Origin of the sequence: Campylobacter sp. BCW_6461 (assembly GCF_001762735.1) — a bacterium.
Lineage (GTDB): Bacteria > Campylobacterota > Campylobacteria > Campylobacterales > Campylobacteraceae > Campylobacter_D > Campylobacter_D jejuni.
Window position 1 is genome coordinate 1 of sequence record NZ_MJXJ01000024.1, and the last position, 57,671, is coordinate 57,671.

Here is a 57,671-nt window from a genome sequence, read left to right on the forward strand (position 1 = left end):
TTAACAAGTCCGCAATGAGCTACTTTCCCCCTGCCAGTAAGGCGTAGTATCATCACCCACGATGTGCTTAGCTTCTTGGTTCGGGATGGAGCAAGGCGTTTCCACATCTGTATAATCACGGACATTGTTATTTAAATATTCTTTGAAAGATTGAATTTAAAAAATAAAGCTTAATCTTTTATTTCTTTACTTTTTTCTTTATTCTCTTTCTTCTTTTCTTATCTTTTATCTTTGATAAGTTTTTATATAGAATACTTAAAAAACAATGTTAAGAGCAAGTTCTAATACAAACTCTACTTGAAAGATTTCTATTAAACTCTAAATATTATCTATATTCAAAGTCTTCTTAAAAACCTTAACAAGGAAGTGATGCTTTATTAAAGATAAGCCAAACGCTCTATTAGTACTGGTCAGCTAAAGGACTTTCATCCATTACACACCCAGCCTATCAAACTAGTAGTCTTCTAGAGAGCTTAGAGAAGATTCATCTTAGAGTTGGCTTCACGCTTAGATGCTTTCAGCGTTTATCCTTTCCAAACTTAGCTACGCTGCGATGCTCTTGGCAGAACAACAGCTACACCAGTGGTTTGTTCAACCCGGTCCTCTCGTACTAGGGTCAAATCTCTTCAATCTTCTTACGCCCACGGCAGATAGGGACCGAACTGTCTCACGACGTTCTGAACCCAGCTCGCGTACCGCTTTAAATGGCGAACAGCCATACCCTTGGGACCTGCTCCAGCCCCAGGATGCGATGAGCCGACATCGAGGTGCCAAACCTCCCCGTCGATGTGAGCTCTTGGGGGAGATCAGCCTGTTATCCCCGGGGTACCTTTTATCCTTTGAGCGATGGCCCTTCCACACAGAACCACCGGATCACTAAGACCGACTTTCGTCTCTGCTTGACTTGTATGTCTTGCAGTTAAGCTGGCTTATACCTTTATACTCTACGAACGATTTCCAACCGTTCTGAGCCAACCTTTGTAAGCCTCCGTTATTATTTGGGAGGCGACCGCCCCAGTCAAACTACCCACCAGACATTGTCCCACTTGAGGATAACTCAAGCTGGTTAGCTACCCAAATAAGAAAGAGTGGTATCTCAACAATGGCTCATATACAACTGGCGTCATATACTCAAAGCCTCCCACCTATCCTGCACATTCTTATCCAAGTAGCAGTGTCAAGCTGTAGTAAAGGTCCACGGGGTCTTTCCGTCTTGCCGCGGGTAGGAGGAATTTTCACCTCCACTACAATTTCACTGGATCCCTCTTTGAGACAGCTCCCATCTCGTTACGCCATTCATGCAGGTCGGTATTTAACCGACAAGGAATTTCGCTACCTTAGGACCGTTATAGTTACGGCCGCCGTTTACTCGGGCTTCGATCAAGAGCTTCGCTAATGCTAACCCCATCAATTAACCTTCGAGCACCGGGCAGGCGTCACACCCTATACATCCTCTTACGAGTTAGCAGAGTGCTGTGTTTTTGGTAAACAGTCGGGAGGGACTCTTTGTTGTAAGTTTCCTTGCTTTCGGAGTAAATCCTAATACAAAGCTAACCACACCTTATACCGAAGATACGGTGCTATTTTGCAGAGTTCCTTAAAGAGAGTTCTTCCACGCGCCTTAGAATACTCATCCCACCCACCTGTGTCGGTTTACGGTACGGGCAACATTAGCTAAACTTAGAAACTTTTCTTGGCTCGACGGCATCAGGGGTTCTTCTATCCATCCGAAGACTTCAAAAAGCCTTTCAGTTCTCGGAGTATTGTTATACGGATTTGCCTGTATAACCTCCTACGACCTTAGACTAGCACTTCCATCCGCTAGCCCCCTTAGCCCTAAGCGTCCTTCCATCGCACACTAATGTTGGTATTGGAATATTAACCAATTTGCCATCGTCTACCCCTTTCGGACTCGACTTAGGACCCGACTAACCCTACGATGACGAGCATCGCGTAGGAAACCTTGGGTTTACGGCGTTAATGATTCTCACATTAATTATCGCTACTCATGCCTGCATGCTCACTTCTATTCGCTCCAGCACTCCTTACCGGTATACCTTCGACGCAAATAGAACGCTCTCCTACCACTTGCACACAACTTAAACTACTTAACTTTAGTCTAAGAATATTTTTACTGATTTTACTAAGTTTTATTTCTATCTTTACTCTATAAAAATCAGTAAAAATATAACTAAACATATAACTTAGTTTCTCATATTCTAAACTTAAATAATCTAAGTTGTGTGCAAGTCTACAGCTTCGGTACTTACTTTAGCCCCGTTATATTTTCCGCGCAAAATCACTAGACCAGTGAGCTATTACGCTTTCTTTAAAGGATGGCTGCTTCTAAGCCAACCTCCTGGTTGTTTAAGTAACTTCACATCGTTTTCCACTTAAGTAAGATTTAGGGACCTTAGCTGGTAGTCTGGGTTGTTTCCCTCTTGACGACGGATTTTATCACTCGCCGCCTGACTGCTGTGATTACATATAAGGTATTCGGAGTTTGATAGGGTTTGGTACATTGGTGTATGCCCTAGCCCATTCAGTGCTCTACCCCCTTATATTACGACACAACGCTATACCTAAATATATTTCGGAGAGAACCAGCTATCACGAAGTTTGATTGGCCTTTCACCCCTATCCACAAGTCATCCCGGGGCTTTTCAACGCCTATGGGTTCAGTCCTCCACTAGTTCTTACACTAGCTTCAACTTGCTCATGGATAGATCACTTCGTTTCGGGTCTGCAGCATCTGACTAAGCGCCCTATTCAGACTCGCTTTCGCTACGGCTTCGCGTTTGCTTAACCTTGCCAGACACCACAACTCGCAGGCTCATTATGCAAAAGGCAGTCCATCACCCTGTATTGCTACATAGGGCTCTGAATGATTGTAAGCAAATGGTTTCAGGTTCTATTTCACTCTGATCACCTCAGTTCTTTTCACCTTTCCCTCACGGTACTTGTGCACTATCGATCTGGTATTAGTATTTAGGGTTGGATCGTGGTCGACCCGGATTCAGACAGGATTCCTCGTGTCCCGCCCTACTCAGGATACTGCTAGCTAAGGTTTGTTTTTCGCATACGGGACTATCACCCTCTATGGTTATACTTTCCAGAATGTTCTGCTAAACTTACCTCTTGCACATTGCAGTCCTACAACCCCCAGTGCAAGCACTGGGTTTGCCCTCTTGCGCTTTCGCTCGCCGCTACTGACGCAATCTCTATTGATTTCTTTTCCTGAGGGTACTAAGATGTTTCAATTCCCCTCGTTCGCTCCTATATAGGTAATGTATATCTCTATACATTGGGTTGCCCCATTCGGAAATCTACGGATCAAAGCTTCTTGACAGCTCCCCGTAGCTTATCGCAGTCTAGTACGTCCTTCATCGCCTTTACCAGTCAAGGCATCCACCATTCGCTCTTAGTAGCTTACCTTTTTTACCTTTTATTATTGATTCTAAAACGCATCACTTCCTTGTTAAAGTTTTTATGATAAGACTTCTTTATCTTAAGACGGAAAGCATTCAAACACTTAATATAAAACTAAATGATTTAGTCTCAACTAAGCTGTGAGTTTGAAACTTGTCTTTAATTTATAATCCTTAAATCTAATATTCTCTTTATTCATAGAAGAGAAGACAGCTAAAAGTTAAGTTAAACTAAAGAAAAGATAAATAGGTTTTATCCTTTAACAAGTCCTGTAAAATTGTTTTTATTAAAACTTGCTTGTGACTCTTAACAATGATAATTAAAAGAACATTTAGGTTTAAAACCTAAAGGAAGTATATATATTAACATAATCATTATAAATATAAATGCATAATGTATATGCTACTTATATCTATTAAAGTATATTCTTTTATAGTTAAAGATAAAAATAAATCTAAGTATAGAGTTTATATTTTATATTTAATCTATTTTATATACTTGCTTTAGATTTTAAAGCTTCTTTATTCAAATCTTTTTTATGGTGGGCCTAACAAGACTTGAACTTGTGACCTCACCCTTATCAGGGGTGCACTCTAACCAGCTGAGCTATAGGCCCTTAATAAATGGTGGAGAATAGCGGGATCGAACCGCTGACCTCCTGCGTGCAAAGCAGGCGCTCTCCCAGCTGAGCTAATTCCCCATAAACAATTAGCTTTATCATCAATCTTTGAAATCTAAACAAGAATCAATTGAGTTTATATATTGAAGTAATAGTTGTGAGACTTATTACTTTGTACTCTAGAAAGGAGGTGATCCAACCGCAGGTTCTCCTACGGTTACCTTGTTACGACTTCACCCCAGTCGCTGATTCCACTGTGGACGGTAACTAGTTTAGTATTCCGGCTTCGAGTGAAATCAACTCCCATGGTGTGACGGGCGGTGAGTACAAGACCCGGGAACGTATTCACCGTAGCATGGCTGATCTACGATTACTAGCGATTCCGGCTTCATGCTCTCGAGTTGCAGAGAACAATCCGAACTGGGACATATTTTATAGATTTGCTCCACCTCGCGGTATTGCGTCTCATTGTATATGCCATTGTAGCACGTGTGTCGCCCTGGGCATAAGGGCCATGATGACTTGACGTCGTCCACACCTTCCTCCTCCTTACGAAGGCAGTCTATTTAGAGTGCTCGGCCGAACCGTTAGCAACTAAATACGTGGGTTGCGCTCGTTGCGGGACTTAACCCAACATCTCACGACACGAGCTGACGACAGCCGTGCAGCACCTGTCTCTAAGTTCTAGCAAGCTAGCACCCTCTTATCTCTAAAAGGTTCTTAGGATATCAAGCCCAGGTAAGGTTCTTCGCGTATCTTCGAATTAAACCACATGCTCCACCGCTTGTGCGGGTCCCCGTCTATTCCTTTGAGTTTTAATCTTGCGACCGTACTCCCCAGGCGGTACACTTAATGCGTTAGCTGCATTACTGAGATGACTAGCACCCCAACAACTAGTGTACATCGTTTAGGGCGTGGACTACCAGGGTATCTAATCCTGTTTGCTCCCCACGCTTTCGCGCCTTAGCGTCAGTTGAGTTCCAGCAGATCGCCTTCGCAATGGGTATTCTTGGTGATATCTACGGATTTTACCCCTACACCACCAATTCCATCTGCCTCTCCCTCACTCTAGACTATCAGTTTCCCAAGCAGTTTAATGGTTAAGCCATTAGATTTCACAAGAGACTTGATAATCCGCCTACGCGCCCTTTACGCCCAGTGATTCCGAGTAACGCTTGCACCCTCCGTATTACCGCGGCTGCTGGCACGGAGTTAGCCGGTGCTTATTCCTTAGGTACCGTCAGAATTCTTCCCTAAGAAAAGGAGTTTACGCTCCGAAAAGTGTCATCCTCCACGCGGCGTTGCTGCGTCAGGGTTTCCCCCATTGCGCAATATTCCCTACTGCTGCCTCCCGTAGGAGTCTGGACCGTGTCTCAGTTCCAGTGTGACTGATCATCCTCTCAGACCAGTTAAGCGTCATAGCCTTGGTAAGCCATTACCTTACCAACTAGCTGATACTATATAGTCTCATCCTACACCGAAAAACTTTCCCTACTCAACTTGTGTTAAGCAGGAGTATAGAGTATTAGCAGTCGTTTCCAACTGTTGTCCTCTTGTGTAGGGCAGATTAACTATACCTTACTCACCCGTGCGCCACTAATCCACTTCTAGCAAGCTAGAAGCTTCATCGTTCGACTTGCATGTATTAGGCACGCCGCCAGCGTTCACTCTGAGCCAGGATCAAACTCTCCATAAAAATTATAGATAGTTTAATCTTTTTCTTCAAAGAAAAAGTTATGAAAGATTAAAAGAAAAACTTTTAATCTTTTTAATTATTAGATTGAATAGATTTTACATAATTACTTATGCCTAAATCTTTCTGGCTCAATCGATCACTTATTTAGATTTCAAAGATTGACTAATAAGATTTGAATAACAATACTAAGTTAAAAGAACAAAACAAAAAATCATTTTTAAAAGAAAAGTTTTTAAATTAAAAAACAAGATTTATAAAAAAGCTTTTAGTTTATAAGACAAAAACCAAAAGAGTTAATTTATAAAATCTACTAAGCTAGTGAAACTTTATAATTTAAAAGATTTTAAGTCCTTTTTTCAAAAAAAGGAAATGAAAGTATAACCAATTAAACTTAAAAGGGGATTAAACAAAGGATTAAATAGTATAAATATTTGTGTAAGTATTTATATTAAGTATAATGGGGGCTATATTTTAGAGCACTCGTAATTTTTATTTTTTATACTAACAAATTGACTTTTAAGTGTTTTAAAATCTGGAATATAAGCATAACCGCTAAGCGTATCTATAACGATACAAAGAGCATGCTTTTTTGATAACAAACGTATAATGCAATCTGAATTATTCTTTGCTAAAGTTTTTTCATATGCATAATTGGCATTTTTTAACGGAGAATACACTCTGCCCATTTCATCAAATACTAATCTAGTAAATCCTGAACAAGATCCTTTGAATTCAACCTTTTCTATTCCGAATCTTTTTGTAAGATTAAATCTTTGTGTAGTTTTTTCATCATCTTTACTAATAACTCCACTTTGACCTGAATTCATTAATTTGTTATGATTGATTACATCAACAGCAATTTCTCTATCTATATTGATTTCAGTTTTACCTAAATTAGCATTTCCATCGCCATTTTTATCCAAGAAAATAGTATATGTTTGATCATAACCTGTGGCAGCTGATTTTATAAAATAAATCTGCCACCTACTTTTAAACCACTCTCTTTTTGCGATAGCCAACTCATCAACTCTTATACCTTCTTGCATCATGGCTAAACTTTGGGTATATTGGATATCATTAAGAATTTGTATTGCGCCTTCTAGTAAATTGTCTTTTTTTAAGTAAAGACTGCCTAAATTAAAAACTATACCTAAAATAAGAATTATAAACACAAATTCTAACAAACTGAAAGCTTTAATCATAGTTTAAAATCTGATATACTTTTTCATATTTTCCAAGTTTTACTTTAACAATTTTTTTGTCCATATCATACTTATCGGCTTGTTTTAAAGCTTTTAAATAAAACTTATTGCTATTTTTTATTCCATAAAATCGCAATCTTTTTTGCAAACTTGGGGCTGTTGCAAGCTCTAAAACATCTTGTTTTTTTAATGCTAGCGCCAATTCTTTAGTAAAATGATAATTATTGGCAAAATGACGATTTGGATTGTTTATAAAATAATACAATAATTGATTAGCGACGATTAAAAAGTAACAAAATATCAAAAAAATTATAGAACATTCTATAAAGATTTTATACCTTAATCGAAAAACTGGTAATCTCACCCTATAACTTTGCATTAAAGTTTTTATAAGCAAAGGAGTGCAAATAACACAAAAAGGCAAAAAATCATCTAAAAAAAGTTTTTGTCTTAAAGAAAGCAACAAACAAAATACAAATGTTACGCTCATTAAAAACCATAATAAATTTTTATATTTCTGAAAAGTCAAACGATAAATAGTATAAAAAAAATACACAAAAACCAAAGGAGAAAAACATGCAGCAAAAATTCCTAAAGTATCTAAAAAATAACCTCTTGGACGACCACCTGTATCAAAACCATAAAAACTGATACTCGCTCCAAACAAAACAAGAGATAAGGTAAATAAAATAGCATTTCTTTTATAAATCCCAAAAAAGAAAAAAGTTAAAAATAAAATATTAAAAGATTTATCAACAAATAATACTATAATCAATAATATATAAAAAAGCCATTTTTTTTCATATTCGTAAGCACATAATATAGCAAGGGTTAAAAAAATCACCAAAGATGCGGCATTAACCAGTAAAGCACTTGCAACAGTACCCGGCAATAAAACAAATAACAATAAAGAAAAAAAAGCATCAATTTTAGTTTTAGTATATTTTAAAGCTAGCAAATACAAAAGCAAACAACTTAAAAAATGAAAAAATAAAAAAGGAAGCCTTAAACCAAAATCATTTTGCCCAAAAATAAAAGTTCCAAAATGAGATATATAATAAAGCAAACTATGGGAAAAAATAAGTGATTTACCCTGCTCACCAAAATAAATATCAGCTTCATCAGCACTAATACTCAGTGTTGAAATTCCATAAAGCAAAGCCAACAAATCAAGACTAAGTAAAATGATGATAAGTTTATAATTTTTGATTTTTTCCATAATGAAAATTTTACAAAATTAAACTTAAAATATCAATGCAAATCATACAAATATCAAATATCTTAAAAATTAACATCAAATTGATTTTAGTTTTTATAAGTATAATTTTAAACAAAAAAGGCAAAAATGCAAACTATTGATCAAATTTTTCAAACACAAATCGATATTAAAAAATCTACTTTCTTATCTTTTCTTTGCCCTTTTAAAGATTTTAAATTTTTAATAGAAACACTAAAAAAAGAACATCCAAAAGCCGTTCATTTTGTCTATGCTTATCGTGTTTTAAATGATTTTAATCAAATTGCAGAAGATAAAAGTGATGATGGAGAGCCTAAAGGAACTTCTGGAATGCCAACTTTAAATGTTCTAAGGGGCTATGATCTTATCAATGCGGCTTTAATCACTGTAAGATATTTTGGCGGTATAAAACTTGGTACAGGGGGACTTGTAAGAGCCTATAGTGATGCGGCAAATGCCGTGATCAATAATTCTTCTTTACTTTCATTTGAATTGAAAAAAAATATAACCATTGCTATTGATTTAAAAAATTTAAATCGTTTTGAACATTTTTTAAAAACTTATTCTTTTAATTTCACAAAAGATTTTAAGGATTGCAAAGCTATATTACATATCAAATTAAATGAAAAAGAGGAGCAAGAATTTGAAATTTTTTGTAAAAATTTTGCACCTTTTGAAATAGAGAAATTATAAATTCTTGCAAGTAAATACAAAAGCTCCAAAATGGAGCTTTTGATTAAATTGCGTTCAATAAATCATTTAACAAAGTATTATTCTTACTTTGTTCATTTGCACCTTGTTGCGCAAGATCATTGTGAACGCTAGCACTTTGAGCTCTCATAGACAACTCGCCTTCATTTTGTCTAAAACGATAAGCGTAAACATTTGACATTTGAGCATAATTACTTAAATTTGAATTTGAGTTTTGCGCATTGCTTTGAAAACTATTGCTAGAATTTAAAGCATCTCCGCTTGACTTCTCATCCGCCTTATTTAATATATCCATAAAATCAGAATTTCCAGATGAAGAATAATCTTCAACCTGTTTATCCACCTGTTTATACTGACCACTAATAGCATCGTATTCATACGAGCTGATCGTTCTATAATTTACCTGCATAGTTTTCTCCTTTCAAAATATGCAAAAACTATACAAGCAAAAAGTATTCCTTTTTTTATGTAAAAATTAATGTTTTTCAATCATGATGAGTAGGCAAATGCTCCACATCAAGCTCATTATTGGCTATAAATTCCTCCTTGGCTTTTTTACAGTTTTCATCACGCATTTTGCGGTATTCATTGCGAATCGTGATTTCTTTATCGCTTAGAGGTCTATCTTCTAAAAAACTGATATGAAAATAAGTATCATCGCTCTTTGAATAAGTTTTATAAAAATCTATATAATCAAAATAATCCTTGCCATTATCAAACTCTACGACTTCTTCTATATAAATCGTAGGCCCAAAACCCTTGTGATTTTGCGTATAGTGCCCAAAACCTGCGCTGTATTGAATTCTAAATTTAGCCATCATTTTCTCCTAAAAATTCTTGATAAGTTCCACGAAAATCTGTAAGCTTACCATTTTCTAAATGCCAAATTCTATTAGCAAAAGCAGAAACTAACTCCCTATCGTGGCTGATACAAAGCACTACACCTTTGAAATTATACAAAGCTTCACCTAATGCAATAATACTTTCAAGATCTAAATGGTTATCAGGTTCGTCTAAAAGCAAGAAATTCGGACGCTCTAGCATTAAACGAGAAAGCATTAAACGATGTTTTTCACCCCCACTTAAACTTGCTGCCATTTTTTCTTGATCGCTGCCACTAAAAAGCATTCTACCTAAACACTTGCGGATTTCATCTAGATCTTTAAATTTTTCACTCATCAGCCATTCATAAAGTTTCAAATTTTCACAAATTAAATTACTTGCATCTTGAGGAAAATATCCAAGCTCTATAGTTGCCCCAAGATGTATAGATCCACTATCTGGATTTATAGCATTGGCGATGATTTTTGCCAAAGTACTTTTGCCCACACCATTTGCCCCGATCAAAGCGATTTTATCATTTTTTTCTATTTTTAGCTCCAAATTTGAAAACAATTGTTTATCATAAGCCTTGCCTATACCTTTAAATTCTAAAACTTCATTACCTATTTCACGATTGGTTCTAAAAACTATGCTAGGATCTCTACGGCTTGAAATTTTAATCTCTTCAAGCTCTAGTTTTTCAAGTGCCTTAGCACGGCTTGTGGCTTGTTTTGCCTTAGAAGCATTTGCGCTAAAACGGCGAATGAAATTTTCTAATTCTTCTCTTTCTTTTAAGGTTTTATCACGTTTAAGCTCAGCTTGTTTTGCCAAAAGCGTTGAAGCCATATACCAATCATCGTAATTTCCCGCAAAATCACGAATTTGTTTAAAATCCACATCTAAAATCCTTGTGCAAATTTTATTTAAAAAATGTCTATCATGAGAGATAACAACCAAAGTTCCTTCATGTCTTAAAAGCTCATTTTCAAGCCAAAAAATCGCCTCTAAATCAAGGTTATTTGTAGGCTCATCTAAAAAAAGCACATCCGCACCCAAAAACAAAACTTGAGCTAGTAAGACTTTAAATTTATCCGCACTTTGCAAGGTGCTCATCAAAGCATCAAAATCTTTAATCTTTAAAGAACTTAAAATTTTTTCACAACGCGTTTCACAATCATAATTTGGATCTTCTTCAGCCGTTATTATCTCAAGCTCACCTAAACGCTCATTGATCTCATCTGTAAATTCCTCGCTCATATAAAGCTTTTCTTTTTCTTTTAAGGCCTCATATAAACGCTTATTTGCACACATCACTGCATCTTTGATGGTGTAGTTTTCAAAAGCAAATTGATCCTGTCCTAAAACTGCGATTTTTAAACCTTCATCAAATACTATTTCACCACTACTCGACTCAATTTCTCCTGAAAGAATTTTCAAAAAAGTCGATTTTCCCGCACCATTAGCACCGATAAGTCCGTATCTTTGTCCTCGAACAAGTTTTAAATTAACATTTTCAAATAAAAGCTGATTTGCAAAACGCATAGTAAGATTTTTTACTTCAACCATGATTTTCCTTAAATTTTTTACTTATAAAAATTTTTAAGAAATTGTATCAAAAAAAGACTTGAAATTAATTAAGTATAAATTTTATATAGACAATGAAAATAAAATTTCATTGTCAAAATAAATTAATAATCTAAAAGTTCTACAAAAACTTGCTTTTTATCATCACTAAATCTAGCACTATAAGAAATTTGAGTTTCGTATTCCCCTCCATCAAATAAAACTCCTTTTAAAGTACCTCTTGAATATTTTTCTCGCATTTCATTAGGCATTTGTGGATAAGTAAATTTTAACTGACCCATACAAAAACTAGTTTTTTTATCCTTGCTATCTTTGGTTATAAAACTTTCAAAAGAAGTATAAACCACTTCATTGGCATAATCTTTCAAATCAAGCAAAGGTTTAAAATGCGCCCTTAAAACCCCAAGCGTATCTGTAGATAATGCAGCCTCTAAATCCCTTATATCCATACCATTAGAATTTATCCTTAACGCCCTTAAGGATTGTTCATTTAAACCGTATTCAACATAAACCCATTCATCATTATCCAAAATACTTTTTAGTGTAAGCTTAACATCTTCATCATCGCATTTTGGCTTATTGTTAAAACATCCTGTAAATAAAAAAACAAACATCAAACTTAATAAAATATTTTTCATTATTTCTCCATTATTATTTTAATAAATTCTATGATTTCATCATTTTTAGCACCATCTTGCCCCAAAAGACTTTTTAGTAAATCCGAGCTAAGCTGTGGAGGAAATATAAGATAAGAATTTATTGGAAAACCATTTGATTTTAAGCCTATGCAAAATTGTTCATCTTTATTTGTGTATGCTTTTCCTGCAACAATTTGATAGGTATCTTTCTCATAAAGTAAGGTAGGCTCTACTTCAAAAGGTGTATATTTTTCACTCATTTTCATCTCCATTCTTTCATTGGTTTTAAAATAAAATAATCATCACTGTATGATATTTGCAATTTTTTCATAATTTTGTTTGCGAAGTTTTTTACCTACTAAAAACATATCTACAATCCACCAAATAGTCCAATTGACTATCACTAATATATATGCTATGTTCTGCAAAGATTTACTTGCAACAATATTAAAAATTATTGGAATAATCACAAATGCTAAACGCACAAAACCTAAAACCATATCACCTATCATAAAACGCCCTACTCCAAAAGGGCCAAATAAAAAAGTTCCTACCCAAAACACCAAAGCAGGGCTTTTTAGTTTAAGCATAGGAAGTTGATTTAACACATCTTTTTTTCTTTCTTCGCTTAAGCGTTCAAATTTTTCTTTTAGCGTAATTGCCGCTAAACCATCTCTTGGTAACTTATCGCCAATATTAGAAAGAACTGAATTAAAATCCATAACTTCTCCTTGAAAATTAAAAAATATCTCGAATTATTCCATACTATAACTTAATTAATATTGAAATATTAAATATATTTTATATAAAAGATTGAATATTTCAAGTGTTTTTAATAAAGAAATTTTAATGTAAAATTTCTTAAAGGCTAAATTTTTAAGGTAAAAAATGACAAAAAAGAGCAAGCGTGATATGGCATATGAACTAGACATTGATGTTAGCACTTTATATAATTGGAGAAAATATAAACCCAATTTATATCGTATTGTTATGCTTGGCTTTAAATTTGATGAACTTTTAGAAAATAGCAAAAAAACTCATGAAGAATTGCTTCATATAGAACAAACCATACAAGATGAAATTGCTAAATTTAAATAAAACCCGCTTTTAAGCTTTTTTCTATACAATTATCACTTTTATTAAAATCAAGGATTTGAAATGTTTTTATTAGATTTTTTAATATCATTGAGTTTTATTTTTGAAATTTCAGCTCTTGTGCTATCCTTTTACTTTAAAAATTCAAAAATTTTCTTTTTGACTTTAGTATTACTAGGAGCTAAGCTGCCTTATTTTTATACAAGTTTTTTTCAAGCTAATTTATTTGTGGCTTTGTTTTTACCTATGATTTTTACTCTATTTTGCCTTGGAAAACATCATGTTTTAATTTTAAATAAAAAAAATATCGCCTCAATTACAACCCTTATTTTTATAGGCGTTTTAAGCATCATTTTACCTAGAAATACTACTTTCAATAGCGCTGGTTTAGAATTCCATTTTATTACATTAAATTTTTTTAAACCTGTGAGTGAATTAGGATTTTTATTTTTTTTAGTCGGCTTAATACTCATTTTTATCAAAACTTTTAAAACTAAAGAATATTATCTTCTTATCGCATTTTTTGCTGCATATTTTCAGTTTTTATTCCAAGAAGGAACAGGAATAAGATATTTTGAATTTGCAAGTTTGGTTTTTTGTTTTTATCTTTTAAATCACGCTTATAGGTTAGCTTTTTTTGACACCTTAACAAAGCTACCCAATGAAAAAAGCCTTACACGCTTTACAAAAGGAAAAAACAACTATATCATTGCCTTGCTTCATTTTAATGAACTAAAAGATACCAAAGAAAGCTATACCAAACTCATTTTAAAACAAATTGCAAAAATTTTAAAACGCTTTAGAGCAAAAATTTTTATCGTAGAAAATGATTTTATTTTAATTTTTAATGATAAAAATCAAGCTTTAAATCATCTTGCTTTTTTAGAATCCACCTTGAAAAACACGGAATTTAATTTAGAAAATGAAAATTTTAAACCGGATTTTAAATTGATTTGGCAAGAAAGTGAAGAAAATTTGGATAAAAATTTACAAAGTCTAAGAGCAAGACTCTTAGACTAAAAAATTATTTTTCGTTCGCTTCAACTTCGATATTTAAATTAATATCATCACTTAAAGTAATAGTTGAAGTACTTGTTGCAAATTTAAAATCAGAGCGTTTGATTTTTCCATTTAAAGAAAATCCTATTTTTTCTTTTCCATCTTTGCCTTTAGCTACACCGCCGATTTCAGCATCTAAAACGATATCTTTAGAAACTCCAGCTATAGTTAAAGTTCCTGTCATTTTGCCTTTTTCATTATCGATTTTTTCATATTTTTTCATTGTAAAAGTCATATCAGGATATTTTTTTGCTTTGAAAAAATCATCTTGTTGTAAGTGATTATCTCTTGTTTGATTTTCTGTATTTACAGATGCGATTTTTATAGTTACATCAAGCTTTTTAAATTCAGCACTCGCAGGATCAAAATCAATCACCGCAGAATAATCTTTGAAATTTCCTTTTACATTGCTAATTTGTAAATGTTTGATTTTAAAACCTACATCTGTATGTGCTTTATCTAAAGTATATTCTTTAGCAAACAAACCTGTGCTTAACAAAGACACCGCAACCAATGAACTCAATAAAACTTTTTTCATTTTTTTCCTTTTTTATAGTAATTTTCAATATAAAAATTTTATTAGATAAAACATAACAAATCATTAATAAAAATCAAAAAATTTTACTATTTAAAAATTTTACAAATTCTTCAAATTTAGGCAAATCAAGCTTTATTGTTTCTCTTTGCTGTTTTCCCCACATACACTCTGGAAAAAACGCATCTTCTTTAAATCTTGCCATAACATGAAAATGCACCCTTGGCACATAATTTGCAAAAGAGGCGATATTGATTTTTTCAGGTTTGTAAAATTCTATCATAGCCTTTTCACAAAGTAAAATTTTTTCAAAAAGTTCCTTTTGCAACTCTAAAGGACAATCGCTAAATTCTTTATAAATTTCTTTAGTAAAAATTTTAAGCCAAGGCACTTGAGCCTCCTCTTTCTCTATATAAATCAAATCATTTTCATAAATCATTACATTCCTTTGAAATTGTATTTATGATTATTTTACAAAATTTATCAAATTTTTAAGTCAAAATGCGTTAAAATTCCTAAAAATTTAAAAAACAAAAAGGAGGATAAATGCAAATTAGTTCAAGTTATAACTCTTATGATTACTACTCTAGCAAACCTTCTTTTGATAAAACAAATCAATCTGATTCCACTCAAAAAGATGAAAAAAATCTTAGTGAAAATAAAGATGATAAAGAAAAAAATGGCGAACAAACCCAAATGGTTAATGGCGTAGAGCTAAGCCAAAAAGAAGTAGCTCAAGTTCGCGAACTCCAAAGTATCGATAGAAATGTAAAGGCTCATGAAGCTGCGCATCAAGCAGCGGGTGGTGGCTTAGCAGGTGCTGCAAGTTTTACTTATACAAGAGGCCCTGATAATCAAATGTATGCTACAGCGGGTGAAGTTCCTATCAGCATGCAAAAAGGAAACACACCAGAAGAAACTATAGCCAATGCAAGACAAATCGCAGCAGCAGCTATGGCTCCTGCTGATCCTAGCCCACAAGACTATAAAGTTGCAGCAAATGCTGCAAAAATGGAATTTGAAGCAAGAGCTGAAGCAATGAAGCTTAAAGCCGAAGAAGCCAAAGAAAAAGAAGAAGAAAATAAAGAAAAAGATGACAAAAATTCAGAAAATAGCTTAGAAAAAACAGATAAAGATTCAAAAAACAACGATAAAAATTCAAATTTTGATAAAGACTTTAAAAATTTTGTTGCTAGAACTTATCAACAAAACTCACAAAATAACGACATTAAATTCAATATCGCATCTTAAAATTCTTAAATTTAAATAAAAAATTTCCTTATAAAAACGATGACTTGAATTTGTATGTTAAGATATTTAACATTTTTTCTTTTTTATAATTTAAATTTTTGCATTTTCAAGCTTTTATATCTATACTTTTTGGTGCAGAATTTAAAGAAAGAATTTTATTAAATTCTCCTGCATCATCATCACTAAATTTCACACCAAAAAGAATTTCCAATTCTTTACTAGTGCTAAATTTACCTTCTAATAGTTTTTTTACAAGCTCGTTTCTTGTATTATCATCTTTGTAAGTTTCTTTGTTTTTACTTTCTGCTTGTATAGGTTTGAAAGCTTCTTTGTCTTCTTTTTGATTGTTTTTATTAGTTAAGAACCTATCTATATCTTCTTGAGTAAGTGGCTTACCAAGTTCATTAAAGAATTGTTTTTCTCTTTGTGCCCTTTCAGCACCCCATATTTTCTCAAATTCATTCATACTTGTAAGAGTTTTTAAAAGATCAACTTTTCGTTTATGAAGTGCGGACAAATCTACGCCTTCTGTAAGATAGTCTGTGCCAAATTTATTAAGTATTTTTATTTCATCCTTGCTTAGTCTATCTTCCATATATCTTTTATATAAAGAGTTTTCTACTTCTTTTACATCAGGAGATCCATTATAGCCATTTTCTTCTTTAAATTTTTCAAGATCTCCAAATTTTTTTATTATGGATTCATAATAAGCATCATCATCATTTTTAAGCACAGCTTTTTTATTGCTTGTGTTATTATTTGGATAATTGATATTTGTATATTGAGTATCAAAATTTACCATAGAAAACCCTTTTTTTATGATATTTTATTAAAATAATCTTGGATTCCAACCACCAAGAGCAGACTACATTTGCCTTTTTGTATAATTGTAGTTTAAATAAGAATTTATACCATTAATCATTTTTGCCTTCCTTGATATTATACTATATCGGAAGAAAATTAAAAATTTATAATCTTGAGAGTTTTCAAAAACTCTCAAGTTATTATCAAGCTAAGCTTTTTCCACTTTTATGATACTTTAAAATACCTTCAGCACAGCGATAAGCCAAAGCTCCTACAGTATCAGTTGGATTATATCCACTATTGTGTTGGAAATTTCCTGCTCCTACAACAAAAAGATTATCCGCATCCCAGTGTTGTAAATAAGTATTAACCACACTAGTTTCTCTATCTGCACCCATGGTTGTTCCACCTGTGTTATGAGTAGATTGATAAGGCACAACGCTATAATCCTTAAGATAAGCACCTTTTTTGATTGATTTTACTCCTTGCATTCTTTTTGCTACCTCAGCTGTTTTATCTGTGATAAATTTATGCAAAGCTCTATCTTGATCGGTGAAATTATAAGTTAAGCGTAAAAGTGGCATACCAAAAGCATCTTTATAAGTTGGATCAAGACTTAAATAATTATTCTTATGAGGCAAAGAAGCACCTTGTCCTGCTACGGTAATAGCTCTTGTGAAATTATAGTTTAATGCTTTTTTAAATTCAGCACCCCAAGTTGGAGCTCCTGCTGGAAGTGGGGCTGATTGTATAGGGCGAGTTCCAAGCTGAACGCTATAAATCATAGCTCCATGAAGGAATTTTTCCCTAGAATGATCAAAATTATCTCCGTTAAAATCATCACTCGTAGTTCCCAAAGCACCTGAACCCATGAAGGTGTTAAATTGCTCATCAAAGAAAGCTGTTGTACCCATGTTCATTTGATAACAATAATTTCTACCTAAAGTTCCTTTACCTGTTTTTGGATCGTATTGCTCACCTATGTTGCTTACCATTAAAAGCTTAGCATTGTTAAACATATAACTTGTAAGCACAACTATATCAGCAGGTTGAATATACTCTTTCATCGTTCTAGTATCGACAAATTTTACCCCCGTTACTTTTCCGTCTTTTTTAAGAATTTGCGTTACATTGCTATAAGTGCGTATAGTGTATTTACCTGTGCTCATAGCCTTTGGAATTACTGTGTTTAAAGGACTTGCTTTTGCGCCATACTCACAACCAAAACGCTCACAATACGCACAGTATTGACAAGGAGCTAAATCTTGACCATCAGGGTTTGTATAGCCACCTTTAGAATTTGAAGCTGGCAAACGATAAGTGTGTAAATTTGAACTTTTTGCTGCACTTTCAAATCGTTTAAGCATTTTAGTATTTTCAAGAGGTTCTTGTGGATAAGGACTGGATCTAAAAGCTCCCATTTTTTCCGCTAAAGGATTTGGCTCACCTGATACCCCACAGGTTTTTTCAAATCTATCATAATAAGGCTCCATATCCTTATAAGTCACACCCCAATCTTGCAAGGTATAATCATTACCTAATTTATTACCATATCTTTGTTTGCTTAGGGTTTGAATTTCAAAATCATAAGGCATAAACCTAAAAGTCCAACCATTCCAATGCACCCCTGCACCGCCAACATTATTACCCAATAAAAACGAACCCATTTTACGATAAGGCAAGGCTAAACCACTAGGATCATGGCGAAAAGTCACAGTGTCTTTCGAGCAATCTTGCATCAAACCATAATTAATCCCGTATCTCCACTCATCATGGATAAAATTAAAATTTTCAGTACTTTGCATATGTCCGCGTTCTAAACTAAGTACATTCAAACCTGCTTTAGTAAGCTCTGCAGCCACTATACCTCCAGTCCATCCTGCCCCAACTGTTACCACATCTACTTTTTTTAATACTTCAGCCATTTTAACTCTCCATATCTGCTAAACTCATAGGTTCAATGTTAAAAAATTCATCACTTGCAATTTTATCCACATAGCTCATTTGTGCGCCTGGATATTGCATCATTCTCCAACCATTTTTATTATCATTTCCGCCATAAATTGGATCAGCTAAAACTCCAGCTACTGTCATATCTCTTAAAAGAGTGAAAAAATAAGAAGATTTAAAACCCGTAGTTTGAATTTTTCCTTTTTCAAAATCGCTTAGAATTTTATCCTGATCTCCACCTTTAAGCAGAGAAAAAGGTTTTTTATAACGCTTTTGAGCATTTTCTTCAAGAGCATGCACACCTTCTAAAAAAATATCTTTGCGTTGCATAGGAGTTTGATAGCCTTGTTCAGCTTTACCCTCAATGAAAGGTCCTTGCATATATTCTCTATCATTATAACCATAAGCACTAGCTAGCTGATTATCGATAAAATAAGGTACGCCTAAACCTATAGCTCCTTCTCCTTGCTCATCTTTAGGATAAATTCTTTCACAGGCTGCACTTAAGGTATCAAATTCAGTTTGAGTTTGAAAAAACATTCTACCTCTAACTTTATTTGATTTTCCTTGTGAAGCTTGATGCGAATGCGTAAGTTCTGCTGCCTTTAAAACAGCACCGCCACCTATAGTACTAGCTGCTACTACAGAACCACCTAAAAGCCCTAGTTTAAAAAAGCTTCTGCGATCAATAATATTGTCTTGCATTACTTCTCCTTGATAATAATTTAAACAAGACTATATTAGCCCTATTAATATAAATTTAACTTTAAAAAGCGATAAATTTTGTGTTATTCTTAATTTTATTTAAGAATATCTTTGAAAGTAATGAAAATAGAACTTTTAATAAAGCTCTATATCTTTAGAATTAAGTTCTTTATAAGCTGCACAAGCTTCTTGATGTTTTTGATCACAAGCCATACCAAAATATCTTTTTGCCTTTGTTAAATCTTGTTTTTCTAGTTGATTATAGCGTCCTAACAAATAACAAGACTCACCAAAACCTAAAGTGCAAGATTTAGAATAAAAAGCAAGGGCAGATTTTACACTTGCTTTAACAAGCTCTCCTTTATCATATAAAGACCCTAATTGATAACAAGCTCTTGCATTTTTTAAATCACAAGATCTTTTATAAAAACTTGAGGCCATTTGTCCATCTTTTTCTTTTTCATAAAATAAAGCTATATTATTACAACTTAACGATTCTCCTAAAGTACAAGCTTTATTAAAAGCCAAAAGAGCTTCATTTTTATAACCTTGATTTTGCAAAAGCAAAGCCATATTAGAACACGCACTTGCTAAACCTAATTTGCAAGCTTTATCATAAAATTTATAAGCTTGATTTAAATCCTTACTCATACCCTTAGCACTTTCGTACATAAAAGCTAAAGAAAAACAAGCTTTAGAAATATCTTTTTCACAAAGGCTTTTAAAAATTTCATAAGCTTTATCAAATTTATTTGCTTCATAAAATTTTAAACCTTCTTCTAATTCACTTAATGCAAGTAATGAATTAAAAAATAAAAATAAAGCTAAAAATATTCTCATCAATCTTCCTTTATACTTTCTCTAACATTTAAAATCTGTACTCTTCTTTTTCGAAGTTCTGCTTTTTTAAGATCTAAAAATTTACTTTTTTCTTGGATTAAAATTTGACTTTGTTCTAAAAAATTTTTTGCAATTTTTGTCAAAATAGGCTTATTAATAAGCAAAGCTTCAAACTCATAAACATTTAATTCATTTAAAACTCTTTCATAAATTTCACTTTTTTTAGGATAAAAAAGTACAAATTCAGAACTATCAAGCTCATAAAGAACACGGCTTTCATTGATTTTACGACTAAAAAATGCAAGGCTTAGTTTTGTAGCATTTTCATAATTTGTAAAAGCCTTAAGATTTAATTTTTCAAAAAATAAATCAAGTTCTAAAATACTTTTAAATAAAAGCTCTTTAAAATCTTTCAAAAAGTACTCATCACTTGCATTGCAAAAAGCTCTTAATTCACTAAAATTTTTATCACTTTGGAAAATATGATCTTTTTGTATGTTTGAAAATTCTGCTTTAAAAAGTAAAATTTCTCTCTCGAGTATGTTTATAAAGCCTTTTAATTTCATCTTGATTTCTTCAAAAGATTTATAAAGTTCATTTTTGATTTTTTTAAACTCTTTACTCATTGCATCACTATTGTAAAACATCGCCAAAAAAGCATCGTCACTTGAAATATAAGGTGCTTTATAATCATATCTTGTGTATAAATCTTTCTTTAAAAATCCTTTGCTTTCTTTGTAAAAATAAGCATCTTTTTCCTTAACACTTGCAAAAATTTCACTAGAAATTCTTTCGCTAATGCTTTTAAGCTGTTCTAAAATCTGATGATTTAAAATTTCAATCTCTTTTAAAAAAAATTCATACGCTAAAAGTAAATGCTTTTCATAACTTTGAAATTGATTTAATAAACGATCAAAAATACCTACAAAAAGTTGATTTTCATCTTCTAAAATTTCGCATAAATTTAAAATTTTTCTTTTAACAAATTTTTCTTTTAAAGCTGTTGTATCTAGCTGAGTTAAAAAATCAAGCAAAGATTGAAAATTAGATTTTTCATAGCTTTGCTCATCTTTAGCTTCTTTGCAAGAAATGGCAATAAGCTCATCAAAATATTTTAAAAATATACTTTTTGCATAATTTAAAACATTATCTAGCTCTTCTGTGTTTAATTTATCTTTTTGATTTAATACACAAATGCTATTTTCTCCTAAAAGTTCTAAATTTGCTTTTATGGCATCTTCTTCACTTTTTTTACCTGCATTATCAATTAAACTTAACCAAATCGCCCCATGAATATTTTTAAGCTCATCAAAAGTTGTTAAAGTATCATTTTCATTTGCATTTAAACCTGGAGTATCTACAAGAGTGATTTTTTCAAGTAAAGGAATGGGTGCAAAAATATGCAAACTTTTTGCTTGTTTTACTTCATTTCTTTGATCCGTATAAAAGGCTAATTTTTCTATATTTGTGATAATATCACTTCTATCTTCAAATTCTACTCTTAAAAAATATTCTTTTGCATAGCGTAAAAAAGTAGGTTTAAAAGTAACAGGAACAACACCCGTAGGCAAACAATCACGCCTTAAGATCAAATTTAGCAAACTTGATTTACCGCTTGAAAACTGCCCTATAATAGCGATATTAACATTCTTATCCAAAGAAAACACAAGCTCTTTTAATTCATTTTCTAAAGCATAACTTGCGTGCATAAAAGGCTCATTAAGTTCCTTGCAAAGCTCTTGAATACGCCCTTTAAAACTATCATCAAAACTCACACTATAAGTATTTTCATAGGCTTTTATAAAATCATTTAAAAGATTAATCTGCATTTAAAAGCCCCATTTCAAGTTGTTTTAATTTTTCAATTTTTTCTAAATTTTCTTCAAAAGAATTTAAAATATTAATATCTTGATTTTTCAGACTCTGTAAAACTTTTTCAAAACTTTCTAATTTTGATTTTTGATTTTTTTCATAATGTTTTAATTTATCATTTAAAAACTCAAAAAATGCTCCATTGATATTTAAAGAATTTAAAATTTCGCTCATTTTAAATTCTTTAAAAGTATCAAAAATAACCATATCTAAATTCGTTTCAAGCTCATATAAATCTGATTTTAAATTGCTTAATTTTTCAATTTTCAATCTTAAAAGTGCAAATTTTTCACTTTGAAAAATACTATCTATATTTTTTGAAATTCCATCTTTAAAACCTTCAAAACCATTATCAAAATCATCTTTTAAAAAATCATATTTTAAAGACAAATTTGTTTTAAGCTCCTCGATTTTTTTAATATTTTCAAATTTAATTTCTCTTAAAATATCATTAATCCCATCTTTTGTAGTAATATCAACTATATTTAAAATACGAGAAAGATTAAGCTTTTGTGCATTATTTTTTAAATATTTAAACTCATCTATCAAGCGTTCTTTTAATTTTTTAGCCAAAAGTAAAACAAGATTATCTATACCATTATCTATATTTTTAAGTTTTACAATGAAATTTGAAATTTCATCTTGTGCTTCTTTTAATAAGATATTTTGCTTTTGAAGTTCAAGTAAAAGCTTTTGATTTTCTTCACTTACACCTTGTTTATTCTCCTTAATAAGACGATTTTGCATTTCATATTTGCTTAGAATATTTTTAAGTTCCAAATGTAATTCTTTTTTGTAAGCTCTTAAGGCAATCTTGCTTTTTTCTCCTGCATAAAGCTCGTTAAAAAGATAGTTTTCAAATTCTTGCATACCACTTTTTTGCAAACTTTCCTTAGGTGCTAAACCCTTATAAAAATCACTTGCCATTTTAGCACTCACACATAAAAAATCAATCTTTTCCACCAAATTTTCATCTAAATCCACAAGTCTTGATTTTAAGCTTTCTTTGGTATAAACAATGACTTCTTCTAAATCCTTTTTGCTTAACAAATCCGCTTTAGTTAAAACAATTAAAAACTTACTCAGCCTTGAATTTAAAAGACAATGCACCAAAAAGTCTGCATCTTTTTGAGTTAAGCTTTGAGAAGCATTCATTAAATGAATTAAAAAATCACTTTCTCTAAGATACTCATTTGTAACAATTTCTCTTTGGACTACAACATCATCAAGCCCTGGAGTATCAACTATGGAAATATTATTTTTTAAAAAATCTAAATGACTTTTAATTTCTATTTTTTTAATTAAAGCTGAAATTTTATTTTTAGCTGAACTGAAATTTTTAAGTTCACAAAGTGCGATATTTTGTATTAAAGGTTTATCCTTGATAAAATCCTCTATATTTACACTCTTATCCAGCTTGTCAATAAATTCTTTTAAATCTGCATTAAAGTGCGAACTTTCAAGTATATTTTGCCATTCTTTTTTATCCCAAAAATATATCTTTGCTTCTTCACTCTTACCATAGCTTAATACTGTTAAATTAGCTGTTTCAGGTATGTTTGAAACCCCTAAAAAATCTTCTTTTAAAAGAGCATTTAAAAGACTTGATTTTCCTGCATTCATCACGCCAGTGATGGCTATATTAAACTCTAAATTTTGAAATTTTTCCAAAGTTTTTTGAAGTCTTGATTTTAAATTTTCATCAAAACTTAGCTTTTGAAGCTCTAAATTAATGGTGTTTAATTCTTTAAAATCATTTTGAAATAAAGCTTTTTGATCTATACTTTGAACTTTTTCTTGTGAAATAAAATCAAGCATTTCGGTATTTTTTGAAATTTTTTCTAAAATTTTTAGAGCCTTAAGCAAATCTTGCTTTGAAATAAAACCTGATTTAAAAAAATTTAAAATACAAATTTGAGCATTTTGTATACTAAAAATATCCACTCTTAAATCAATTTTTTTGCAAAGCTCTTGAAATTCTTTTAAGAGAAAATATCTTTCATAATTGTCTTTATTGACACTTAAAATAATCGCACACTCGGCCGTATCAAGTTTGCTTTTATCTTGAAATTTAGCATCAAAATTTAAAAATTGAAGTTCATTTTGCCAAATTTTTTGGAATAATTCTTTCATAATCTTCCCCTTAAAAAGGGGAAAGATTTATTTATTTCTTTGAGCGACAAGTTGTCTTCTCATGTAAGCGATTTTACTTTGTAAAGGTAATTCTTTAGGACAATTATCTTCGCAAGCAAGCAATGACATACAACCAAAAACACCATCATCATCGCCCACTAATTCATAAAAATCTTCCACACTTCTATGGTCATGCGGATCTTGTAAATATCTAGCTGTTCTTAAAAGTCCTGTAGCAGCTATGAAATTTGGACGCATAAGTTTAGTTGCACAAGAAGCTACACAAATTCCACACTCTATACAACGATCAAGTTCAAAAGTTTCATCCGCAACCTCCGGCTCAATACGTTCTTCAAGTTTAGAAATATCAGTTTCTTTTTCGTTATGCACCCAGCTTTCAACGCGTTTACACATGTCTTCAAACCACTCTCCTGTATTCACGCTTAAATCTTTAATATGTCTAAATGCAGGCATAGGCATAAGCTCTATCACTCCATCAGGATAATCTTTAGTTAAAGTTTTACAAGCAAGTTTTGGCACTCCATTAATCATCATTGCACAAGATCCGCAAATCCCTGCACGACAAACAAAGTCAAAACTCAGATCCGCATCCATTTTTTCACGGATCAAAGTCAAACATACAAAAACCGTCATAAAAGGAGTTTCTTCAAGCTCATAAGTCACAAAATGTGGTTTAGAAATTTTGCTTAAAGGATTATATTTAAATGCCTTTATTGTCAATTTTCTACTCATAATCAACTCCTATTCTTTGGTTTGGTGCTTTATATTTAGCTTGTAATTCATAAGGCATTAAAGCGTTTTGAATTTCATAACGACCTTTGCCTTCAGCTTCCATTTTTTCACGTATTGCATCCACTTCAGCTTGGCGTTTTTCACTTAAAGGATTTTCTATAATATTTCCTTTAGCTCCATATCCACGGAATGCTGGTGGAATTTCCATTTTCATAATATCAAGCTCTTCATATTCTATGCGTGGTAAGGTTTCGCCTTCTACCCAAAAAGTATTGGTTCTTTTCATCCAATTTAAATCATCTCTTTTTGGATAATCTTCCCTATAATGCGCCCCACGACTTTCTGTTCTTAAAAGCGCTCCATAAGCTACGCAAAGTGCTATTTTTAACATTCTTGGCACTCTATACGCTTCTTCAAGCTCTGGATTTGCACAATCAAGTTCTTTACAATGTACTTTAACATCTTGAGAATCTTTATAAAGTTTTTCAAGTTCATCTACTGCTTCTTTCAAACCTTCACCTGTTCTAAAGATGGCCACCTTATCCCACATAATTTCTTTCATTCTATTTTTAATTTCAAAAACATTATATTTACCTTCTTTATCTACTAAAGATTTTAAATATTGATACTCTTTAGTTAAGAAGTCTTTTACTACATTTGTGTCAATTACTTCACCATTATTTTTACAATAATCTGCAAAATAATCTCCCACTATCATACCTGCTACAACAGTTTCAGCACATGAATTTCCACCTAAACGATTAAATCCGTGCATATCCCAGCAAGCTGCTTCTCCACAAGCAAAAAGTCCGTTTAACCATTGACTTTCACCTGTTGGTTTAGTTCTAATTCCACCCATAGAATAATGCTGCATTGGAAGAACTGGCGCCCAACCTTTTGGACCTTCATCTGCTGGATCAATACCATTGAAAGTTTTGCAAATATCTTGTACATCGCGGAGATTTTTTTCCACATGAGCACGACCCAATATAGAAATATCAAGCCATAAATGATCCCCATAAGGACTTTTTACACCTTTACCTTTGCGAATATGCTCCATCATTCTACGACTTACCACATCACGGCTTGCAAGTTCTTTTTTCTCTGGTTCATAATCAGGCATAAAACGATATCCATCCACGTCACGTAAAATTCCACCATCACCACGACAGCCCTCAGTAAGCAAAATACCGCTTGGTACAATAGGAGTTGGGTGAAATTGCACTGCTTCCATATTTGAAAGTCTACAAAGTCCCGTTTCAAGAGCGATAGCAGCACCTGTTCCTTCACAAATTACCGCATTTGTAGTTTGTTTATAAATTCTACCATAGCCCCCTGTTGCTATCATAGTTCCTCTTGCGATATAAGCAATGAGTTGTCCATTGGTTAAATCTCTAGCAATCACACCTAAGCATTTTTTACCATCATGGATAATTCTTACTGCTTCCATTCTATCAATAATTTTTACTTGATGTTTAATAGCTTCATTTGCTACACCATAAAGCATACAATGCCCTGTTGCATCTGCGATATAGCAAGTTCTCCATTTTTTAGTTCCACCAAAATCTCTAGCATTAATAAGCCCGTGCGCTTCTTCTTTTTCTTCAATCACAGTTTTTTGTGCATTGATTACAACAGTTCTTGGACCTTTAGTAACTCTAGTCCAAGGCACACCCCAAGCCGCAAGCTCACGCACTGCTTTTGGCGCAGTTTGAGCAAACATTCTTGCTACTTCTTGATCACAGCCCCAATCACTTCCTTTTACTGTATCTGCGAAGTGAAGATCTTCATTATCACCCTCACCTTTTGCCCCATTTGCTAAACTTGCCTGCATACCTCCTTGCACCGCTGCAGAGTGAGAACGCTTCACTGGACAAATACTTAAAAGTGTTACACTTTGGCCACTCTTTGCTACTTCAATAGCCGCTCTAAGACCTGCTAATCCTCCACCTATTACTAAAGCATCACTATATTGTATATTCATAATTTGCTCCATTGTAGTTTTTTATCATCGCAGTAGTTTGGGTTTGATTTTGGTAGTTTTCATAACCTATTTTTATAAATGCTGCAAGACTTAACACACCTAAAACTAGGAAGAAAATACTGATTATCCATTTAGCAGTTTTAAGCTTTTTGCGACTTTCTTTTACATTTTTTCCTTCAAACCAACCCCATTTAACACAAAGTCTATAAAGCCCTATACTTCCATGAAGTTCAACACAGACTAAAAGAACAGCATAAAAAAGCCACATAAAATGACTTACAACCCTATCTCCTGACATATCGCCGCTGATTTTATCTGCATTGGTTACAATAAAAATAAGATGAGCAGAACCTAAGAAAAACATAATAAAACCTGTAAAAGCTTGAACCCACCATAACGAAGTATCGCTGTGATTCATTTTTTTACTGTGTGTTCTTAGTATTTGATACTGACGGTAATTAATAGGAAATTTTCTCATTGCAAGTAAAGCATGAACGAAAAAAACCACTAAAACACAGGCGGCTAAAAATGAAGTAAGATAACTCATAACAGGATTATCGTAAACAAATTTTAATTCTAAAAAATGTACCACAGAATTAAAAAAATCCTCACTGACTAAAATTGTAGAAACAAAAAGCATATGCACCCACATAAAAAGACCTAAAAAAAGCCCTGAGGCGCTTTGGATAAAGTCTAATTTCGCAGGCATTTTACTTTTTTTGCCCTCAATGCTCTTACCCAAATAACCTTCGATAAGCTCACGCATCTTTACTCCTTTGTAAAAAGAAATTAAAAAAATCCATTTCATTATATTACAAAAGTCTTTAAGATAGATTAAATATTTACTTTTTTAAACTTTATACAAATATAAACTAACAAAGCTGTTATAAACATTATAAAACTTAAAATTTGCCCCATACTCATACCCCATAAAACAAAACCTATACCAAAATCAGGCTCGCGATAAAATTCACATATAAATCTTGCCAATGAATAAGCACCAGCATACACAAGAATCAATTCCCCTTGAAAACTTTGCTTAAATCTTGCTAAATAAACTATAATAAAAACAACAATACCTTCTAAAAATGCTTCATAAAGTTGCGATGGATGGCGCAATACTCCATCAACATAAATTCCCCAAGGCACATTTGTAATGCGACCAAAAAGCTCTTGATTTAAAAAATTTCCTATACGACCAAAAACATAAGCCAATGGAACACTTAAAGCAACCAAATCAAGAAAAATCCAAGGATTTGCTTTATATTTTTTACAAAACAATAAAGTAGCTATCAAAAATCCTATAATTGCTCCATGATAACTCATACCTCGAATACCTACAAATTCACCATTAATATAAGGATTAAAAATTTGCCAAGGATGAGTAATATAATACATAGTATTTGCATCATAAATCAAAATATATCCAAGCCTTGCACCTAAAATAACCCCTATTTCAACCCATATAAAATAACTATCCAAATGTTTTTCATTAATGTCTAGTTGAAATTTTCTTACAAAAAATTTAGCCAAAAGCAAAGCCAAAAGCAAAGCTATAACATACATAATGCCATACCAATGCACCTTTAAACCAAAGATGCTAAAAGCTATAACATTAAAATTTGAATAAATATGCTGCCAAAATTCCATATATCTTTCCTAATTTTCTTTTATAAAAATATAACAAAAAAACTTTAACCTGCTATAATTAACACAAACACATTAAATAAAGGTAAAAAATGAAAAAATATATTTTACTTGCTAGTAGTATGTTAATTTTAGCAGCTTGTGGGGGTACAAGCAGTAATTTTGTCAATGTTTCTATGCCAAATTTTAAACCCCAAGTTCCAACAAAGGTTGAACCTATTGATTCTGGAGTAAGCATTGCTCTTGAGCCTATTAATATAGAACAAAATAACAATTATTCTGATTATTTTGAAAATTCAGTGCTTAAAATTCGCATAGAAAAAGAAATTGATCTTTTAAAACAAAATTTAGAAGAGCAGATCAAAACCATCGCTCAACTAAAAGGCTATAAAATAGTTACTACTAATCCAGACTACACTCTTAAAAGTTCAATCAGTATTTATACGGAAGAAAAAAATGCACAAAAAACAAGCAATTTTATGAGTGGAGATTATGTAAAATCCAATTTAGGTATAAATTTTAAAGGTAAAATAGATTTTATAGATGCACACAATCCACAAAATTCAACCAATCTTTCAAGTAGCACTAAACTAGATTCTTTAGTTGCGCTTAACTATCCTATTAAAAATGATGATGGGGTTAATATGTTTAAAACTACTATCTCTACCGTACCAACTCAACTCAATAAAGGTTTAGAGCAACCTGCTTTTGAAATTGATAAAAGTTTTTTAGCTTTTTATAAAAATACATTAAATACACTTTATAACAATCTACCAAAAGCAACAGACATAGGCAAAACTATACCTAATACAAACAGTGGTTTTAATAGTTTTGATGGCGATGCTACCTTTGAAGAAAGCTTACCTCAAACAAATTCTAATCAAAATAATACAATTGAAAACACGCCTACACAAAATATTCCTACAAATCCATCTTCAACAAATCAAAATAATCAAAGTAAAAATCAAGATGGGGTAGAAATATTTGAATGATAAAACTTGTGGGAAAATTAAACTTTCTCACACAAAAAATAAGATTTTCTTATACAAGAAAAATAACTATCATTCTACTTTAAAATCAATGCCTGTTGCATTGCATTTTTTATCATCTCTCTTTTATCTTGTATTTCAAAAAAAAGTTCAAAAGCAAAAACTCCTTGCCATAAAAGCATATCAAGTCCATCTTTAATTTTTAAATGATACTCTTTACATAATCTATAAAAAGGTGTTTCTCTGCCATAAATTACCTCAAAAGCAAATTTAGCTTTAGGTAAAATTCTATCTAAAAGCTCTCTATCACAAGGTAAATTTTCATCTTTTAATCCAGCAGAAGTTGAATTTATAACCAAATCAAAGTCAAAATCTTGCAAGTTTTTATAAAGATAAGTTGGATAAGCTAAAAAATCTTTAAATCTTTCTTTACTACGATTAGCTATATACACTTCTACGCCTTTTTGTTTTAATGCATAAGCAAGCGCCAAAGCTGTACCTCCAGCACCCAAAATCAAAGCTTTTTTTATATTATCAAAATCCTTAATAGCTTCTAAAAAACCTAAAGCATCAGTATTATAAGCGTAAATTTTATCTTCTTTTAAGCATAAAGTATTTGCAGAGCCAATATTTCTAGCAAAATCATCCTTCACATCAGCAATATCTAAAGCTTTTTCCTTAAAAGGCAAAGTAATATTAGCTCCACTAAGTCCTAATTTAAAAAAATCTTCTCTTAAACAGTTAGCATTTCTTAAATGATAGCGTGTATAAATGCTATCAAGCCCTAAGGCTTTAATAGCATTATTATGCATTCTAGGCGATTTAGAGTGAGAAATAGGATCGCCTATAACTGCTAAAAATTTCATTTTAAAGTAAAAGAAAAAGCATCTTTTGCAATATCCTTACGGATTTTAGCAAGTTCTGCTGCAATATCTGCCTTTTCAAATGGCCCTATTAAAACCTTGGTAATTTCTTTACCTCCAACTGTAGTTTTATAAAGTTTATAATCATAACCTTTTTGCTTTACAGAAGCAAGTTCTTTTGATTTTTGATCCAAATTACTTACTGAGAAAATTTGCACATAAATACCCGATGCTAAACCACTTGGATGTACAGGTTTAGCATCAACATTTTTAAATAAATCATTTGCATTTTGTTCTTTTTTAGGGGTTTGTTTTGCACTTTCTTTTTCTTTTTTTACAGCTATTTGTTTTTTTGCTTCTTCTTTAGGTTTTACAGTTTGTTTTACTTCTTGTTTGGGAGCACTTGCTTGCGGAGCGGTATTTTCCGAAGTAGCTGCTGTTGGTTCTGCTGGAACTTCTTGATCAGGCATAGCAAAATTTGTACTATCATTGTTATTTGAACTAGAGGCTGTTGTATTTTGAGTTGTATTTTGTTCATCTTGAAATTGTTTTCTTAATGCCTCAAATTGATCTTCTGCTGAAGTATTATCTGTAATTGGCATACTTTCAAAAGAAGTATCATTGTTATTGTCTTGAGTTGCTATAGGTTCACTTGGCAATACACTTTGATTTTGCGTATTTTCATCACCACTACCATTAATAAGCTTCATAACTATCATGATAGCTAAAAACAAAATAACTAAAGCAATAACTCGTAAAAGAATTTTTTTTACTTTTTCACTTTTATTACTTTTTTCTAAAATAATATCATCAAATTCATTTTTTTGATTTTCCATAATTTGTCCTTTCTTACATATGCTTAGACCAAGAACTTCCTCGTTCTTTTTGATAAACCTCATAAGGCAATATTAAAATATTAAATTCCCTAGGTACATCCATACTAGGAAACACCTTCCATTCTACTGGCATTTTACTTGCAAACATCATTGAAAGTTTAGACGCTAAAGAATAACCTTCGTTTAACGCCGTGTGTCCTTTGTGAATATAAAGATGTAAATGTCCTGGAGTTTTAGTCTTATAGGCTGTGAAATTTATAAAACCTTCTTCTCTTAAAATAAGTTGTGCACGGTGATAAAATCTTTCAGCATTAAAACCATTATAATCAAAGACAATATTTTCTACTTTATTATCTTTTGTTATTAAATCATGAGCGACAACAATTTTTTTAGCAGCGTGTTCTCTCATGACATTTAAATTTAAAGGAGCATCAACTCTTTCAAATTTATCAAAAAATAAGCGACCTCTATGTGTAATTTTATTTACAATTTTATCGCGTCTTATATAATAATGATCGCCAATTATTTTAATTAGCGACATATCCATTGGTGAAATCAAAACATAGCCCTTTCATAAATAATAAAATTACTTGCAAGTTTTTTTAATTCTTGTTTAATATTCTTTTGTAATTTTTCATTATTAACATCATCTAAAATATCTGCAATATAATTTGACACAATTTCCATTTCTTTTTCTTTAAAACCTCTGGCAGTAAGGGCTGGAGTTCCAAGTCTTAATCCACTTGTGATAAAAGGACTTCTAATCTCTCCTGGAACGGTATTTTTATTTGCAGTAATACCTGCATTTCCAAGAGCTAAATCTGCATCTTTTCCGCTAAACTCACGATCTAAAAAACTCATTAAAACAAGGTGATTATCCGTTCCATCGCTAACAAGTTTAAATTTTCTATCCATTAAAACATTAGCTAAAACTTGAGCATTGGTTCTTACTTGTTTTGCATAAACTTTCCACTCATCGCTAAGATTAAATTTAAATCCTACTGCTTTTGCAGCAATTACATGCATCAAAGGACCACCTTGAATACCTGGAAAAATGGCAGAATTAATTTTTTTAGCAAGCTCTTCATCATTTGTCATAATAATACCACCTCTTGGGCCACGCAAAGTTTTATGCGTAGTTGAACTTACTACATGAGCGTGTGGAAAAGGACTTGGATGTTCGCCTGCTACAACAAGACCTGCAATATGTGCTATATCAGCAAAAAGATAGGCGCCTACTTCATCAGCGATTTCTCTAAATTTAGCAAAATCAATCACTCTTGCATAAGCACTAGCTCCACAAACTATTAATTTTGGCTTTTCTTTTTTAGCAATTTCTCTTACTTTTTCATAATCAATTCTTCCATCAAGTTCTACGCCGTAAAAACAACTTTCGTACATTTTACCCGAAGAACTTACTTTTGCACCATGAGTTAAATGTCCACCATGACTTAAATCCATTCCTAAAATTTTATCACCTGGATTAATCAAAGCCGCATAAACACCTTGATTAGCTTGAGAACCTGAATTAGGCTGAACATTAGCAAATTTACAATTAAAAAGTTTTTTACATCTTTCAATAGCTAGAGTTTCAATCTCATCAACAAATTCACAACCACCATAATATCTTTTACCTGGATAACCTTCTGCGTATTTGTTCGTCAAGATACTTCCCATAACTTCCATTACTTCAGGTAAAGTGAAATTTTCACTCGCTATCATTTCAAGACCTTCGCATTGACGCTCTAACTCTTTGTTTGTTAAATCAAAAATTTCTTTATCAAACATTTCTAAACTCATTCTTTCTCCTTTAGTTCTGATTTTAATGGACGCATTGCAGGAAACAATATCACATCTCGAATAGATTTTTTATTTGTCAAAAGCATAACAAGTCTATCTATGCCTATACCCTGCCCTGCCGTTGGAGGCATTCCATAACCCAAAGCATTTACAAAATCTTCATCCATTTCGCAAGCCTCTTCATCGCCTGCATTTTTAGCTTCAATTTGTTTTAAAAATCTCTCATATTGATCAAGAGGATCATTAAGCTCATTAAAACCATTTGCCAATTCTCTTCCACAAATAAACAACTCAAATCTCTCAGCAATCTGAGAATCCTCATCGCTACGTCTTGATAAAGGACTTATGGAAATAGGAAAATCAATCACAAAAGTAGGATTGATCAATTTTTCTTCCACATAATTGTCAAAAAGTTCAGCTTGCAAATGTCCAAGTTCAAGCTTTTCATTCGCTTCAAAACCATCTGCTTTTAATTTAGTAAGAATTTTTTCCTTATCTTCGATTAAATCCCTATCTAAACCACCATACTTACAAAGTGCATCTTTATAGGTTATTCTTTCAAAAGGTTTAGAAAAATCTATCATTTTTCCATCAAATTCTATTGTTTTTCCCAAATTAAGTTTATCTAAAAGCAAAGCAAAAAGTTCTTCAGTTAAATCCATTAAATCTTTATAATTATGATAAGCCCAATAAAATTCTATAGTTGTAAATTCGGGATTATGAGTTAAATCCATACCTTCGTTTCTAAAACAACGATTGATTTCAAAAACTGCCTCAAAACCACCCACTACAAGTCTTTTAAGATAAAGTTCTGGAGCAATTCTTAAAAATCTTTCTACGCCTAAAGAATTGTGAAAAGTTACAAAAGGCTTAGCGTTTGCTCCACCTGCAATCGGATGCATCATAGGAGTTTCTACTTCTAAAAAGCCTTTATTTTCAAAAAAATGACGAATCAAACTCACCACTTTAGAACGCACTAAAAAATCTTTTCTAACTTCTGCATTCATTATCATATCAACATAACGTTTACGATATCTTTGTTCAATATCTGTTAATCCATGATATTTTTCAGGTAAAGGAACAATAGCTTTTGTAGCGAGTTTTACTTCACTTGCATGCAAACTAAACTCACCTGTTTTAGTTACAAAAGGAAAACCTTTAACCAAAACAATATCACCCACCTCTAAATTCTTTTTTAAAATCGTATAAAGCTCTTCGCCTACGCTATCTTTACTAAAATAAATTTGTAAATTTGTATCCTCATCTTCAATGTTTGCAAAAATTGATTTCCCAGCTATACGCAAAAGTTTCAAACGTCCTGCAACAACAGCATTGACACTTTCATCTCTTTTTTCAACTTGCTCTAAAATATAAGAAAATCTATCCTTAAAAGTCTTTAAAGACATTTCCTTTTCTAAAAAATGAGGATAAGGATTAATCCCTAAATTTTTTAACTCTTTAGCTTTTTCTATTCTTTGCTGCTCTAAAATATTATCAAACATTTATATTTTTACCTTTACTTTTTGATTATTACAATCACCACAAACACCATAAAGCTGCATCAAATGCCCTGTAAGTTTAAAACCATGTTCTTTTGCAATCAAGGCTTGCTGTCTTTCTATAATAGGATTTTCAAACTCTATAATTTTTCCGCAATTTTTACATATCATATGATCATGGTGAGGTTTATTAGCAAGCTCATATTTTTTACCTGCTGAACCAAAAGAAATGGAAGTTACCATTTCTGCTTCTTCAAGTAAATTTAAAGTACGATAAACAGTTGCAATTCCTACATTTAAATCAGGTTCAGCTTGTTTGATTTCCATATATAAACTTTCGGGTGTGTAATGAGTATCACTGTGATAAAGAGTTTTTAAAAGCACTTCTCTTTGCTTAGTATATTTAAGTCCGCCTTGTCTTAATATTTTTTTAAACCTCTCAAGTAAAACATCATATTCCACATTTTCTATCAGCATATCACTCCCCTTTTTGAGTATTGTTTAAATCACTTACAATATCTTGCAACTTTTCACTAGCATGATCTAGACTATTTTCTGTTAAAGGTTGATTCATAATAAAAGATCCCGTTTCTTTAAGTAAATTTAAAGTATAGCTATTTTTAGCAAAATTATCTAATTTATCATTTAAAAAATCAATTCTTGCCACACAAAAAACTAAAATTGCAAAAATTAAAAAGATTTTTGCTCCACCAAATATAAAGCCACCAATGCGATCTAAAAAACCTAGGCCACTTAATTTAATCAACCTAGAAAGAAAATTACCCACCAATAAACAAACTATCCAAAAAATAATTAATATGGCTAAAAATCCAGCAAATCCAGCTAAGCTTTGATTTTCTATCTTATAAAAAGTACTTTGTATAAATTCAGCTGCTTGAGTTGCATATTTTGAAGCAATAAAAACACCACCAATAATACCCAAAAGTCCAAAAATTTCTTTTATTAAACCATTGATAATACCCTTAAGCCCTAAAAGCAAGGTAAATCCTAAAATAAAAGCATCAAACCAATAAAAATTCATTTCAATCACTCTCTGATTTTTTTTGTTTTAAATTTATTCTACAAATAAGCACTAAATGCTAAGTTAATCATTCTATGATTTTAGGAACAACAAAAAAATGTTCTTGTTTTTTTGGAGCACAATCTAAAACCTCATCAATAACATTGCTATTTCTTATCTCATCAATCCTCAAAGGAGCTCCACCTTTTATAGTACTCACAGTAATCTCTTGGGAATCTAAATCAAGTTCGTTTAATTTTTCAACAAAATTCACAATTTCACTTAACTGTGCAATAGTTTCATTTCTGTTTTTTGTTATTTGTAAAGCACTTAATTTTTCAAGCTTGCTTAATAATTTCTCATCTATTTGCATTTCTTAAACCTTAATAAAAAAGTTAAAATTTTGAAAATTATATCATAAAAAGCTTTAAATTGTTTAGGATATTTTGCAATTTATATGATACAATATCATAATTTTTCTATACAAAAATAAAAATATTTTTTCAAGGATAAATTTTGGGACTAAAAGATAATTTAAAAGCTGTTAAAAATGAACTTAACACAGAAGAACAATTTATAGAAAATTTTATCAAAGGAGAGAGATTTATACGCAAGTATAAATTTTATATATCTGCTGTTGTGATAATTTTAGTTGCTTGGTTTGCTGGAAATTTTATAATCTCAAAAATAAACGATTATAAAACAAAAGAAGCAAATGAAATTTATGCCAATCTAATACAAGATCCTAGCAATAAAAATCTTTTAGAACAACTTAAAAATAAAAATACTAATCTTTACACTATCTTTTTACTAAAAGAAAATATTAATGATCTTAATAATACAGCCTTTCAAAATGAACTAAAACAAATTTATAATAATGCTCAAACAAACACTTTACTTAAAAATATTATTGCATTATCTTTAGGAGATAAATCAATATTTTTAAAAAATTATGATAAATTATTAGAAGCTTACAAACTTTTAGAGCAAAATAAAATCGAAGAAGCTAATGTTTTACTTTCTCAGATAAAAGAAAATTCAAGTTTAAATCAAATAGCTAAAAACCTCAAACATTATCAAGGCATTACACAATGAAAAAAATATTTTTAACACTATTTTGTTTAATATTTCTATGTGCTTGTGGCACCAAAAGACAATATTTTGAACCAAAACAAACCGATGGAGATTTAAGTCATAATAGCAATTTAAAAAGTAAAATCGTTGATTGGAATCTAGTTTCTGCAAAACTTAGCAATAATATAGCTATCTTAAAAAATAATATCTCCATAGACAAGTTTAAACTTCCTAAAAATTATATGCTTCTAGCTTATCAAGATGGGGAATATTTTACTGCAGATAATAATGGAAATTTAAAAATTTTTGACAATTCTTATAATGAAATTTATAATTTTCAATTTGGCGCTAGTGTTGTAGGAGTAGCTTCTAATGGAGATGATTTAGCCCTTGTACTTGCAAACAATACTATAGTTCTTGCAAATCGTTCTTTGGGTATTAAATTTAGTCAAACCCTAACCTCAGCTCCAGCTCAAGACAGTCGTACCGCTAATCCTATATTTTTAGACAATATCATCGTATATCCAACGCTAGATGGCAAAATTTTAATTCTTTCAAGAAACAATCTTCAAGTCATTAAAGATGTGGTTATTTCAGCAGAAAATTTTTTCAACAATGTAATCCATCTAAGTGTAATCGGAGATAAACTTATAGCAGCAACAGCTAAAAAAATCATTGTTGTAAGCCCTGCTAGAACTCTTTATCTTGACGCTGACATAAAAGATGTTGCACTTAGTGATGATGGTATTTTTATACTAGAAAAAGATGGCACTATTATTAAAACTGATTATAACTTAAGAAAAATTGCAGAAAAAAAATTTGAATTTGCTATTTTTGTAAAAAGCAATATATACAATAATTATTTATATATTTTTGAAAAAACAGGCTATCTTATCAAAATGAATCTAAATTTAGATAATACACAAGTATTTAAACTTTCAGAAGCTGTTGATAAAATTTCTTTCATGGGGAATGGTAAATTTTACTACGGAGATAAAATTTTAGATTTGCTATGATAAAAATTTTAGAACAAACAATAAAGTCTTTAAAATTAAATTTAAAGCCCTATGACTTAAGTATGTTGACTAGAAAAAAAAGTTATATTTGCGCTAAAGATCAAAATAACATTCTTTTTATGTATACAGGAAAAACAAAATTTTTAATAAAAGATGCCTTATTTTTAGAAAATCTAGCACAGCAAATTAACATAAATAACAAATATTTTTTTAGTATGGCTTCTCTTTGCTCTAAAGCAAAAAATCATCTAGAAATGAAAGGATTTAATATCTATGTTGCTCTGTGATATTGGGAATTCAAATGCTAATTTCCTAGATGATAACAAATATTTTACTCTTAGTATAGATCAGTTTTTAGAATTTAAAAATGAACAAAAAATTTTTTATATCAATGTCAATGAACATCTCAAAGAACATTTAAAAAATCAAAAAAAATTTATCAATCTTGAACCTTATTTTTTATTTGATACAATTTATCAAGGATTAGGAATCGATCGCATAGCAGCTTGTTATACTATTGAAGATGGAGTTGTTGTAGATGCAGGTAGTGCTATTACAATTGATATTATTTCTAATTCTATACATCTTGGTGGTTTTATCTTGCCAGGTATTGCAAATTATAAAAAAATTTATAGCCATATTTCACCACGATTAAAAAGTGAATTTAACACTCAAGTTAGTCTTGATGCATTCCCACAAAAAACCATGGATGCTTTAAGTTATGGTGTTTTTAAAGGAATTTACCTACTGATAAAAGATGCCGCTCAAAATAAAAAGCTTTATTTCACTGGTGGAGATGGGCAATTTTTAGCAAATTATTTCGATCACGCAATTTATGATAAACTTTTAATCTTTCGAGGAATGAAAAAGATTATAAAAGAAAATCCCAATTTACTTTATTAAAAATGTTACAAAAATTCTCATTGATATCAAACCTTAATGAAATTTAACTTTTTGTAAAACAAATTCAATTAAACTTTATTTAGAAAAAAGTTTATTAAAATAAAAAAAGGAAAAACAATGGGTCAACAAGAATTTGATGTGCTTGTCATCGGAGCTGGAATTTCGGGAGCAGCATTATTTTACGAGCTTGCAAGATATACAAATATTAAAAATATTGCTTTGATAGAAAAATATAATACAGCTGCAACATTAAATTCTAAGGGAACGAGTAATTCTCAAACCATTCATTGTGGAGATATTGAAACCAATTATACTTTAGAAAAAGCGCGAAAAGTAAAAAGAACAGCTGATATGATAGTTAAATATGGACTCATGCAAAATGCGCAAAATAATTTCATGTTTTCTCATCAAAAAATGGCTCTAGCTGTTGGAGATATAGAATGTGATTATATGAAAAAACGCTATGAAGAATTTAAAGAACTTTATCCTTATATAAAATTTTTCGATAAAGCAAAAATCAAACAAATTGAACCCAAGGTTGTTTTAGGAGAAGATTGCAATCAAGATAGACCTGAAAATATCTGTGCCATGGGTGTTGAAAGCGGCGAGGTTTTTACAACTGTAGATTTTGGGAAAATGAGTATAAATCTAATAGAACAAGCCCAAAAACAAAATAAAAATACTTTCGTTGCCTTTAATCAAGAAATTATTCACATAGAAAAAAAAGATGATATTTTTATATTAAAAACCTCAAATCATCAAGAATACCATGCCAAAAGCGTAGTTGTCAATGCTGGGGCGCACTCTTTATATTTAGCACATAAAATGAACTTAGGTATGGATAAGTCTTGTTGGCCTGTTGCAGGAAGTTTTTATTTAACCAAACAAAAACTTTTAAATGGCAAAGTTTATATGGTGCAAAATCCTAAACTTCCATTTGCAGCCCTTCATGGAGATCCTGATTTGCTTGCTGATATGAACACTCGCTTTGGACCTACTGCACTTGTTATTCCAAAACTAGAACGTTATCATGGTCTAAAATCAGTTCCAGAATTTTTTGAAGCACTAAAACTTGATAAAACTGTTTTAAAAGTAACTTTTAATATGTTTAAAGATGCAACAATTAGAAATTACATCTTTTATAATTATCTTTTTGAACTACCTTTTATTGATAAAAGCTTATTTGTTAAAGATGCCAAAAAAATAGTCCCAAGTCTTAAAGCAAGCGATATTTATTATGCGAAAGGTTTTGGAGGCGTAAGACCACAAGTTATTGATAAAACTAAAGGAGAATTAATGCTAGGTGAAGCAAGCATCACAGAAACCCCTGGTATTATTTTCAATATGACTCCAAGTCCTGGGGCAACAAGTTGTTTAGGAAATGCTGAAAGAGATGCAAAGCTTATATGTAATTACCTAGGAATGGAATTTAACGAAGATAAATTTTCTTCAGAATTATTGTAATCATTTTGTTTCTATTTTTAGCTACAATAATTTCAAAAGGAGTTTACCATGCTTAAAAAAACAAAAATTGTAGCCACAGTAGGTCCAGCAAGTGAAAAGGAAGAAATTCTACGCCAAATGATTATCAATGGTGTAAATGTTTTCCGTTTAAACTTTTCTCATGGAACACATGAGTATCATAAAAAAAACTTAGATACCATAAGAAGAGTAGCTAAAGAATTGCATACTCGTATTGGAATTTTACAAGACATTAGTGGTCCTAAAATTCGTACAGGTGAACTTAAAGAACCATTTGAATTAAAAAAGGGTGATAGACTTGATTTTTATCGTGAAACAATTTTAGGGGAGAAGATTGCTCAAAATCATTATAAAATCAGTATCAATCAAAAATCTATTTTAGATATGTTAAAAATTGATGAATATATTTATCTATATGATGGATCAATTCGTGCTAAAGTAGAAAACATAGATGATCAAAAAATTGAAACCATTATAGAAAATGATGGTTTTTTAAACTCAAATAAAGGTATTAATTTTCCGAATACTAAAATCAATATTGATGTTATTACACAAAAAGATAAAAATGATTTACTTTGGGGTATAAAAAATGAAGTAGATTTTTTAGCAATATCTTTCGTACAAAATGCGCACGATATTGATGAAGTTCGTGAAATTTTAGCACAAAATAACGCAAAAATATCTATTTTTGCAAAAATTGAAAAATTTGATGCAGTAGAAAATATTGATGAGATTATTAAATCTAGCGATGGTATAATGGTTGCAAGAGGAGACTTAGGTATTGAGGTACCTTATTATAAAGTTCCTAATATCCAAAAAGAAATCATACAAAAAGCAAACAATGCCTCTAAGCCTGTTATTACTGCGACTCAAATGCTTTTTTCATTAGCCAAAAGCAAAACCGCCACAAGAGCTGAAATTTCAGATGTTGCAAATGCTGTTCTAGATGGAACAGATGCAGTAATGCTAAGTGAAGAAAGTGCCGTTGGTACAGATCCTGCAAACGCTGTTGATATAATGTGTCAAACTATAATAGAAACAGAAAAACGCTATCCATATAACAAATTTAATGATTTTAATGATTTAGACAATACAGATAAAATCATGCGTTCTTCAGCTCATCTTGCAACAGATCTTAACGCTGATGCTATTTTTTCTTTAACAAGTAGCGGAAAATCTGCTATTAAGATTGCGAGATATCGTCCAAATATAGAAATCATAGCAGTAGGACATTCTGAAAAAACCTTAAACTCTTTAAGCATAGTTTGGGGAGTTAATCCTGCGATTTTAGTTAACAAAAGTAATGAACTTACAGAATTATTAAAAGACTCTGTAAGATCAAGTGTTGAAAAAGGTTTTATGGATGAAGATAAATGCTATCTTCTAACTGCAGGCTTTCCAACAGGGGTAGAAGGCACTAGCAATCTTATCCGCATTCTCAATAAAGAGCAAATTACTTATTATCTACAATAAAACATTAAATTCCTTTGAAAATAAGGAATTTAATGTCCTTATAAATTTTTTAAGTCAAAAGTCGATATAAATTAAAGCCTCACACAAAGGAGCAAATATGCAAGTGAATACTTTTTCAAATATCGCTAGCATGGCACAAACACAAGTTAGCAATAAGAAGGCAGATGATGCTAAGGAAAACACAAAAGACAAAAATGTTCAAAGTGCTAATTCTAGCAAGGATGTAGATAAAAATACCCTTGAAAAATTAAATGCACTTGGTGGAAAAGGCATTACACAAATTTACCTAGTTCAGTTTCAACAGCAAACAATGAATGCTGTAATAGGTTCGAGCAATGCCCAAACTGGACTAGATAGTCTTTTAAATGGTGCCAATTTAGATACTGCGAAATCTATACTTACAAATATTGATTTTGCATCCTTAGGCTACAGTGGCAAAAATCCACTTGATATGAATACAGATGAACTTCAACAACTTGTAAGTGAAGATGGTTTTTTTGGAGTGGAAAATACAGCCAATCGCATCGCGGATTTTGTTATTAAAGGCGGTGGCGATGATGTTGAAAAATTAAAAAAAGGTCTTGAAGGTATGAAAAAAGGATTTGAGCAAGCAGAAAAAATGTGGGGTGGAGAACTTCCTCAAATCAGTCAAGATACAATAGATGCGGCACTTAAAAAAGTTAGCGATCGCATCGATGAACTAGGCGGAAAAACTCTAGATCTTCAAGCTTAACTAAAAATGCTTAGAAATTTCTAAGCATTTTTAGTTGTTATTAATATCAAAAGTAAAAAATTCACTCTTAAAATTATTAGGTAAAGTTTTATACTGAGATATCGCAGCTTCATAGTTCTTTACTTCTTGATACAACATACCAAGAGCTGCTTTACTCTCTTTGTTATTTTTATCTGTAAGTTTAGAAAGCTGCAAAAGCGCTATAGCTGAATTTGGATTATTTGCACCTACGGCTGCTACGGCTGCTAAAAATAAAGTTTTAGTATCTTTAGCTCCATAATCATCAATCAAAGAATTATAAAGCGCATAAGCCTCCTCGTATTGCTGTGCAAAAATATCCAAATAAGCTAAAGTTTGTAAAATACCCTCATCTTTTGCTCCTGAAACATTAATCAACTCTTTAAATTTCTGTCTTTCTAAATTTAAAAGCCCTGCAATATGCATTAAATTAACATAAAATTCCCTAGCTATATTTGGCCCACCAAAAACACTACGATAATCAAGTTTTAAATTTTTAAAATGAATTTGAGCATTTTGAGCATATTCTTTAATATTTAAATTTGAATTTAAAGAATTAAAATACAAAATATTTGCCAAAATATCTTCAGGCAACTCTGAACGCAATTTAGCAATTTTCACATCTACTTGATTATTAAGGTTATTATTTTTAGCAATAATAGCTTCAAAAATCAAACTCAAAGGCGTATCTTTTTTTATTTCATCTAAATAAGGAAGCATAGAAATATAATTATTATTAACTAAAAATAACATACTTTTTTGCATATTAGCTTTAAAATTAGAATCAGCAGCTATATTATCAAGAATTTCATTGTAAAGTTTAGTTGTATCAATATCAATTAATTTTGCACAAAACATAGCAAAAGCACCTGCTAAGTAATTTTTAGGATTAAGATGATATGAACTTGAAAAATGCTTATAAGCAAGTTCATAATTTTGCACTTGGGCATAAGTTAAAGCCAAATTATAATGTAAAATACTATGTTCTGGATAATCCTTGATAAGTTTTTGAAATTCTTGGTTAGCAAGGCGTAACTTCTGATTTAATGCATAGTTAATAATATTGGCAATTTTTACATTGGTAGATGAAAGAGCTTTGCTTATATTAAGATAAATTCCCGCATCAGTACTATCATCAACGAAATCTGTAACATTAGCTTTTTTAATATATAAAGCAGCCTGCTTACTATCAAAAACCTGATAAGGTGCAAAATAAAAAAGCAAATCGAATTGATCTTTTTGTTTTTTTAGCAAATCTTTTGAAAAAGAATTTTGAGCAACTGCTATATTAAAAAGATCCTTATTTAAACGAACTTGAATTTTATAAGTATCTAAAATCTTATATCTATCTTTATCGTTATCATAAGAATTTTGCAAGCGCGCTAACATATCTTGATAATTTCCTGTTTTAATATCAACCAATGTTAAAGCCGCTAAACTCTGATTAAAATCTCTTTCAATTTTCATCGCTGTACTTAAAGCGACTTTAGCTTTAGCATATTCTCCTATTCTAGCGTATAAAAGACCTAAAGATAAACTAGATTCAAAATTACCTTGAGAATTTAATTGCTGTATAGCCTTGGAATCAAAGTCCATTTTTGCATAAATTTTAGCAGACAAATACTTTGCAACATCAGAATACGGCTCCACATCTGTTCTTTGTAACATTTGCAAGGCCTCAGGGTAATATCCTTTGTAATAATTAATCAAGCTTAAATAATAATCATATAATTTTGATTTTCCTTCTTTTGGAAGATACACTTGAGCTAAATCAATATAATATCTAAATTTTTCCTTATCATTAAGCTTTAAAGCACAAACAGCAGCATTGATAGCAGCTACACTTTGATTTTCTCCATTGGCTATAGCTTTCTTGAAGCTTTCAAAAGCTTCTTGGAATTTATTCTCATTCATTTGAGAAACGCCTAAATTATAATTAGATAAAGATTCGTTATATACGGCAACTTGCTCATAAACTTTTAAAGCCTGTTCAACCTCACCCTTTAAATATAAAGCATTTGCTTTTTGGATCATACCATCAATTCTTTGCATATCATTGTATTTATATGATTCATCAGGCATAATAACAGGTTGTTCTAAAGTCTTAGAAGCTATAATATCTGGTTTAATTTTTCCTTCACTAAAAGTTAAATAAAAAAGTGTAAAAACTAAAATACAAATAATCCCCAAAGATAAACCCACAAGAGACATAAACTTACGATCTTTATACCAAGGCGTAGGCTCTTGACTTTCAACTTCTTCAAAAGTTGATACATCTTCAGGCGCACTTTCTCTTGTAAATTTAAAACCACTTTCACTATTTTCTTGAGGTAATTCTTCTGGCAATGATGCAAATTCTTCATCTTCTGGAGCTTGACCCTCTTGCCCTTTAAATCCCTCTAAACTCTCATCAAGTCTTGGTTGATTTAAGCCATCTTCGGGTTTTTCTAGTATTATATCTTCTTGTTCAGCCATCTATACTCTTTAAAAATATTTTTTCAAAACATCAGGAATATGAATTTTTCCTTCTTTATCTTGATAATTTTCCATAATCGCTACCAAGGTTCTTCCTACTGCCAAAGATGAGCCATTAAGAGTGTGGACGAGTTCATTTTTTCCTTGTTCGTTTTTATAGCGAATTTTAGCGCGTCTTGCTTGAAAATCACGACAATTTGAAACCGAGCTGATCTCACGATATTTATTTTGTCCTGGAAGCCACACTTCAAGATCTACAGTTTTTGCTGCACTAAAACCCAAATCTCCAGTGCAAAGCATCAAATGTCTATGCGCTAAACCTAAAGAACTCAGCAAATCACTTGCACACTCAAGCATTTCATTAAACACACTATCACTTTGCTCAGTTTTAGTGATACTTACAAGCTCTACTTTTTCAAACTGGTGTTGTCTTATAATACCCCTTGTATCACGCCCTGCACTGCCTGCTTCTTTTCTAAAACAAGCACTATAACAAGTCATTTTTATAGGTAAAGTTTCACTCGCTAAAATTTCTCCGCTGTAAAGATTGGTTACTGGAATTTCAGAAGTTGAGATCAAATACAAATCCTCATCATCTACCTTATACATATCTTCTTTAAATTTTGGCAACTGACCCGTCCCAAACATAGTAGCACCATTTACCAAAAAAGGTACATTAACAAATTCAAATCCACGACTTCTATTAAAATCTATCATATAATTTACCAAAGCACGGCTTAATAAAGCTCCTTCATTTTTAAGCACACAAAAACGACTTTGTGAAATTTTTACCCCACGTATAAAATCAAGCCAATTTAAACTCTCGCCTAATTCAAAATGTTCTTTTGGAGTAAAATCAAAGCTAGGTGGATTTAAAACTTTTTTAAGCTCCACATTTTCATTTTCATCTTCACCCACAGGCACACATTCATCAGGGATATTTGGGATGGCATGAGCGATTTCCTCAAGCTCATTTTCTAAAGCATTTACTTTAGCGCTTTGCTCATTAATTTTGCTTTTATTTTCGCTTAATTTTGCTTTTAAACTTTCTTTATCTTCGGCTGTAGCAAGCTCTTTACTGAATTTATTTTGAAAAGCTTGAAATTCTTCCAAGGCTATTTTTTCTTTTTTTAAACTTGCAAAAAGTTCAGCAAGTTTTTTTAAGATATTTTCATCAACTTTTTTATTTTTTAACTTTTTAGCCACTTCATCAAAATTATTTTGCAAATTTTTTAAATCTAGCATTTTCTACTCCTTAAAGTCCGATTTTTTCATAAATTTTTTGCATTTTTTCTTGGGCGATTTTTCTTGCTTTTGTCGCACCAAAATCCAAAATTTCTTTCAAATGCGAAGGCTTTTCTAAAAGCTCATTATATTTTTCTCTTGCTTCTTTAAAATAAGCATTTACAAGCTCGTTTAAATATATTTTAAAATGTCCATAACCCTCACCACCTTTTTCATAGCGTATTTGTAATTCTTTTTGCCCTGATTCATCTAAAAAAAGCTTTGCGATTTTAAAAATATTGCAGTTTTCATGATCTTTTGGATCTTCTAAAGCGGTACTATCTGTAACTATGGAAGAAATTTGTTTTTTTAAGGTTTTTTCACTGCTAAAAATATCTATAGTATTTTGATAAGATTTACTCATTTTTGCTCCATCAGTACCCACAACCACAGCTACTTCTTCATTAACTCTCGCTTCTGGAAGGGTAAAAATTTCACCCCATTCATTATTAACTTTTAAAGCAATATCGCGTGCGATTTCAACATGCTGGATTTGATCTTTTCCTACAGGGACAATTCGTGTATCAAAAAGTAAAATATCTGCCGCCATTAAAACAGGATAAGAAAAAAGCCCATGTGAAGCACTAAGTCCCTTAGCAACTTTATCCTTGTAACTATGTGCACGCTCTAATAAACCCATAGGAGTAAATTGCGATAAAATCCAATAAAGCTCCATAACTTCCTTAACATCACTTTGCAACCAAAAAACGCTTTTTTGAGGATCTATACCAAGGCTTAAAAAAGCTGCAGCAGCTTTTAAGGAATTTTGTTTAAGTTTTTCTCCATCTTGAGAAGAAGTCATGGCATGATAATTAGCAATAAACATAAACATTTGGCTTTTTTCTTGTGCATCTACCATTTGCTTAATCGCACCAAAATAATTACCTATATGCAAATCGCCACTTGGCTGAAGGCCTGTTAATACTCTCATTTTATCACCTTTTTAATCTCGCTTAAAAGCTCATCTATATTTTTATTTTCTATATTTAAAATAAAATTTGCCTTTTGTTCATACTTGCTTAAACGCTCATTATATAATTTTTTTGCTTTAATTTCATCATAAAATAAAGGTCTTTTAGAAATTTCATCTTTGTCTAAACGCTTTTTTAAATATTCAAAATCTGCTTTTAAATAAATACAAAAACCTGCTTTTTCTAAATTTGAAACATTAACAAAACCCCCGCCTGTAGCAATACAAGCTTTCTCACAAGAACTAAAAAAATCAGCCATTTTTTGCTCTTGTTCTCTAAAAAAATTTTCCCCTTTTTGTTCAAAAATTTCACTGACTTTTTGATTAAATTTTTGTTCTATTAAAAAATCACTATCTAAAAAAACAAGATCTAAATCCTTAGCTAAAGCTCTTGCTAAAGTGCTTTTTCCAGAACCCATAAATCCTATAAAAACGATATTTTTAGCTTTCATCATTTTCTTTACTGCCCTTTTTACGCGAAGCAATCACTAAAGGCACACCTTCAAAATTAAATTCTTTTCTGATTTGATTTTGTAAATAACGCTTATAGCTAAAATGCAAGGCCTTAGGACGATTCATAATAAGTGCAATTTTTGGCGGTGCTAAGTCATATTGTACTGCATAATAAATTTTAACCAATTTCCCATAATCATGCGGCAAAGGATGTGCTCTTGTGGCATTTTCTATCAAAGTATTAAGCTTAGAAGTTTGGATTTTTTGAGTGAAATTTTCAAAAATTTGCAAAATTTTATCGAGTAAAACATGCACCCTTTTTCCACTTAAAGCTGATACGCTAATCACGGGTGCGTAAGCTAGAAATTTAAAACGATCAAGACGCAATTCTTTTACAGTCTTATCAAAATCCATCTCACTTTTATCCCATTTATTTAAAACAATAATCACACCTAAATAATGCTTAGCCACAAGCCCAGCAATACGTTCATCAAGCTCGTTAAAGCCCTCATGCGCATCTAAAACCAAAAGTGCTATTTGAGAATGAGATAAAATTTTTTCCGTGCGATTTAGAGCAAAACGTTCGAGTCCTTGAATTTTACCCCTTTTTCTAATACCTGCAGTATCAACAAATTCTATCACTTTATCTTTATGAACTACACTTTCATTAACAGGATCTATAGTAGTTCCTGCAATAGAACTTACAACACTGCGTTCTTGTTTAACCAAAGCATTTAAAAGACTTGATTTTCCAACATTTACACGCCCTACAATACCCACTCTGATATGATTTTGATCGACTTCTTTAAATTGAAATTCTTTTCCTTCTTCATAATACTCTAAAAAATCTTCTAAATTTTCTTCTTCATCGGGGATTAAAAACTCTTCATGTAAAAATTTTTCAAGCCATTCATAAAGTTCATCTAAGCCTACATTATGGGTTACTGAAAGATTAAAGATTTCCTTTACGCCAAAATTTGCAAACTCCCAAGCCCTTTCTTCATCTTTTTTATTATCTACTTTATTAATCACTAAGGCTATAGGTTTTCCAAGTTTTTTTAAAGAATAAAAAAACTGTCTATCCTCATCATCAGGCGCTAATTTCCCATCAACTAGATAAAGTATGATATCGCTTTCTTTAGCTACTTTTAAAGTGTTTTTTTTCACATTTTTAAAAAGTTCATCACTTTCATCAAGCCCCCCACTATCAATAAGCATGGCTTTTTTTGAATGAATATGAATTTGCGTTTTATTTGTATCTCTAGTTGTGCCTGAAATATCACTTGTAATAGCTATTCTTTGTCTTGCCATTCTATTAAAAAGGCTTGATTTTCCCACATTTGGCTTACCTATAAGTATAATGCTTTGCATTTTTTTCCTAGAAAATTATATTTTTAAAATTATATAAAATTTGGCTTAATATTAAGCAAAAAAAGACTAGAATTAACCCAGATTTTAGTCAAGGAAAAAAAATGCTAAAAGTAATCAAGCATAATTTAGGAATTTATTTCATGATTTTAGCATGTTTGGATTTTGCACTTATGGGAGCTTGTGCAAAAATTCTTAGCAAGGAAATGAGTTCTATAGAAATTATGTTTTTTAGAAATATCATAGGAATTTTTTTCATAGTCTATCTTTTAAAACGATCTAAGGCACATAAAGAAGGGGGATATTTTTGGCTCTTGGTATTTCGTGGAGTAGTAGGCACGCTTTCACTATATATGTTTTTCTATAATGTTTCAAATATTACACTAGGTGGAGCTTTTGCTTTTCAAAAAACTGCTCCTATTTTTATTACTTTAATAGCTTTTGTTGTTTTTAAAGAAAATATTGGCATCAAAGGCTGGATAGGAATTTTAATAGCATTTGGTGGAGTGCTTTTAATCGCTCAGCCTTGGGCTCATAATTTAAATCATTCAGGCTTTGATTTAAAAAATTCAGTTATAGGTATTACGAGTGGATTTTTAGCCGCTTTAGCTCTTACAAGTGTAAGAGAACTTAGAAAATCTTACACTACAGAACAAATTGCCTTTTCTTTTATCCTTTTAGGAACCTTAATGCCTTTAATTTCTATGATCAGTGCTGAATTTTTTGAACCACAGCATCTTGATTCTTTACATTTAGATTTCATTCTAGCACCTTTTGTGATGCCAAGTCTTACAGCTTGGCTTATCATTGCCATTATGGGAACTTTAGGCACCATTTATCAAATTCATGTCACTAAAGCTTATGGTATCGCTAAACAAGCAGGAGTGGTTGCTGGAGTTAGTTATCTTGATGTAGTATTTAGTATGATAGTTGGGATAATTTTGGGAGATAATTTACCAAGTACTATGGTTTTTTTAGGTATAATAGGCATTATTTTTGGTGGATTAATTTTAGTTAAGAACAAAGGAAAAAAATGAAAAAAATGATACTCATTGCTGGTCCTTGCGTGATAGAAAGCAAAGATTTGATTTTTAAAGTTGCTGAACAGTTAAAAAATTTTAATGAAAATCCAAATATAGAATTTTATTTCAAATCAAGTTTTGATAAGGCCAATCGCACAAGTATTAATTCTTTTCGAGGTCCTGGTCTTGAAGAAGGATTAAAAATTTTACAAAGCGTAAAAGATGAATTTGGTATGAAAATCTTAACCGATATACACGAAAGCAATCAAGCAAACCCTGTAAGTGAAGTAGCTGATGTCTTGCAAATTCCTGCTTTTTTATGTCGTCAAACCGATTTACTTGTAGCCGCAGCAAAAACTAAGGCAAAAATTAATATCAAAAAAGGACAATTTTTAAACCCAAGCGATATCAAATACAGCGTTAAAAAAGTTCTACAAACCCGTGGTATAGAAGATGAAGGCTATGAAGCTGCTCAAAGAAATGGTGTTTTTGTAGCTGAAAGAGGAGCTAGCTTTGGCTATGGAAATTTAGTAGTAGATATGCGTTCTTTAGTTATCATGCGTGAATTTGCTCCAGTAATTTTTGATGCTACTCATAGTGTACAAATGCCAGGGGCTGCAGGTGGAAGTAGCGGAGGGAAAAGCGAATTTGTAGAACCTTTAGCAAGAGCGGCAGCAGCCGTAGGCATAGATGGCTTTTTCTTTGAAACACATATTAATCCTTGCGAGGCTTTATGCGATGGACCTAATATGCTTAATCTTACACGCCTTAAAAATTGCGTTAATACATTACTAGAAATACAAAATATCATAAAGGAAAACAAATGAATATTATTGAAGGAAAATTAAATTTAGACTCAAATACAAAAATTGCTATCATTAATGCAAGATTTAATCATATCATCACAGATCGCCTTGTAGAAGGAGCAAAAGATGCTTTTTTAAGACACGGGGGCAAAGAGGAAAATCTAAGCCTTATACTTGTTCCTGGTGCTTTTGAACTTCCGTATGCGTTAAAAAAAGCTATAGAAAGCAAAAAATTTGATGCAATTTGTTGCGTAGGCGCAGTAATTCGTGGCTCAACTCCGCATTTTGACTATGTTTCAGCAGAAACCACCAAAGGCATAGCCAATGTGAGTTTAAATCATAATATCCCTGTAAGCTTTGGTGTTTTAACTACAGACACAATAGAACAAGCCATAGAAAGAGCTGGAAGCAAAGCAGGCAATAAAGGCTTTGAAGCTATGACAACTGTAATCGAGATGTTAAATTTAAGCAAGGAGCTTTAATGGCAACGCGTCATCAAGTTCGCCAAAGCGTCATCTCCTTACTTTATGCTTTTGAATTAAATTCTCAAAACAACGTTTTTGTAGATGAAATTTTAGATGAAAAAAAAATACGCAATGAACAAAAAAATTTTACTTTAAATTTATATAATGGAATTTTAGATAATTTAAACAATATTGATGAAACCTTAAATTCATTTCTAAATGATAATCAAATTACAGCTTTAGGACATGTAGAAAGAGCTATACTAAGACTTGGAGCTTATGAGTTACTTTTTACCGATACTCCTAGCGCCATTGTCATCAATGAGGCTATAGAACTTGCTAAAGAACTTGCTAATGACAATTCTCCAAAATTTATAAATGGAGTTTTAGATGCCTTAATAAAGGCTAAAAAATGAAGCTTTGTGTCGCACTTGATCTTTCTACAAAAGAAGAATGCTTACAACTTGCCAAAGAATTAAAAAATTTAGACATATGGTTAAAAGTAGGTTTAAGAGCATATTTAAGAGATGGTTTTAAATTCATAGAAGAACTTAAAAAAGTTGATGATTTTAAAATATTTCTTGATCTTAAAATTCATGATATTCCCAACACTATGGCAGATGCTTGCGAAGAAGTATCAAAACTTGGTGTTGATATGATCAATATCCACGCAAGTGCTGGAAAAATAGCCATACAAGAAGTTATGACACGGCTTAGCAAATTTTCAAAAAGACCTTTAGTTTTAGCAGTTTCTGCTCTTACGAGTTTTGATGAAGAAAATTTCTTTAGTATTTATAGACAAAAAATTGAAGAAGCTGTAATTAATTTTTCAAAAATATCCTATGAAAATGGACTTGATGGTATGGTATGCTCTGTTTTTGAAAGCAAAAAAATTAAAGAGCACACAAGTTCAAATTTCTTAACCCTTACTCCTGGAATTCGTCCTTTTGGAGAAACAAGTGATGATCAAAAACGTGTTGCTAATCTTGCAATGGCTAGAGAAAATTTGAGTGATTATATCGTTGTGGGAAGGCCTATATATAAAAATGAAAATCCTAGGGCTGTATGTGAAAAAATTTTAAACAAAATACACAGAAAAAATATAAGCGAAAACGATATAGAGCAAAATTATGAAGTAATTCAGCAAAAAGAATGGGATATGTGTAATCACTTTGAAGAATGGATTAAAACTCAGCCTGATAAAGAACATGCTTTAAAAGAATTTTATGCTAAGTGTGGGATAAAATATTGAATTATCAACAATTAGAATGCGATTACTTTAATCTTTACAATCAGTTTCTTAGCGTGGATTTTCAAATTTCATTATTTGAAAAAGATCATAAAGGTTTAATTAAAGATTTTATATTTTTTTATTATCAAATTTTAAAACAAAAAGACTTGAGCTACTTACTTGAGATAAGAAATAAAATTTCCCTGAAAGTTTATAATTATATGCAAGAGCACTCCACTTCTCCAAAAGATTTAAGTCTTATTTGTCTAAGAGAAAATAAACATATTGAATTTTTTCAAATATTTTACAAGGCTCTCGCTTATTTTGTAGCCTTTAGAAAAAAACTTGATGAAGAACAAAAAATTAAAAATTTGATTTCAAATATCAATGACTGTTTTGGCTATTATTTTTTGAATTCTGACTTTAACAATCTTCAAAATTTTCAAAAAAGCGATTTGTTCACCTTACCTGAAAAACATCTTAAATATTTTCACTTCGCCATGATTCATCTTTGTTTCATGGTTTTAAATCCTTTAAATTTTAAAGACTCTAATCGGCATCTTGATAAAGCGATTAATTATCTTGTCGATGGAACTTTTGAAATTTATGAGCTCATCTTTAAAGAATATTTTTTATTGTTTTCAAAAGATAAAGAGCTCAAGGATGAACTTAGAAAATTAAAAAAATTAGAATTTAAAATTCTAATGCAAGAAACTTCAAAAATTAAACTACTTAATCATTATAAAGAATTTTGCGAAGAAATATTCTACAATATAGAACTTGAAAAAATCACACAAAATTAATCCTGTATTAACATTGTTATAGTTTAATAATAAAAATTTTTAATAAGGAAAAATTATGCTTATAACACCTGAAAAACTTTATAAACAAAGGAGAAGTTTTTTAAAACTTGGAGCGGGTGCTTTAATAAGTTCAAGCGTGCTTGCTTCTAAACTATCTGCTTTAAATTTCACAAGCGATACTAATCCAAACAAACTTGAAATCAGCGATGAAGAACTGGCTACAAATTATGTCAATTTTTATGAATTTTCAACAGATAAAAGAAAGGCTGTATCATTGGCACAAAATTTCAATACTCAAAATTGGAAAATCGATATCAGTGGAGAAATAGAAAAACCTTTAACTTTAAGCATGGAAGATATTTTAAAATTTCCACTAGAAGAAAGAATTTATCGTTTTCGCTGTGTTGAAACTTGGTCTATGGTGGTACCTTGGGTAGGCTTTGAATTGCGTCGTTTGATTGAAATGGCAAAACCTACAAGCGAGGCAAAATTTGTTAAATTCACCACTCTTTTAGACAAGAGTCAATTTCCCGATCAAGACGCTTTATTTCCAACTATAGACTATCCTTATGTAGAAGGACTTCGCATGGATGAAGCTATGCATCCTCTTACCTTGCTTGCAGTAGGAATGTATCAAAAAGCCTTAAAGCCTCAAAATGGCGCTCCAATACGCCTTGTTGTTCCTTGGAAATATGGCTTTAAAAGTATTAAATCTATAGTTAAAATAGAATTTACCAAAGAACAGCCTAAATCCACTTGGGAAAGTTACGCTCCAAGTGAATATGGTTTTTATGCTAACGTCAATCCTAATGTTTCTCATCCTAGATGGTCTCAAGCTAACGAGAGGGCTTTAGGAGACTTCTTTACCAAACCTACTTTAATGTTTAATGGATATGAAAAAGAAGTGGCAAGTTTATATAAAAACATGGACTTGAAAGTGAATTTTTAATGCAGACAAAATACTTTAAATTTCTTGCTTATTTTAGCTTTATCATAAGTTTAATCTATGGCTTTTATCATATCATAGAAGCCTTTGATTTTGTAAAAGAAGCCTATATTTACACTGGAATATTTGCTTTAATCTTTTTAAATTTAAGTATTTTATTTTCTTTACTTAAATTTAAAAAAACAAAAAATTATCCTAAAATTTTAGGTATTTTTGCAGCTTTTTGGGCGATTTTGCACTTTTTAAATTATTTTATTTTTGATAGAAATGCTCAAATTTTAAGGCTTTTCGATGATATTTCACATCGTTTATTAGAAGCAAGTGGATTTATCGCATTTTTAATCATATTTTTAATGCTTTTAAGTTCTTTTAAAATCTTTAAAAAACTTAGTAAAATCAGAAAACTAGGATATTTATGCTTAGTTTTGGCAAGTTATCATTATTTTTTAACCCCAAAAATTCCTATGTTTTGGGAATGGAGTGCTTTAATTATAGCTTTGTTTTATTTTATAGTTCGCTATACAAAAACATTAAAAAAGTTAAAATCCAACAATCTTACTTTTATCAAAACTTGAATTTAATTCTTTTTGTATACTTTCTATAAAATCTTGCATTTTAAAAACCCCATCTTGTGATACAGCTACTTTCAAAGCTGTATTCTTCACCACCATTAAAATTTGTGCTCCACTTAATTCATAATTTGATAAAATATTTATATCAAAATCTTTTTCAAATAATGCTTTTTTAGGTAGAAATTTTTCCCAAATTTTAAGCCTATCTTTAAAATCAGGTTTTTTAAATTCTATCTTATAATCAAATCTTCTTGAAAATGCACTATCTAAGCTTTCTAAAAAATTTGTCGTAGCGATAATCACACCACTAAAACGCTCGATTTGCTCTAAGAATATATTTTGCATTTGATTATGCATTTTATCACTACCACTACTTCCATCTACACGCGTACTTAAAAACTGATCGGCTTCATTGAGAAGTAAAATAGGACTTTGTTTGCAAGTTTGCACGATATTTTTATAAGTATCAAAAATTTTTCTTACATTTTGCTCACTCTCTCCAACCCATTTGCTCAAAATTTTAGAACAGTCAAAACTAAGAACAGATTTTTTCATTGATTTAGCCATAGCTAAAGCTGACATAGTTTTTCCAGTACCAGCAGGACCATAAAAAATAATTTTAGCTTCTATATTTTTATTACTCTTTATACCCCAAGAATGGAGTCTTTCTAGGACTTTTTTATCTTGTTGTTTTAAAATATTTTCTAAAAGCTCTTTTGTATTTTCAGGCATAATAATATCATTGATGTCAGTGCTTGGTTCTATAAGCTCGAAAATATCTTGATCTTTTAAAACACTTTCAATTTTGATTTTTTTACTTTGTTTTGGTTCAAAATTTATAATTCTTTGTAAAATTTCATCAATAATAAAAAAACTTTTAGAAATATCTCCAAAAGCATTTAAATATTCATCATACTCGATTAAGTTTAAAAGAGGAGCATTTTCTTGTAATAGTTTTTTGTTTTTATGTCTTTCTAAATCATTTTCACTGATTAAAGAAAGTAAAGAATTCATTTCTCTAGAAATCGAACTTTCATTACTTAAGGCATATTCTTCTTTTAAAAGTGCTAGAAAAATAATTTGTTCTTTATGTTCAAGATTATATTCTTTAAAAATATCAGCCAATATATTATAAAATTTACTTTTTTTTAGTCTTTCTTTGATATGTTTTTCATAAAGTTTAATTTGGTTTTTTATTTCACTATTATAAGCACTTTTTTGTATAAAACTTAATCTTTCATATAATTGAATACGCGCAAATTCATCTTTTAAATATTCTAAATAATCTGCATAAGCCTCTTGTTTCTCAAAGTTTAAACGAGGTTTTGCTTCTAAAAATTCTAAAAAATATTCACTTAGACTAAGCTCGCTTTGCAATAAGGCAAGAGTTAATGTTTGAGTTTTATTATTTTCTAAACTTTTAAAAAAACTCGAATTTTGATTTACAAAACCTCTTTCAATAAGTTTTTTTAAATCCTCCAAAGCATCAAGATAAAGATACTTATCATTTCCAAAAATTGTCGATAATAAAGTAAAGGCATTGATAGAAGAAATAGAAACGACATAATTTCTACAAAGCTCCCTAAGAATCAAAGCCTCATTTTTAGCACACTTAAGCTCTTTATAAATTTGAGTATCTTCTATATTTTTCAAACTTAAAAAATTTTTTAATTTTTCCATTATTTTTTAAATTCCTTAAGCTCATCTTCATTAAATTCTACGCAAATATTTTCATCTAAAAAATGACCTTCAAAAGGTAGATAACAAATTTTTAGTTTTCCATTATTAAGCAAAAAATTATTATTAAATTGTAAATTTTGCAGATCTTCAAAACACTCATCACATGTATTTTTAAGCTTCTCATGTAAAAGATTTTGAAATTTTTGATTTTCAGTATTATATAAATCATTTAGTTTTACAAACGCGTGAGCATTAATATCATAAACAAAATTATTCAACTCTAAAATAGCACGACTCATACCATCTTCATAAAAATAATACCATTCTTCAAAACTAATTTTTCCATCTTGTAAAAAAATAGGTTTTTGGTGAATTTGTTCAAAACTAAATACACCCTTATGAACAGGATGAAATTCTTTAAAATCATCATTAAAACCTATAAAATCAAGACTACGCTTTATACGAATGCCATCTTGCGTTTCGACAAGTTCTAAAGTAGTTGTTCCTAAATTTTCTCCTTGAAAATTTTTATTATCATATGTAAGCATTTTAGAAGAATTGATTTTATATTTTTTACGCTCATCCTGCCAAAAATCATTTGTCTTAACGAGCGGAATCTCTAAATTTCCATTTATATCATCAACAATTAAAAAACTAGAACTTGTTTGATTTTTATCCCTGTCAAAAAGTGGAGTCATAGGTGCATTATCATAAACTATGGCAAAAATTTCTTTATCCTGCAAATGATAAAAATACAATTCACCTTTATAAACTTGCGCTAAAGCTAGATTTACAAAGCAAAATACCAGTAAAAAAAATTTCAAACTCTATCCTTCAATTTTGAATATGCGTTAAGATAATTTTAGTATGTGAAATTTTATCAAAAAAACTTACTTTATTATCACAAACTTGATAAAAAATTTCATAATTTTTTGCTTTTAAATTTTGTTCAAAACCACAATCAGTTTTTTCTAAATTTTTACCCTGCCATAAAGCATTTGCCTTTAAAATATCACTTAAAATATCATCATAATATACATTTTTAAAAAATTTTTGATTAAACACTTTTTTATCATAACACACTGCATTGATACAAATTTTATCTTTGATTTTGAGTTCAAAAAAAGCTTGCCCTAGTTTATAAACTTCTAAATTTAAAGCATTATTTTCTTTTTTTAAAAAAGCTGCGTCATTGATTTTTATCATAGGAGAAGCAATCAAAACCATCAAGCTTTGACTCGAAAAATTTTGATTTTTCACACTACAAGCACAAAGAAAAAAAATAAAACACAGAGCTAAACAATGCTTCAAATTTGACCTTATT

At 31.0% G+C, this 57,671-nt stretch carries 57 protein-coding genes, 2 tRNA genes and 3 rRNA genes (1 of these 62 running past the window's edge); 20 read left to right on the forward strand and 42 right to left on the reverse strand.

Annotated features, from left to right (window positions below):
* Window positions 1-6 precede the first annotated feature (6 nt).
* The 7 genes from rrf to AJ882_RS06935 form a co-directional block, all read right to left on the reverse strand.
* A 5S ribosomal RNA gene (gene rrf, locus AJ882_RS06905) occupies window positions 7-123 on the reverse strand.
* Window positions 124-379: 256 nt separating this feature from the next.
* Window positions 380-3,435: ribosomal RNA gene (locus AJ882_RS06910) — 23S ribosomal RNA — on the reverse strand.
* Between the two features lie 533 nt (window positions 3,436-3,968).
* Window positions 3,969-4,045, reverse strand: a tRNA-Ile gene (locus AJ882_RS06915).
* An 8-nt stretch (window positions 4,046-4,053) separates the two neighbouring features.
* Window positions 4,054-4,129: transfer RNA gene (locus AJ882_RS06920), tRNA-Ala, on the reverse strand.
* Window positions 4,130-4,231: 102 nt separating this feature from the next.
* Window positions 4,232-5,744, reverse strand: a 16S ribosomal RNA gene (locus AJ882_RS06925).
* The 16S, 23S and 5S rRNA genes sit together here with 2 tRNA genes alongside, the layout of an rRNA operon.
* Before the next feature lie 464 nt (window positions 5,745-6,208).
* Window positions 6,209-6,946: a hypothetical protein gene (locus tag AJ882_RS06930; RefSeq protein ID WP_002867936.1), complete on the reverse strand. Its 738-nt coding sequence runs from the start codon at window positions 6,944-6,946 to the stop codon at window positions 6,209-6,211.
* Window positions 6,939-8,165 (reverse strand): membrane protein, encoded by a 1,227-nt coding sequence (locus AJ882_RS06935; protein ID WP_002867937.1) that lies wholly within the window; start codon window positions 8,163-8,165, stop codon window positions 6,939-6,941. The genes AJ882_RS06930 and AJ882_RS06935 overlap by 8 nt, the downstream gene beginning before the upstream one ends.
* 126 nt (window positions 8,166-8,291) lie before the next feature.
* Here AJ882_RS06935 and AJ882_RS06940 point away from each other — a divergent pair, with 126 nt between their 5' ends.
* The gene (locus tag AJ882_RS06940; RefSeq protein ID WP_002860257.1) at window positions 8,292-8,876 is read left to right on the forward strand and encodes an IMPACT family protein; all 585 of its coding nucleotides are present in this window, start codon (window positions 8,292-8,294) and stop codon (window positions 8,874-8,876) included.
* A 43-nt stretch (window positions 8,877-8,919) separates the two neighbouring features.
* Here the strand turns inward: AJ882_RS06940 and AJ882_RS06945 are convergent, their stop codons facing one another.
* The 6 genes from AJ882_RS06945 to AJ882_RS06970 form a co-directional block, all read right to left on the reverse strand.
* Window positions 8,920-9,303: a hypothetical protein gene (locus tag AJ882_RS06945; RefSeq protein ID WP_002860258.1), complete on the reverse strand. Its 384-nt coding sequence runs from the start codon at window positions 9,301-9,303 to the stop codon at window positions 8,920-8,922.
* 76 nt (window positions 9,304-9,379) lie between these two features.
* Window positions 9,380-9,715 (reverse strand): hypothetical protein, encoded by a 336-nt coding sequence (locus AJ882_RS06950; protein WP_002859498.1) that lies wholly within the window; start codon window positions 9,713-9,715, stop codon window positions 9,380-9,382.
* Window positions 9,705-11,282, reverse strand: coding sequence for an ABC-F family ATP-binding cassette domain-containing protein (locus tag AJ882_RS06955; RefSeq protein WP_002796878.1), 1,578 nt, complete (start codon window positions 11,280-11,282; stop codon window positions 9,705-9,707). The genes AJ882_RS06950 and AJ882_RS06955 overlap by 11 nt, the downstream gene beginning before the upstream one ends.
* A gap of 122 nt (window positions 11,283-11,404) precedes the next feature.
* Window positions 11,405-11,938 carry a hypothetical protein gene (locus AJ882_RS06960; protein WP_002860259.1) on the reverse strand — a complete coding sequence of 178 codons (534 nt, stop codon included), beginning with the start codon at window positions 11,936-11,938 and terminating at the stop codon, window positions 11,405-11,407.
* Window positions 11,938-12,198 (reverse strand): hypothetical protein, encoded by a 261-nt coding sequence (locus AJ882_RS06965; protein WP_002867938.1) that lies wholly within the window; start codon window positions 12,196-12,198, stop codon window positions 11,938-11,940. The genes AJ882_RS06960 and AJ882_RS06965 overlap by 1 nt, the downstream gene beginning before the upstream one ends.
* Before the next feature lie 42 nt (window positions 12,199-12,240).
* Window positions 12,241-12,660, reverse strand: a complete 420-nt coding sequence (locus tag AJ882_RS06970) for a hypothetical protein (protein ID WP_002867939.1) — start codon at window positions 12,658-12,660, stop codon at window positions 12,241-12,243.
* 166 nt (window positions 12,661-12,826) lie between these two features.
* Here AJ882_RS06970 and AJ882_RS06975 point away from each other — a divergent pair, with 166 nt between their 5' ends.
* Both AJ882_RS06975 and AJ882_RS06980 read left to right on the forward strand, forming a co-directional pair.
* Complete coding sequence (locus AJ882_RS06975) at window positions 12,827-13,036, forward strand: transcriptional regulator (protein ID WP_002778401.1); 210 nt, start codon at window positions 12,827-12,829, stop codon at window positions 13,034-13,036.
* Between the two features lie 60 nt (window positions 13,037-13,096).
* Window positions 13,097-14,053, forward strand: a complete 957-nt coding sequence (locus tag AJ882_RS06980; protein WP_002859494.1) for a membrane protein — start codon at window positions 13,097-13,099, stop codon at window positions 14,051-14,053.
* Window positions 14,054-14,057: 4 nt separating this feature from the next.
* Here the strand turns inward: AJ882_RS06980 and AJ882_RS06985 are convergent, their stop codons facing one another.
* Entirely contained in the window at window positions 14,058-14,630 is a 573-nt protein-coding gene (locus AJ882_RS06985; protein WP_002855621.1) for a YceI family protein, read from the reverse strand.
* A gap of 73 nt (window positions 14,631-14,703) precedes the next feature.
* Window positions 14,704-15,066, reverse strand: a complete 363-nt coding sequence (locus tag AJ882_RS06990) for an HIT family protein (protein ID WP_002855609.1) — start codon at window positions 15,064-15,066, stop codon at window positions 14,704-14,706.
* Between the two features lie 107 nt (window positions 15,067-15,173).
* Between AJ882_RS06990 and AJ882_RS06995 the strand changes: the two genes are divergently transcribed.
* Window positions 15,174-15,878 (forward strand): putative metalloprotease CJM1_0395 family protein, encoded by a 705-nt coding sequence (locus AJ882_RS06995; protein ID WP_002859493.1) that lies wholly within the window; start codon window positions 15,174-15,176, stop codon window positions 15,876-15,878.
* Window positions 15,879-15,984: 106 nt separating this feature from the next.
* Here AJ882_RS06995 and AJ882_RS07000 read toward each other — a convergent pair whose 3' ends face one another.
* From AJ882_RS07000 to lgt, 10 genes are all read right to left on the reverse strand, one after another.
* Entirely contained in the window at window positions 15,985-16,680 is a 696-nt protein-coding gene (locus AJ882_RS07000; protein WP_002867793.1) for a hypothetical protein, read from the reverse strand.
* A gap of 205 nt (window positions 16,681-16,885) precedes the next feature.
* Window positions 16,886-18,607 carry a GMC family oxidoreductase gene (locus tag AJ882_RS07005; RefSeq protein ID WP_002867792.1) on the reverse strand — a complete coding sequence of 574 codons (1,722 nt, stop codon included), beginning with the start codon at window positions 18,605-18,607 and terminating at the stop codon, window positions 16,886-16,888.
* Window position 18,608: 1 nt separating this feature from the next.
* Window positions 18,609-19,337, reverse strand: a complete 729-nt coding sequence (locus AJ882_RS07010) for a gluconate 2-dehydrogenase subunit 3 family protein (RefSeq protein ID WP_070279708.1) — start codon at window positions 19,335-19,337, stop codon at window positions 18,609-18,611.
* Window positions 19,338-19,472: 135 nt separating this feature from the next.
* Window positions 19,473-20,177, reverse strand: coding sequence for a tetratricopeptide repeat protein (locus AJ882_RS07015; RefSeq protein ID WP_002867791.1), 705 nt, complete (start codon window positions 20,175-20,177; stop codon window positions 19,473-19,475).
* Window positions 20,177-22,006: a dynamin family protein gene (locus tag AJ882_RS07020; protein ID WP_002867790.1), complete on the reverse strand. Its 1,830-nt coding sequence runs from the start codon at window positions 22,004-22,006 to the stop codon at window positions 20,177-20,179. The genes AJ882_RS07015 and AJ882_RS07020 overlap by 1 nt, the downstream gene beginning before the upstream one ends.
* The gene (locus AJ882_RS07025) at window positions 21,996-24,182 is read right to left on the reverse strand and encodes a dynamin family protein (protein ID WP_002867789.1); all 2,187 of its coding nucleotides are present in this window, start codon (window positions 24,180-24,182) and stop codon (window positions 21,996-21,998) included. Before AJ882_RS07025 ends, AJ882_RS07020 begins: the two co-directional genes overlap by 11 nt.
* Window positions 24,183-24,209: 27 nt before the next feature.
* Window positions 24,210-24,935, reverse strand: coding sequence for a fumarate reductase iron-sulfur subunit (locus AJ882_RS07030; RefSeq protein ID WP_002854302.1), 726 nt, complete (start codon window positions 24,933-24,935; stop codon window positions 24,210-24,212).
* Complete coding sequence (locus tag AJ882_RS07035) at window positions 24,928-26,919, reverse strand: fumarate reductase flavoprotein subunit (RefSeq protein WP_002861159.1); 1,992 nt, start codon at window positions 26,917-26,919, stop codon at window positions 24,928-24,930. The genes AJ882_RS07030 and AJ882_RS07035 overlap by 8 nt, the downstream gene beginning before the upstream one ends.
* Entirely contained in the window at window positions 26,903-27,685 is a 783-nt protein-coding gene (locus AJ882_RS07040; RefSeq protein WP_002854660.1) for a fumarate reductase cytochrome b subunit, read from the reverse strand. Before AJ882_RS07040 ends, AJ882_RS07035 begins: the two co-directional genes overlap by 17 nt.
* A gap of 68 nt (window positions 27,686-27,753) precedes the next feature.
* Window positions 27,754-28,569, reverse strand: a complete 816-nt coding sequence (gene lgt / locus AJ882_RS07045) for a prolipoprotein diacylglyceryl transferase (protein ID WP_002867788.1) — start codon at window positions 28,567-28,569, stop codon at window positions 27,754-27,756.
* Between the two features lie 89 nt (window positions 28,570-28,658).
* Between lgt and AJ882_RS07050 the strand changes: the two genes are divergently transcribed.
* On the forward strand, window positions 28,659-29,558 hold the full coding sequence (locus tag AJ882_RS07050) for a membrane lipoprotein lipid attachment site-containing protein (protein ID WP_002859484.1): 900 nt from the start codon (window positions 28,659-28,661) through the stop codon (window positions 29,556-29,558).
* 74 nt (window positions 29,559-29,632) lie between these two features.
* On the opposite strand, the gene AJ882_RS07055 is transcribed toward AJ882_RS07050, so the two are convergent.
* The 8 genes from AJ882_RS07055 to gatC form a co-directional block, all read right to left on the reverse strand.
* On the reverse strand, window positions 29,633-30,421 hold the full coding sequence (locus tag AJ882_RS07055) for a shikimate dehydrogenase (RefSeq protein ID WP_002858718.1): 789 nt from the start codon (window positions 30,419-30,421) through the stop codon (window positions 29,633-29,635).
* Complete coding sequence (locus tag AJ882_RS07060; RefSeq protein ID WP_002867787.1) at window positions 30,418-31,254, reverse strand: SPOR domain-containing protein; 837 nt, start codon at window positions 31,252-31,254, stop codon at window positions 30,418-30,420. The genes AJ882_RS07055 and AJ882_RS07060 overlap by 4 nt, the downstream gene beginning before the upstream one ends.
* Window positions 31,255-31,267: 13 nt before the next feature.
* Window positions 31,268-31,813 carry a DUF1882 domain-containing protein gene (locus AJ882_RS07065; protein ID WP_002859481.1) on the reverse strand — a complete coding sequence of 182 codons (546 nt, stop codon included), beginning with the start codon at window positions 31,811-31,813 and terminating at the stop codon, window positions 31,268-31,270.
* Window positions 31,810-33,054, reverse strand: a complete 1,245-nt coding sequence (locus AJ882_RS07070; RefSeq protein WP_002859480.1) for a serine hydroxymethyltransferase — start codon at window positions 33,052-33,054, stop codon at window positions 31,810-31,812. Before AJ882_RS07070 ends, AJ882_RS07065 begins: the two co-directional genes overlap by 4 nt.
* Window positions 33,051-34,556, reverse strand: a complete 1,506-nt coding sequence (gene lysS, locus AJ882_RS07075; protein ID WP_002867786.1) for a lysine--tRNA ligase — start codon at window positions 34,554-34,556, stop codon at window positions 33,051-33,053. Before lysS ends, AJ882_RS07070 begins: the two co-directional genes overlap by 4 nt.
* A complete protein-coding gene (locus AJ882_RS07080; protein ID WP_002867785.1) occupies window positions 34,557-35,030 on the reverse strand; it encodes a Fur family transcriptional regulator in 474 nt (157 codons plus the stop codon). It lies immediately after the preceding gene.
* A 1-nt stretch (window position 35,031) separates the two neighbouring features.
* A complete protein-coding gene (locus tag AJ882_RS07085) occupies window positions 35,032-35,595 on the reverse strand; it encodes a CvpA family protein (RefSeq protein WP_002869932.1) in 564 nt (187 codons plus the stop codon).
* Between the two features lie 67 nt (window positions 35,596-35,662).
* A complete protein-coding gene (gene gatC, locus AJ882_RS07090) occupies window positions 35,663-35,947 on the reverse strand; it encodes an Asp-tRNA(Asn)/Glu-tRNA(Gln) amidotransferase subunit GatC (protein ID WP_002858734.1) in 285 nt (94 codons plus the stop codon).
* A 143-nt stretch (window positions 35,948-36,090) separates the two neighbouring features.
* Here gatC and AJ882_RS07095 point away from each other — a divergent pair, with 143 nt between their 5' ends.
* The 7 genes from AJ882_RS07095 (at window position 36,091) to AJ882_RS07125 (ending at window position 42,255) form a co-directional block, all read left to right on the forward strand.
* Window positions 36,091-36,669: a hypothetical protein gene (locus AJ882_RS07095; protein ID WP_002859477.1), complete on the forward strand. Its 579-nt coding sequence runs from the start codon at window positions 36,091-36,093 to the stop codon at window positions 36,667-36,669.
* Window positions 36,666-37,664, forward strand: coding sequence for a hypothetical protein (locus tag AJ882_RS07100; RefSeq protein ID WP_011049673.1), 999 nt, complete (start codon window positions 36,666-36,668; stop codon window positions 37,662-37,664). Before AJ882_RS07095 ends, AJ882_RS07100 begins: the two co-directional genes overlap by 4 nt.
* Window positions 37,661-37,951: a hypothetical protein gene (locus AJ882_RS07105; protein ID WP_002860272.1), complete on the forward strand. Its 291-nt coding sequence runs from the start codon at window positions 37,661-37,663 to the stop codon at window positions 37,949-37,951. Before AJ882_RS07100 ends, AJ882_RS07105 begins: the two co-directional genes overlap by 4 nt.
* A complete protein-coding gene (locus AJ882_RS07110; RefSeq protein WP_002860273.1) occupies window positions 37,938-38,567 on the forward strand; it encodes a type III pantothenate kinase in 630 nt (209 codons plus the stop codon). Before AJ882_RS07105 ends, AJ882_RS07110 begins: the two co-directional genes overlap by 14 nt.
* Window positions 38,568-38,684: 117 nt before the next feature.
* Window positions 38,685-40,031 (forward strand): FAD-dependent oxidoreductase, encoded by a 1,347-nt coding sequence (locus tag AJ882_RS07115; RefSeq protein WP_002902577.1) that lies wholly within the window; start codon window positions 38,685-38,687, stop codon window positions 40,029-40,031.
* A gap of 48 nt (window positions 40,032-40,079) precedes the next feature.
* Complete coding sequence (gene pyk / locus AJ882_RS07120; RefSeq protein ID WP_002860275.1) at window positions 40,080-41,522, forward strand: pyruvate kinase; 1,443 nt, start codon at window positions 40,080-40,082, stop codon at window positions 41,520-41,522.
* Between the two features lie 97 nt (window positions 41,523-41,619).
* Window positions 41,620-42,255, forward strand: a complete 636-nt coding sequence (locus AJ882_RS07125; RefSeq protein WP_002860276.1) for a hypothetical protein — start codon at window positions 41,620-41,622, stop codon at window positions 42,253-42,255.
* A 30-nt stretch (window positions 42,256-42,285) separates the two neighbouring features.
* On the opposite strand, the gene pflB is transcribed toward AJ882_RS07125, so the two are convergent.
* The 5 genes from pflB to der are packed head-to-tail and all read right to left on the reverse strand — an operon-like array spanning window position 42,286 to window position 48,826.
* Window positions 42,286-44,748: a motility protein PflB gene (gene pflB, locus AJ882_RS07130; protein ID WP_070279710.1), complete on the reverse strand. Its 2,463-nt coding sequence runs from the start codon at window positions 44,746-44,748 to the stop codon at window positions 42,286-42,288.
* Between the two features lie 9 nt (window positions 44,749-44,757).
* The gene (serS, locus tag AJ882_RS07135) at window positions 44,758-45,993 is read right to left on the reverse strand and encodes a serine--tRNA ligase (protein WP_011049671.1); all 1,236 of its coding nucleotides are present in this window, start codon (window positions 45,991-45,993) and stop codon (window positions 44,758-44,760) included.
* Between the two features lie 10 nt (window positions 45,994-46,003).
* Window positions 46,004-46,963 (reverse strand): tryptophan--tRNA ligase, encoded by a 960-nt coding sequence (gene trpS, locus AJ882_RS07140; protein ID WP_002858719.1) that lies wholly within the window; start codon window positions 46,961-46,963, stop codon window positions 46,004-46,006.
* A complete protein-coding gene (locus AJ882_RS07145; RefSeq protein ID WP_002860280.1) occupies window positions 46,960-47,457 on the reverse strand; it encodes a shikimate kinase in 498 nt (165 codons plus the stop codon). Before AJ882_RS07145 ends, trpS begins: the two co-directional genes overlap by 4 nt.
* Window positions 47,444-48,826 carry a ribosome biogenesis GTPase Der gene (gene der, locus AJ882_RS07150; RefSeq protein WP_002858744.1) on the reverse strand — a complete coding sequence of 461 codons (1,383 nt, stop codon included), beginning with the start codon at window positions 48,824-48,826 and terminating at the stop codon, window positions 47,444-47,446. Before der ends, AJ882_RS07145 begins: the two co-directional genes overlap by 14 nt.
* A 101-nt stretch (window positions 48,827-48,927) precedes the next feature.
* Here der and AJ882_RS07155 point away from each other — a divergent pair, with 101 nt between their 5' ends.
* Genes AJ882_RS07155 through AJ882_RS07190 form a run of 8 tightly spaced genes read left to right on the forward strand, consistent with a single transcriptional unit; the run spans window position 48,928 to window position 54,670 of the window.
* A complete protein-coding gene (locus AJ882_RS07155) occupies window positions 48,928-49,860 on the forward strand; it encodes a DMT family transporter (protein WP_002865582.1) in 933 nt (310 codons plus the stop codon).
* On the forward strand, window positions 49,857-50,672 hold the full coding sequence (kdsA, locus tag AJ882_RS07160) for a 3-deoxy-8-phosphooctulonate synthase (RefSeq protein WP_002858652.1): 816 nt from the start codon (window positions 49,857-49,859) through the stop codon (window positions 50,670-50,672). The genes AJ882_RS07155 and kdsA overlap by 4 nt, the downstream gene beginning before the upstream one ends.
* Window positions 50,669-51,133: a 6,7-dimethyl-8-ribityllumazine synthase gene (gene ribE, locus AJ882_RS07165; protein ID WP_002854278.1), complete on the forward strand. Its 465-nt coding sequence runs from the start codon at window positions 50,669-50,671 to the stop codon at window positions 51,131-51,133. The genes kdsA and ribE overlap by 4 nt, the downstream gene beginning before the upstream one ends.
* Entirely contained in the window at window positions 51,133-51,531 is a 399-nt protein-coding gene (gene nusB / locus AJ882_RS07170) for a transcription antitermination factor NusB (protein ID WP_002824771.1), read from the forward strand. Before ribE ends, nusB begins: the two co-directional genes overlap by 1 nt.
* Complete coding sequence (gene pyrF, locus AJ882_RS07175) at window positions 51,528-52,367, forward strand: orotidine-5'-phosphate decarboxylase (protein ID WP_002860283.1); 840 nt, start codon at window positions 51,528-51,530, stop codon at window positions 52,365-52,367. The genes nusB and pyrF overlap by 4 nt, the downstream gene beginning before the upstream one ends.
* Window positions 52,364-53,149 carry a hypothetical protein gene (locus AJ882_RS07180; RefSeq protein WP_002867779.1) on the forward strand — a complete coding sequence of 262 codons (786 nt, stop codon included), beginning with the start codon at window positions 52,364-52,366 and terminating at the stop codon, window positions 53,147-53,149. The genes pyrF and AJ882_RS07180 overlap by 4 nt, the downstream gene beginning before the upstream one ends.
* A 55-nt stretch (window positions 53,150-53,204) precedes the next feature.
* Window positions 53,205-54,098, forward strand: a complete 894-nt coding sequence (gene msrP, locus AJ882_RS07185; RefSeq protein ID WP_002912604.1) for a protein-methionine-sulfoxide reductase catalytic subunit MsrP — start codon at window positions 53,205-53,207, stop codon at window positions 54,096-54,098.
* Window positions 54,098-54,670 carry a sulfite oxidase heme-binding subunit YedZ gene (locus AJ882_RS07190; protein ID WP_070279713.1) on the forward strand — a complete coding sequence of 191 codons (573 nt, stop codon included), beginning with the start codon at window positions 54,098-54,100 and terminating at the stop codon, window positions 54,668-54,670. The genes msrP and AJ882_RS07190 overlap by 1 nt, the downstream gene beginning before the upstream one ends.
* Here AJ882_RS07190 and AJ882_RS07195 read toward each other — a convergent pair.
* The 4 genes in view from AJ882_RS07195 to AJ882_RS07210 are tightly spaced (at most 10 nt apart) and all read right to left on the reverse strand, a layout consistent with a single transcriptional unit that may run on beyond the window.
* Window positions 54,635-56,347, reverse strand: coding sequence for an AAA family ATPase (locus AJ882_RS07195; protein WP_002867776.1), 1,713 nt, complete (start codon window positions 56,345-56,347; stop codon window positions 54,635-54,637). The genes AJ882_RS07190 and AJ882_RS07195 overlap by 36 nt on opposite strands.
* Entirely contained in the window at window positions 56,347-57,171 is an 825-nt protein-coding gene (locus AJ882_RS07200; RefSeq protein WP_002867775.1) for a hypothetical protein, read from the reverse strand. The genes AJ882_RS07195 and AJ882_RS07200 overlap by 1 nt, the downstream gene beginning before the upstream one ends.
* Before the next feature lie 10 nt (window positions 57,172-57,181).
* Window positions 57,182-57,658 carry a hypothetical protein gene (locus tag AJ882_RS07205; RefSeq protein ID WP_002854442.1) on the reverse strand — a complete coding sequence of 159 codons (477 nt, stop codon included), beginning with the start codon at window positions 57,656-57,658 and terminating at the stop codon, window positions 57,182-57,184.
* Window positions 57,659-57,666: 8 nt separating this feature from the next.
* Window positions 57,667-57,671 carry the final stretch of a YajQ family cyclic di-GMP-binding protein gene (locus AJ882_RS07210; RefSeq protein ID WP_002854188.1) on the reverse strand. 487 nt of this gene lie beyond the right edge of the window, so the window shows 5 of its 492 coding nt (coding positions 488-492); the start codon falls outside the window, past its right edge — the gene reads right to left on this strand; it ends in the stop codon at window positions 57,667-57,669.

Excerpts from the sequence above, each read along its gene's own strand:
- AJ882_RS06930 (WP_002867936.1), bottom strand. The coding sequence starts at position 6,946 with ATGATTAAAGCTTTCAGTTTGTTAGAATTTGTGTTTATAATTCTTATT.
- AJ882_RS06935 (WP_002867937.1), bottom strand. The coding sequence starts at position 8,165 with ATGGAAAAAATCAAAAATTATAAACTTATCATCATTTTACTTAGTCTT.
- AJ882_RS06940 (WP_002860257.1), top strand. The coding sequence starts at position 8,292 with ATGCAAACTATTGATCAAATTTTTCAAACACAAATCGATATTAAAAAA.
- AJ882_RS06945 (WP_002860258.1), bottom strand. The coding sequence starts at position 9,303 with ATGCAGGTAAATTATAGAACGATCAGCTCGTATGAATACGATGCTATT.
- AJ882_RS06950 (WP_002859498.1), bottom strand. The coding sequence starts at position 9,715 with ATGATGGCTAAATTTAGAATTCAATACAGCGCAGGTTTTGGGCACTAT.
- AJ882_RS06955 (WP_002796878.1), bottom strand. The coding sequence starts at position 11,282 with ATGGTTGAAGTAAAAAATCTTACTATGCGTTTTGCAAATCAGCTTTTA.
- AJ882_RS06960 (WP_002860259.1), bottom strand. The coding sequence starts at position 11,938 with ATGAAAAATATTTTATTAAGTTTGATGTTTGTTTTTTTATTTACAGGA.
- AJ882_RS06965 (WP_002867938.1), bottom strand. The coding sequence starts at position 12,198 with ATGAGTGAAAAATATACACCTTTTGAAGTAGAGCCTACCTTACTTTAT.
- AJ882_RS06970 (WP_002867939.1), bottom strand. The coding sequence starts at position 12,660 with ATGGATTTTAATTCAGTTCTTTCTAATATTGGCGATAAGTTACCAAGA.
- AJ882_RS06975 (WP_002778401.1), top strand. The coding sequence starts at position 12,827 with ATGACAAAAAAGAGCAAGCGTGATATGGCATATGAACTAGACATTGAT.
- AJ882_RS06980 (WP_002859494.1), top strand. The coding sequence starts at position 13,097 with ATGTTTTTATTAGATTTTTTAATATCATTGAGTTTTATTTTTGAAATT.
- AJ882_RS06985 (WP_002855621.1), bottom strand. The coding sequence starts at position 14,630 with ATGAAAAAAGTTTTATTGAGTTCATTGGTTGCGGTGTCTTTGTTAAGC.
- AJ882_RS06990 (WP_002855609.1), bottom strand. The coding sequence starts at position 15,066 with ATGATTTATGAAAATGATTTGATTTATATAGAGAAAGAGGAGGCTCAA.
- AJ882_RS06995 (WP_002859493.1), top strand. The coding sequence starts at position 15,174 with ATGCAAATTAGTTCAAGTTATAACTCTTATGATTACTACTCTAGCAAA.
- AJ882_RS07000 (WP_002867793.1), bottom strand. The coding sequence starts at position 16,680 with ATGGTAAATTTTGATACTCAATATACAAATATCAATTATCCAAATAAT.
- AJ882_RS07005 (WP_002867792.1), bottom strand. The coding sequence starts at position 18,607 with ATGGCTGAAGTATTAAAAAAAGTAGATGTGGTAACAGTTGGGGCAGGA.
- AJ882_RS07010 (WP_070279708.1), bottom strand. The coding sequence starts at position 19,337 with ATGCAAGACAATATTATTGATCGCAGAAGCTTTTTTAAACTAGGGCTT.
- AJ882_RS07015 (WP_002867791.1), bottom strand. The coding sequence starts at position 20,177 with ATGAGAATATTTTTAGCTTTATTTTTATTTTTTAATTCATTACTTGCA.
- AJ882_RS07020 (WP_002867790.1), bottom strand. The coding sequence starts at position 22,006 with ATGCAGATTAATCTTTTAAATGATTTTATAAAAGCCTATGAAAATACT.
- AJ882_RS07025 (WP_002867789.1), bottom strand. The coding sequence starts at position 24,182 with ATGAAAGAATTATTCCAAAAAATTTGGCAAAATGAACTTCAATTTTTA.
- AJ882_RS07030 (WP_002854302.1), bottom strand. The coding sequence starts at position 24,935 with ATGAGTAGAAAATTGACAATAAAGGCATTTAAATATAATCCTTTAAGC.
- AJ882_RS07035 (WP_002861159.1), bottom strand. The coding sequence starts at position 26,919 with ATGAATATACAATATAGTGATGCTTTAGTAATAGGTGGAGGATTAGCA.
- AJ882_RS07040 (WP_002854660.1), bottom strand. The coding sequence starts at position 27,685 with ATGCGTGAGCTTATCGAAGGTTATTTGGGTAAGAGCATTGAGGGCAAA.
- lgt (WP_002867788.1), bottom strand. The coding sequence starts at position 28,569 with ATGGAATTTTGGCAGCATATTTATTCAAATTTTAATGTTATAGCTTTT.
- AJ882_RS07050 (WP_002859484.1), top strand. The coding sequence starts at position 28,659 with ATGAAAAAATATATTTTACTTGCTAGTAGTATGTTAATTTTAGCAGCT.
- AJ882_RS07055 (WP_002858718.1), bottom strand. The coding sequence starts at position 30,421 with ATGAAATTTTTAGCAGTTATAGGCGATCCTATTTCTCACTCTAAATCG.
- AJ882_RS07060 (WP_002867787.1), bottom strand. The coding sequence starts at position 31,254 with ATGGAAAATCAAAAAAATGAATTTGATGATATTATTTTAGAAAAAAGT.
- AJ882_RS07070 (WP_002859480.1), bottom strand. The coding sequence starts at position 33,054 with ATGAGTTTAGAAATGTTTGATAAAGAAATTTTTGATTTAACAAACAAA.
- lysS (WP_002867786.1), bottom strand. The coding sequence starts at position 34,556 with ATGTTTGATAATATTTTAGAGCAGCAAAGAATAGAAAAAGCTAAAGAG.
- AJ882_RS07080 (WP_002867785.1), bottom strand. The coding sequence starts at position 35,030 with ATGCTGATAGAAAATGTGGAATATGATGTTTTACTTGAGAGGTTTAAA.
- AJ882_RS07085 (WP_002869932.1), bottom strand. The coding sequence starts at position 35,595 with ATGAATTTTTATTGGTTTGATGCTTTTATTTTAGGATTTACCTTGCTT.
- gatC (WP_002858734.1), bottom strand. The coding sequence starts at position 35,947 with ATGCAAATAGATGAGAAATTATTAAGCAAGCTTGAAAAATTAAGTGCT.
- AJ882_RS07100 (WP_011049673.1), top strand. The coding sequence starts at position 36,666 with ATGAAAAAAATATTTTTAACACTATTTTGTTTAATATTTCTATGTGCT.
- AJ882_RS07105 (WP_002860272.1), top strand. The coding sequence starts at position 37,661 with ATGATAAAAATTTTAGAACAAACAATAAAGTCTTTAAAATTAAATTTA.
- AJ882_RS07110 (WP_002860273.1), top strand. The coding sequence starts at position 37,938 with ATGTTGCTCTGTGATATTGGGAATTCAAATGCTAATTTCCTAGATGAT.
- AJ882_RS07115 (WP_002902577.1), top strand. The coding sequence starts at position 38,685 with ATGGGTCAACAAGAATTTGATGTGCTTGTCATCGGAGCTGGAATTTCG.
- pyk (WP_002860275.1), top strand. The coding sequence starts at position 40,080 with ATGCTTAAAAAAACAAAAATTGTAGCCACAGTAGGTCCAGCAAGTGAA.
- AJ882_RS07125 (WP_002860276.1), top strand. The coding sequence starts at position 41,620 with ATGCAAGTGAATACTTTTTCAAATATCGCTAGCATGGCACAAACACAA.
- pflB (WP_070279710.1), bottom strand. The coding sequence starts at position 44,748 with ATGGCTGAACAAGAAGATATAATACTAGAAAAACCCGAAGATGGCTTA.
- serS (WP_011049671.1), bottom strand. The coding sequence starts at position 45,993 with ATGCTAGATTTAAAAAATTTGCAAAATAATTTTGATGAAGTGGCTAAA.
- trpS (WP_002858719.1), bottom strand. The coding sequence starts at position 46,963 with ATGAGAGTATTAACAGGCCTTCAGCCAAGTGGCGATTTGCATATAGGT.
- AJ882_RS07145 (WP_002860280.1), bottom strand. The coding sequence starts at position 47,457 with ATGATGAAAGCTAAAAATATCGTTTTTATAGGATTTATGGGTTCTGGA.
- der (WP_002858744.1), bottom strand. The coding sequence starts at position 48,826 with ATGCAAAGCATTATACTTATAGGTAAGCCAAATGTGGGAAAATCAAGC.
- AJ882_RS07155 (WP_002865582.1), top strand. The coding sequence starts at position 48,928 with ATGCTAAAAGTAATCAAGCATAATTTAGGAATTTATTTCATGATTTTA.
- kdsA (WP_002858652.1), top strand. The coding sequence starts at position 49,857 with ATGAAAAAAATGATACTCATTGCTGGTCCTTGCGTGATAGAAAGCAAA.
- ribE (WP_002854278.1), top strand. The coding sequence starts at position 50,669 with ATGAATATTATTGAAGGAAAATTAAATTTAGACTCAAATACAAAAATT.
- nusB (WP_002824771.1), top strand. The coding sequence starts at position 51,133 with ATGGCAACGCGTCATCAAGTTCGCCAAAGCGTCATCTCCTTACTTTAT.
- pyrF (WP_002860283.1), top strand. The coding sequence starts at position 51,528 with ATGAAGCTTTGTGTCGCACTTGATCTTTCTACAAAAGAAGAATGCTTA.
- msrP (WP_002912604.1), top strand. The coding sequence starts at position 53,205 with ATGCTTATAACACCTGAAAAACTTTATAAACAAAGGAGAAGTTTTTTA.
- AJ882_RS07190 (WP_070279713.1), top strand. The coding sequence starts at position 54,098 with ATGCAGACAAAATACTTTAAATTTCTTGCTTATTTTAGCTTTATCATA.
- AJ882_RS07195 (WP_002867776.1), bottom strand. The coding sequence starts at position 56,347 with ATGGAAAAATTAAAAAATTTTTTAAGTTTGAAAAATATAGAAGATACT.